The sequence below is a fragment of the Streptomyces sp. NPDC059649 genome (assembly GCF_042734445.1).
Lineage (GTDB): Bacteria > Actinomycetota > Actinomycetes > Streptomycetales > Streptomycetaceae > Streptomyces.
The window spans coordinates 1-56,492 of the sequence record NZ_JBHWDV010000034.1 but is presented as its reverse complement, the minus strand read 5'-3'; the positions used below and the strand labels follow the sequence as shown (position 1 = coordinate 56,492).

The following is a 56,492-nucleotide window of genomic DNA, read 5'->3' as shown; positions in this document are numbered from 1 at the left end:
AACCACCAGGCCCTCAAGCCCTCAAGCCACGTTCACCCTCTGCCCAGGCGGGGCCGCCTCCAGCCACGCCAGGAAACCCGTGAGCGCGTCCTCGCTCATCGCCAGTTCCAGGCGGGTGCCGCGGTGCCGGCAGGCCAGCACGATGGAGTCGGAGAGCAGGGCGAGTTCCTCCTCACCCTGGGGGGTACGGCGCTCCAGCACCTCGATGGCGGAGCGCTCCAGCAGGCGGCGGGGCCGGGGCGCGTACGAGAAGACCCGGAACCACTCGATCCGGTCGCCGTTGTAGCGCGCCACGCCGTAGATCCAGCCCTTGCCGCTGGGCTCGTTCTCCGGCACGTTCCAGCGCAGACTGCAGTCGAAGGTGCCGCCGGACCGCTGGATGAGCCGCCGCCTCAGTCCGAAGACGAACAGCCCCAGCAGCACCAGTACCACGACCGCGCCGCTCACAAGCAGAGCGAGGACCATCTCCACCGACCTCCTCGCCTCGTTGGGTGCCCCCGGACGAAACCCGGGGGTGGGAAACGCACCTGCATTGCCTCAGCCGCGGGCCGCTCCGGAGAATTCCGGGCAGCCCGCGGCTGAGGATCGATCTCGTCGGTGACGGGGCTCAGTGAACGCCCGTCACCGCACGCAGCCGGACATCGGCGCGACGCTCGGCGGCCGCATCAGCGTCCGACTTCGCTCGCTCCAGGGCCCGCTCCGCGCGCTGGACATCGATCTCGTCCGACAGCTCGGCCACCTCTGCGAGCAGGGACAGCTTGTTGTCGGCGAACGAGATGAAGCCGCCGTGCACGGCGGCGACGACGGTGCCGTCCCCGCTCTCGCCGGTCGTACGAATCGTCACCGGGCCCGACTGCAGCACGCCGAGCAGCGGCTGGTGTCCGGGCATGACGCCGATGTCGCCCGACGAGGTGCGCGCGACGACCAGGCTGGCCTTGCCGGACCAGACCTGACGGTCGGCGGCGACCAACTCGACGTGCAGCTCAGCCACGATGGCTCCTCGGGTCTCCACCTGCCTGGTGTGGCAGATGTTGGGTCAAATACTAGTGGTCGTACGGACCGGGGGCGGCCAGGGCCGCCCCCGGGACCGGTACGGGGGTCAGGAGACGCCCAGCTCCTTGGCGTTGTTCTTCAGGTCCTCAAGACCACCGCACATGAAGAAGGCCTGCTCGGGGAAGTGGTCGTAGTCGCCGTCCGCGATCGCGTTGAACGCGGAGATCGACTCGTCCAGCGGCACGTCCGAACCGTCCACACCGGTGAACTGCTTCGCCACGTGGGTGTTCTGCGACAGGAACCGCTCGATACGACGGGCGCGGTGGACGGTGAGCTTGTCCTCCTCGCCGAGCTCGTCGATACCCAGAATCGCGATGATGTCCTGGAGGTCCTTGTACTTCTGCAGGATCGTCTTGACGCGCGAGGCGCACTCGTAGTGGTCCTGCGAGATGTAACGCGGGTCCAGGATCCGGGACGTCGAGTCCAGCGGGTCGACCGCCGGGTAGATGCCCTTCTCCGAGATCGGGCGGGAGAGGACCGTCGTCGCGTCGAGGTGCGCGAAGGTCGTCGCCGGCGCCGGGTCGGTCAGGTCGTCCGCGGGGACGTAGATCGCCTGCATCGAGGTGATCGAGTGACCGCGGGTCGAGGTGATGCGCTCCTGGAGGAGACCCATCTCGTCGGCCAGGTTCGGCTGGTAACCCACCGCGGAGGGCATCCGGCCGAGCAGGGTCGACACCTCGGAACCGGCCTGGGTGAAGCGGAAGATGTTGTCGATGAAGAACAGCACGTCCTGCTTCTGCACATCGCGGAAGTACTCCGCCATGGTCAGACCGGCCAGCGCGACACGGAGACGGGTGCCCGGCGGCTCGTCCATCTGACCGAAGACCAGGGCGGTCTTGTCGATGACGCCGGAGTCGGTCATCTCCTCGATGAGGTCGTTGCCCTCACGGGTGCGCTCGCCGACACCGGCGAACACCGACACACCGTCGTGGTTGTTGGCCACGCGGTAGATCATTTCCTGGATCAGAACGGTCTTGCCGACACCGGCACCACCGAACAGACCGATCTTGCCGCCCTTGACGTACGGGGTCAGCAGGTCGATGACCTTGACGCCGGTCTCGAACATCTCGGTCTTCGACTCGAGCTGGTCGAAGGACGGGGCCTTGCGGTGGATCGGCCAGCGCTCGGTGACCTCGGACTCGGCCTCCGGCTTGTTCAGGATCTCACCAAGGGTGTTGAACACCTTGCCCTTGGTGACGTCGCCGACCGGCACGGTGATGCCGTTGCCCGTGTTGGTCACCGCGGCCTGGCGGACCAGACCGTCGGTGGGCTGCATGGAGATCGCACGGACCAGGCCCTCGCCCAGGTGCTGGGCGACCTCGAGGGTCAGGATCTTCTTGGCACCGGCCTCGGCCGGGTCCGCGACCTCGACGGTCAGTGCGTTGTAGATGTCCGGCATCGCGTCGACGGGGAACTCCACGTCGACGACCGGGCCGATGACACGGGCGACGCGGCCCGTCGCCGCGGCCGTCTCAACAGTGGTGGTCATAGTTGTCAGTCACTCCCCGCGGTCGCGTCGGCCAGTGCGGCACTGCCACCGACGATCTCGCTGATTTCCTGGGTGATTTCGGCCTGGCGGGCCGCGTTGGCAAGCCGCGAGAGCGACTTGATGAGGTCTTCTGCGTTGTCGGTCGCCGACTTCATCGCGCGCCGGGTGGCGGCGTGCTTGGAGGCGGCGGCCTGCAGGAGCGCGTTGTAGATCCGCGACTCGACGTACCGCGGCAGCAGGGCGTCCAGGACGTCCTCGGCCGACGGCTCGAAATCGAACAGCGGAAGGATCTCGCCCTTGGACGACTCCGCCGACTCGGCGGCCGCCTTGTCCAGGGACAGCGGCAGCAGCCGGTCGTCGAGCGCCGTCTGCGTCATCATCGAGACGAACTCCGTGAAGACGATGTGGAGTTCATCCACGCCGCCCTCGGCGGTGTCCTTCTGCACGGCCTCGATCAGCGGTGCGGCGATCGTCTTGGCGTCCGCGTACGTCGGACTGTCGGTGAAGCCGGTCCACGAATCCACGACCTTGCGCTCGCGGAAGCTGTAGTACGACACACCCTTGCGCCCGACGATGTAGACGTCGACCTCTTTGCCCTCGGCCTTGAGCCGCTCGGTGAGCTGCTCCGCGGCCTTGATGACGTTGGAGGAGTAACCGCCGGCCAGACCGCGGTCGCTCGTGATGAGCAGCAGTGCGGCCCGGACCGGGGACTCCGCCTCGGTCGTCAGCGGGTGCTGGGTGTTCGAGCCGGTGGCAACCGCTGTCACCGCGCGGGTCAGTTCACTCGCGTACGGCGTCGACGCCGCCACCTGGCGCTGCGCCTTGACGACGCGCGAGGCGGCGATCATCTCCATCGCCTTGGTGATCTTCTTGGTCGCGGTGACGGAGCGGATGCGACGCTTGTAGACCCGGAGCGTGGCTCCCATGGATCAGGTCCCTTCCGTCGTCACTTGCTCGTGCCGGCCGTGGTGTCCTCGCCGAGCAGCTTGCCGTCCGAGGTCTCGAACTGCCGCTTGAAGCCGTCGACGGCCTCGGAGATCGCCCCGATGGTGTCGTCGGACATCTTGGCGCCCTCGCGGATGCTGGTCAGGAGGTCCTTCTTCTCCCGGCGCAGGTGGTCGAGGAGCTCCCGCTCGAAGCGGCGGATGTCCTCGACCGGGACGTCGTCCATCTTGCCGTTGGTGCCGGCCCAGATGGAGACGACCTGGTCCTCGACCGGGTACGGGTTGTACTGGCTCTGCTTGAGGAGCTCGGTCATGCGCTTACCGCGCTCCAGCTGCGCCTTGGAGGCCGCGTCCAGGTCGGAACCGAAGGCGGCGAACGCCTCCAGCTCGCGGTACTGGGCGAGGTCCACGCGGAGCCGGCCGGAGACCTGGCGCATGGCCTTGTGCTGGGCGGAACCACCGACGCGGGAGACGGAGATACCGACGTTCAGCGCCGGACGCTGGTTGGCGTTGAACAGGTCCGACTCCAGGAAGCACTGGCCGTCGGTGATGGAGATGACGTTGGTCGGGATGAACGCCGACACGTCGTTCGCCTTGGTCTCGACGATCGGGAGACCGGTCATCGAGCCGGCGCCCATGTCGTCGGAGAGCTTGGCGCAGCGCTCCAGCAGACGCGAGTGCAGGTAGAAGACGTCGCCCGGGTAGGCCTCGCGGCCCGGCGGACGGCGCAGGAGCAGGGACACGGCGCGGTAGGCGTCGGCCTGCTTCGAAAGGTCGTCGAAGATGATCAGGACGTGCTTGCCCTGGTACATCCAGTGCTGGCCGATGGCCGAGCCGGTGTAGGGCGCGAGGTACTTGAAGCCCGCCGGGTCGGACGCCGGGGCGGCGACGATGGTGGTGTACTCCAGGGCGCCGGCCTCCTCCAGCGCGCCGCGCACGGACGCGATGGTGGAGCCCTTCTGGCCGATGGCGACGTAGATGCAGCGGACCTGCTTCTTCGGGTCGCCCGAGCGCCAGTTGTCGCGCTGGTTGATGATCGTGTCGACGGCCAGGGCGGTCTTGCCGGTCTGGCGGTCACCGATGATCAGCTGACGCTGGCCGCGGCCGATCGGGACCATCGAGTCGACGGCCTTGTAGCCGGTCTCCATCGGCTCGTGCACCGACTTACGGACCATGACGCCCGGGGCCTGCAGCTCAAGGGCGCGGCGGCCGTCGGTCTCGATCTCGCCGAGGCCGTCGATCGGGTTGCCCAGCGGGTCGACGACGCGGCCGAGGTAGCCCTCGCCCACGGCGACCGAGAGCACCTCGCCGGTGCGCTGCACCGACTGGCCCTGCTCGATGCCGCTGAACTCACCGAGGATGACCGCACCGATCTCGCGCTCTTCCAGGTTCAGCGCAAGACCGAGCGTGCCGTCCTCGAACTTCAGCAGCTCGTTCGCCATCGCCGAGGGCAGTCCCTCGACGTGTGCGATGCCGTCACCGGCATCGCTAACCGTGCCGACCTCCTCGCGCGAGGCCGCGTCCGGCTTGTACGCCTGGACGAAGTTCTCCAGCGCGTCCCGGATCTCCTCCGGCCGGATCGTGAGCTCCGCCATCTGGGTTCCCTGCTCTCCTTGTTGGGCCCGAAGTTACTTGCGGGGTCTGGGGTTGTCCCCCAGGGGCTTTCCGCTTACGGCCCAACTCGGGCCGCCGTCATGCTTGTGCTGGTCCCCGGGGCTTCTTCCGGACCGCAGCCGGACCTCTCGGTCCGGCCGGCTGGTCCGGCGCCTGGCCGCCGGTTGTGCAGCTCTTGAGTTGGTGGCTGGGTCAGCCGGCCATCCGCCGGGTCGCCTCGTCGAGACGCTCGGCGATGGTCCCGTTGATGACCTCGTCGCCGATCCGTACCTGGACACCACCGAGGACCTCGGGGTCCACGTCGAGGTTCAGGTGGATCTGCCGTCCGTACAGCGCGGTCAGGGAGGCGCTCAGCCGCTCCCGCTGTCCATCGCTGAGGGGCACCGCGGAGGTGACCACCGCGACCATCCGGTCCCGGCGGTGCGCCGCCAGCTTGGAGAGGGCGTCGAGCCCCGCTTCCAGGCTACGGCCCCGCGGCTGTACGACAAGACGGATCACGACACGCTCGGTGACCGGGTTGGCCCGGCCGCCCAGCAGCGAACGCAGCAGCTCCGTCTTGGCCGACGCCGCCGCGTTCCGGTCGGTCAGCGCACGGCGCAGCTCGGGGTTGGCGCCGACGATCCGGCCGAACCGGAACAGCTCGTCCTCGACGTCGTCGAGGGCGCCGGCCCGCTGGGCGGCGACGAGGTCGGCGCTGTAGGCCAGCTCCTCGAGCGCGTCCGCCAGGTCACGCGAGCGCGACCAGCGAGAGCGGACCATGCCGGACACCAGGTCGACGGCCGGGCCGCCGATCCGGTTGCCGAGCAGCCGGCCGGCCAGTTCGGCCCGGGCCTCGCCGGCCTGCGCCGGGTCGGTCAGGACCCGACGCAGCGACACCTCGCGGTCGAGCAGAGCGGTGACGGCAGCCAGCTCCTCGGCGAGCTGCGCGGCGTCGACGGACGTGTTGTCCGTCAGCGCGTCGAGCTGCTCGCGTGCGGAGGCGAGTGCCTCGCGGCTCGCTCCGTTCATCGGCCGGCCTCAGCCTTCGTCGCGTCCGACGCCGCCTTGGCCTCGAGCTCGTCGAGGAAGCGGTCGATGGTCCGGCTCTGCCGGGCGTGGTCCTCGAGGGACTCGCCGACGAGCTTGCCGGCCAGGTCGGTGGCGAGCCTGCCCACGTCCTGGCGCAGCGTCTGCGCGGCCTGCTTGCGGTCCGCGTCGATCTGGGCGTGACCGGCAGCGATGATCTCCTCACGCTGCCGCTGGCCCTCGGCGCGCATCTCCGCGATGAGGGTCGCGCCCTGCTCCTGCGCCTCCTGGCGCAGGCGCGCGGCCTCGTGGCGGGCGTCGGCCAGCTGTGCCCGGTAGTCCGCGAGCACCTGCTGGGCCTCGGCCTGAAGCGCCTCGGCTTCTTCCATCCGGCCTTCGATCTGCTTCCGTCGCTCGTCCAGAACGTTGTTGATGTTCGGGAGGAGCTTCTTGGCGAGGATGCCGAAGACGATGAAGAAAGCGATCAGGCCGATGACCAGCTCTGGAATCGGCGGGATCAGGGGGTTCTCGGGAACCTCCGCCGCCATGGTGACCAGGGCGTTCACATCAGTGCCTTCCGTCTAATGGGTGTCGGGGGTTTCGTTTACTTGAAAACGAAGCCCATGACGATGCCGATGAGGGCGAGCGCCTCACAGAAGGCGAAACCCATGATCTGGTTGGTGCGGATCAGGCCGGCGGCCTCGGGCTGGCGGGCCAGGGCCTGGGTGCCGTTACCGAAGATGATGCCGACGCCGACGCCGGGGCCGATGGCCGCAAGGCCGTAGCCGATCGCGCTGGCGCTGCCGGTGAAGGCGGTCGCGGAGGCGAGGTTGACGGTCTCGAGAGCAGCGGACATGCCGTTACTTCCTTCTCATTTCACGGACCGGTGGGGGTTGGCCACCGGACAGCTGTTGGGCTGGGAGGCGGGGTGCTCAGTGGTGCTCGGCGAGCGCGCCCTGGACGTAGTTGCAGGCCAGGAGCACGAAGACGTACGCCTGGACGGCCTGGATGAAGAGCTCGAAGGCCGTCATCGCGAGGGTCATGAGGAACGACGCGCCGGCGTAGACGACGCCGATGCCGTTCAGCAGGTACCAGCTGGCGATGGTGAACATCAGGATCAGCAGGTGGCCCGCGAACATGTTCGCGAAGAGCCGGACCGCGTGCGTGAACGGCCGGATGATCATGTTCGAGAGGAACTCGATGACGACGATCAGCGGCAGGACCCAGCCGAGCGACTTGTCATAGCCGGTGATGTTCTTCAGGGCGCCGACGAAACCGTGCTTCTTGAAGGTCAGGAAGACCCACAGGATGTAGACGATCGCGGCGAGGCCCACCGGGAAGGCGATGACCGACGTGACCGGGAAGGCGGCGACCGGGATGATCGACCACAGGTTCATGATCCACACGAAGAAGAACAGCGAGACCATGAAGGGGACGTATTTGTCGCCCTCCTTCTTCCCGAGCGCGTCATAGACGAGTCCGCGGCGCACGAAGTCGTAGCCCGCCTCGCCGATCATCTGCAGCTTTCCGGGGACCACCTTCGCCTTGCCGAATGCGGCCCAGAAGAAACCGACAACGACGACCGTGCTGAGCAGCGCCAGCAGCATCGGCTTGTTGAACTCGTAGCCGCCGATCGTGAAGAGCGGCCGGAAGACGAAGTTATGAAGCCCGGGAGCATCAAAGCCGCACCCGGAAAAGATGTGGCAGTCGGTCTCGAAGGCGAGCATCGTTTCAGCACTCACCGCGAGCTCCTTCAGCGTGGCGCATGGGTACGGCAACCTCGTTGTGTCGGCGCGGCGTTGAGCCACGGAGCGGCACTGGACTGGTCTTACGGATTAGGGGGCGGCTGGCCGGCTCTGAGCCGGGCCGTATCGCAGGCATCGGCCGCGAGAACTTCCCGTTCCGTCCCGTAGGACTCGGGAGCTCAGCCGCCTGCGCCAACTGTGCCGCAGTTGGCACCGGACGATAGCAGGCCCGCATGAGGCCATTTATCTCGGCCCTACGTGTCACGTCGGCGACCCCGCCGTCTCCGCCTTCTTGCGCTCGGCGGAGTCGGGATCCACGTACAGAATCTTTGCCTTCATATGACCGCGGGTCTGCGCCGCGATCCATACGAGGGTGGCGCCGAGCAAGGTGAACGCAAATGCCTTGGTGTCGAACAGCGTTGTGTCCTTGAACGCGAGCAGGAACAGCAGCACGAACAGGATCTGCGTCGTGTAAAGCAGCAGCCCCATCATCTGGAACAGCTGCGGCAGGTTCTTCGCGGTTTTCTGCAGGACCACCAGGCCCGCGCCCATGACGAGCAGCACCAGCAGGGTGCCGACGACGGCGCCGATCGCTCCCTTCGCGCCGGCGACCACCGCGCTCACGGCAACGGCGATGACGCCGAGGGCGAGCGTGGGCACAGCGGCGTGAAGGAGTAGTCGGGCGTCATTCGACTGCATGGCGGCGCTCCGGCATGGGGTGGGGGTGTGTCGTCAGGGACGAGCGTAGACCCGGCCTGAGGCGGAACCTGCGGCCGGAGGGCCGTCGCACTACGGTCCTTCGGCTCTGTCGCCGGGTTTCGTGAACGGTATCACAAACTATTTGATGAGGTCTTTACCTGGTTCGTGTGGACCCTGTCACACCTGAGCGTGAACCTGCGCGTTGGTGCACTGACAGCCGGTTTTTTGTCTGGTATGGAGTCAACCGTCCCGGTTTCCGGTGCCCGTTCGAGCGATCCCGACCCGGGATCAGCGGTGACTGCCCGCCCGCCGCCGGTCCACGAAGCGTGACCGGTCGCCGATCGCGGTCGCTCCGTTGATCCCCGCCGGGACCGGCTCGGGCTCCTCCGCCGCCAGCCCGTCGACCGCTCCGTCGCCCGCCGGCGCCATCACCGTACGGACCACCCTGCGGTAGCGCGGCGGCACCATCCGCTCCGCCCAGCGCGGCGCCCGCGGCGTGAAGCGCGGCAGCAGGAGCAGCACCAGGCCCACCGCGCTGAGCAGCACGATGCCCAGCACGATCCACATGCTGGCGTTGTTCGCCGAGTAGGCCACCGCGCCGAACGCGATCAGCGCCGACCAGAAGTACATGATCAGCACCGCGCGGCTGTGCGAGTGGCCGATCTCCAGCAGCCGGTGGTGCAGGTGCCCGCGGTCGGCGGCGAACGGCGACTGGCCCTTCCAGGTGCGTCGCACGATGGCCAGGATCAGGTCGGCGACCGGCACCGCGATGACGGTCAGCGGCAGCAGCAGCGGGATGTAGACCGGCACCATCGCGTGGGTGGCCTCGCGCAGACCGCCCGCCTTCTGGTTGAGCAGGTCCGGGTCGACCTGTCCGGTCACCGACACCGCACCGGCCGCCATCACCAGGCCGATCAGCATCGACCCGGAGTCGCCCATGAAGATCCGCGCCGGGTGCATGTTGTGCGGCAGGAAGCCCAGGCACATGCCCATCAGGACGACCGAGAACAGCGTTGCGGGCGCGGCCGCCTCGATGCCGTAGCCGAACCACATCCGGTACGCGTACATGAAGAACGCCGCGGCGGCGATGCACACCATGCCGGAGGCCAGTCCGTCCAGGCCGTCGACGAAGTTCACCGCGTTGATGGTGATCACGACCAGCGCGACGGTCAGCAGTGTGCCCTGCATCGGCGTGAGCGAGACCGTGCCGACGCCCGGGATCGGGATCCACAGGATCGTCAGGCCCTGCAGCACCATGACGCCCGCGGCGATCATCTGGCCGCCCAGCTTGACCAGCGCGTCCACGCCCCACTTGTCGTCGAGCACGCCGAGGATCCAGATCAGCGCGGCGCCCGACAGCAGCGCCCGCGGCTCGTCGGAGTTCTCGAAGACGCTCTTGAGGTTGGTCAGGTGCGAGGCGACCAGCAGACCGGCGCACAGCCCGCCGAACATGGCGATGCCGCCGAGCCGCGGTGTCGGCTCGCGGTGCACATCACGCGCGCGGATCTCCGGCATCGCGCCGGCCGCGATCGCGAACTTCCGCACCGGCCCGGTCAGCAGATAGGTGATCGCGGCCGTGACGCACAGCGTCAGCAGGTATTCACGCACGGGCTGCCCCAGAGATATAGCTGGCCATCACAGCCCCACACCCTATGCGGGTCCGCCCCCTGGCCGTGAATACAGGAGAAGACGCCTGGTGTCAGCGCGCGGTTCCGGCCGTCATCCGTGTTCGGGATAAGGCGGAAAGCGGTGGACCAAAGCGACAGTCTCCCGGCGGGCCGTGCCATCCTCCCGCAACGCCGCCGCGATCAGCGCCGCGACCTGCGTCATCTCCGCCTCGGTCATCCCCTGCGTGGTGGTCGCGGCGGTGCCCAGCCGCAGCCCCGTACGGCGGGCCGAGGCGCCCGGTGCGCAGGGCAGGGCGCAGGTGTCCAGCACGATCCCGGCGGCCGCCAGCCGGCCCCGGGCGGTCCGTGCGTCCAGGCCCAGCGGCGTGGGGTCGGCGGTGATCAGATGGGTGTCGGTGCCCCCGGTGGTGATCGTCAGTCCCTGGTCCGCGAGCGCCGCGGCGAGCGCCCGGGCATTGGCGACGACCTGCCGGACGTAGGCGCCGAAGGCGGGGGCGGCGGCCTCCGCGAAGGCGACGGCCTTGGCGGCGACCGCGTTCATCTGGGCACCCCCCTGGGTGAAGGGGAACACCGCACGGTCGATCCGCTCGGCCAGTTTTGCGCCGCACAGCAGCATCCCGCCGCGCGGCCCGCGCAGCACCTTGTGGGTGGTGCCGCACACCACATGCGCGTACGGCACGGGGCTCGGCGCCACTCCCCCGGCGATCAGGCCCATCGGGTGCGCGACGTCCGCGATGAGGTACGCGCCGGTCTCGTCGGCGATGTCACGGAAGGCGGCGTAGTCGAGGTGCCGGGGGTAGGAGATCGAACCGCAGACGATCGCCTTGGGGCGGCGGGCCCGGGCCAGCTCGCGGATCGCGTCGTAGTCCAGCAGTCCGGTCTCCTCGTCGACGCCGTAGCCCACGAAGTCGAACCAGCGGCCGGAGAAGTTGGCGGGCGATCCGTGGGTGAGGTGTCCGCCGTGCGGCAGGGACATGGCCAGGACGGTGTCCCCGGGGCGCAGCAGGGCGGCGTAGGCGGCCAGAACGGCCGAAGACCCGGAGTGGGCCTGGACGTTGGCGTGTTCGGCGCCGAAAAGGGCCTTGGCGCGCTCCACGGCGATCCGCTCGGCGAGGTCGACGATTTCGCAGCCGCCGTGGTGCCGCGCGCCCGGATATCCCTCGGCGTACTTGTTGCCCAGAGGGGAGCCGAGGGCCGCCAGGACGGCCGGCGAGGTGAAGTTCTCCGCGGCGATGAGCTGCAGCCCGTCGCTCTGCCGGGCGCTCTCGCCGAGGAGGACGCCGGCGATCTCCGGGTCCTGCCGCAGCAGCGCCCCGAAGTCCGGGGTCCCGGCGGGGTGTGTGACCCCCTCGCGGGCGGCGGCCCGGGCCCGGTCCTCGAGCGTCTCGTCGGCGGTGTCGGCAGCGGCCTCGCCGCCGGTCTCGGCGGCCGGGGCGTGCTCGGCCGGGGTCTCGCTGCGGGGTGACGCGGTGGTGGCGGGCATGGCGTGCTCCGGGCCTCGTCGGGACGTAGTCCCAATGTAGGCGCGGCGGCCCGATCGGGCGCGGCGTGCGGGCCGCCCGGGGGCGCGGCCGGCCCGGTGGCCCGCCACGGCCCGTCGGCGCGGCGCCGGGTCAGGCCCGCGCGGGCAGTCCGGTGAGGGCGGTGACGACCGGGTCGAGGGCCTGGTTGATCTCGTCGCCGATGGAGCGGAAGAAGGTGATGGGGGCGCCGTAGGGGTCGTAGACCTCGTCGGACTCCGGGTTGGGTGCGAGCAGCCAGCCGCGCAGCGCGGCGGCCGCACCGACCAGGGCCCGGGCCCGCTCGACGAGCCCGCCGTCCGGCAGGGCCGGGTCCGGTTCGGGCAGCGTGGCGGGGTCTATGGCCCGCACCAGCCGGTTGAACTCCTTGAGGGTGAAGGTGCGCAGCCCCGCGGAGTGGCCCATCGAGATGACCTGCGCGCGGTGGTCGCGGGTCGCGGTCAGGACCAGGTCGGCGCGGATGACGTGCTCGTCGAGGAGTTCCCGGCCGATGAAGCCGGCCGGGTCCGCGCCGTAGTCCGTCAGCACCGTGGCCGCGTGCGCCTCCATCGGGGCGCCCTCGTGGCCCCAGGTGCCGGCGCTCTCCACGATCAGCCCGCCGCAGTGGGCGCCGCCGAGCCGCCGTTCCAGGGCATGGCGGTGCAGCCGCTCGGTGATGGGCGAGCGGCAGACGTTGCCGGTGCTGACGTGGAGGATCCGGAAAAGGGGCGGAGAAGGTACCGGGGGGTCGGTGTCGTCGCCTGGTCCCGCTATGCCACGCCCCAGGGGCGCCATCAATTGGCCACCTTGAGCTCGGGTACCACCTTGCGCAGCTCGTCGGCGCTGAGCGCGCCCTCACGCAGCAGCACCGGGACCTTGCCGGTGACGTCGACGATCGAGGACGGCACGGCGGCGGGCGTCGGGCCGCCGTCGAGGTAGACGGAGACCGCGTCGCCCAGCATCTGCTGTGCGGCGTCGCAGTCCTGCGGGGAGGGGTGGCCGGTCAGGTTGGCGCTGGAGACGGCCATCGGGCCGACGTCGGTCAGCAGCTCGATCGCGACCGGGTGCAGCGGCATACGGACCGCGACCGTGCCGCGGGTCTCGCCGAGGTCCCAGGTCAGCGACGGCTGGTGCCGGGCGACGAGGGTGAGCGCGCCGGGCCAGAAGGCGTCGACGAGCTCCCAGGCCAGCTCGGAGAAGTCGGTGACCAGGCCGTGCAGGGTGTTGGGCGAGCCGACGAGAACCGGGGAGGGCATGCCGCGGCCGCGGCCCTTGGCCTCCAGCAGGTCGCCGACGGCCTCGGCGCTGAAGGCGTCCGCGCCGATGCCGTAGACGGTGTCGGTCGGCAGCACGACCAGCTCACCGCGGCGGACGGCCGAGGCGGCCTCACGCAGACCGGTCGCGCGGTCGGTCGCGTCGCTGCAGTCGTATCGCCGTGCCATCAGCGGTCCTCCTGGTGCCGAACGGTTGGGGGGTTCATCGGGGCGGTGGGCGTCATGGCATCGCCCGGCGCGCGGTGGCGAAACGGGGCCTGTTGTTGAGGTCGGGGTGGTCGGCCGCGTCCGCCCACCCCTTCTCCTCGGTGAAGATCCACGGGACCTGGCCGCCCTGGGTGTCCGCGTGCTCGATGACGACCACGCCGCCGGGCCGCAGCAGGCGGTGTGCGGTCCGCTCGATGCCGCGGATGGTGTCCAGGCCGTCCTCGCCCGAGAACAGCGCGAGTTCGGGGTCGTGGTCGCGGGCCTCGGGTGCGACGTACTCCCACTCGGTCAGCGGGATGTACGGCGGGTTGGAGACGACCAGGTCGACCTGGCCGTCCAGTTCGGGAAGCGCGGTCAGCGCGTCGCCGTGATGGAGAACGACGCGGGACCCCTCGACGTTCTTGCTGGCGTACGCCAGGGCCTCCTCGGACAGCTCCACGGCGTGCACCCGGGAGCGCGGCACCTCCTGCGCCAGGGCGAGTGCGATCGCCCCGGAGCCGGTGCACAGGTCGACGATGAGGGGCTCGACGACGTCCATGGCTCGCACCGCGTCTATCGCCCAGCCGACCACCGACTCGGTCTCCGGGCGGGGCACGAACACCCCTGGCCCGACGTGGAGTTCGAGGTAGCGGAAGAAGGCCCGGCCGGTGATGTGCTGGAGCGGCTCACGGGCCTCGCGGCGGGCGACGGCCTCCCAGTAGCGGGCGTCGAAGTCCGCGTCGGGGACCGTGTGCAGCTGGCTCCGCTTGACGCCGTGCACATGCGCGGCGAGCTCCTCGGCGTCGAAGCGGGGTGAGGGCACGCCGGCATCGGCCAGCCGCTGGGTGGCCTGGGCCACCTCGGCGAGCAGCAGGTTCACGGGGGTCCTCCAGCCGTGCGGACGGGTCGTGCGGGCTTACTGGGCGGCGGCGAGCTTGGCGGCCGAATCGGCGTCCACGCACGCCTGGATGACCGGGTCGAGCTCGCCGTCGAGCACCTGGTCCAAGTTGTACGCCTTGAAGCCGACGCGGTGGTCCGAAATGCGGTTTTCGGGGAAGTTGTACGTGCGGATGCGCTCGGAGCGGTCGACCGTGCGGACCTGGCTGCGCCGGGCGTCCGAGGCCTCCCGCTCGGCCTCCTCCTGGGCGGCGGCCAGCAGCCGGGAGCGCAGGATGCGCATCGCCTGCTCCTTGTTCTGGAGCTGGCTCTTCTCGTTCTGGCAGGAGACGACGATGCCGGTGGGCAGGTGGGTGATGCGCACCGCGGAGTCGGTGGTGTTGACGGACTGGCCGCCGGGCCCGGACGAGCGGTAGACGTCGATCCGCAGGTCGTTGGCGAGGATCTCGACCTCGACCTCCTCGGCCTCGGGCGTGACCAGCACACCGGCGGCGGAGGTGTGGATCCGGCCCTGCGACTCGGTCGCGGGCACGCGCTGGACGCGGTGCACCCCGCCCTCGTACTTCAGCCGCGCCCAGACGCCCTGGCCGGGCTCGACCGCGCCGTTGCCGCCCTTGGTCTTCACGGCGACCTGGACGTCCTTGTAGCCGCCGAGGTCGGACTCGTTGGCGTCGAGGATCTCGGTCTTCCAGCCGACCCGCTCGGCGTAGCGCAGGTACATCCGCAGCAGGTCGCCGGCGAACAGCGCGGACTCCTCGCCGCCCTCGCCGGCCTTGACCTCGAGGATGACGTCCTTGTCGTCGCTGGGGTCGCGCGGGACGAGCAGCAGCCGCAGCTTCTCGGTCAGCTCCTCGCGGCGGGCGTCGAGCTCCTTGACCTCGTCGGCGAAGTCCGGGTCGTCCGCGGCCAGTTCGCGCGCGGTCTCGATGTCCTCGCCGGTCCGCTTCCACTCGCGGTACGTCGCGATGATCGGGGTCAGCTCGGCGTAGCGCTTGTTGAGCCGCATGGCTTCGCGCTGGTCGGCGTGGACCGCGGGGTCGGCCAGCCGCTTTTCGAGATCGGCGTGCTCACCGATCAGTTCTTCGACCGCCTCGAACATCGTGGGGTTCCTCTGCTGGCTGGCTGACTGTCTCTACCCGGGGGCCGTCCCCCGCCAAAAAAGGCGCCGGTCCGGCCACCCCTGGACAGGGGCGACCGGAGACCGGCGCCTTGTGGGTCGCTACTTCTTGGCGGCCGCGGCGTTCTTGCCGAAGCGGGCCTCGAAGCGGGCCACACGACCGCCCGTGTCCAGGATCTTCTGCTTACCGGTGTAGAACGGGTGGCACTCGGAGCAGATGTCGGCACGGATGCTGCCGCCGGCGACGGTGCTACGGGTGGTGAAGGACGCGCCACAGGTGCAGCTGACCTGGGTCTCGACGTACTCCGGGTGGATGTCGCGCTTCAAGGGATTCTCCTAGGTTCGGGAGTGCACCGGGTCGTGTCGCGGATTGCGTCACGTGAACCGGGGCCGACGGTCCAGTCTGCCAGGACTAGCCGTATCTCCCAAAACCGGGGTACGTGCGCAACTATTCCCCGCCCGGTTCCGGGGCGCGCGGGGCCCCGGAACCGCCTACCGCGCTACTTGACGTAGTTGCTCGTGCCGCCCTGGTCACCGGCCGAGCCCTTGAGCGCGGACTTCGGGATGTCCCGGTCGTCGCGCAGCGCGTCCCAGACCTGCTTGCCCTTCCGGGTCAGCGGTACGACGCGGTCGGGGTTGGCGGTGTCGTACGTCACCGGCAGCGTCACCATGTCGATGTTCTCCGACCCGATGGAGCCCAGGCTCTTGGCCAGGCCGGTCAGTTCGCTGACCGAGTTCAGGTCGGTGTCGGTGGTGATGGCCTTGGTGGCCGTGTCGGCGATGTCGTAGAGCTTGGTGGGGTTGGTCAGCACGCCGACGTTCTTGACCTGGTTCATCAGGGCCTTGAGGAACGTCTGCTGGAGCTGGATGCGGCCCAGGTCGCTGCCGTCGCCGCCGGGCACGCCGTGCCGGGTGCGGACCAGGCCGAGGGACTGCTCGCCGTCGAGGGTGTGGTGGCCCGCCTGCAGGTGCAGGTGGCTGTTGCGGTCGTCGATCGCCTTGGTGGTGGTGATGTCCACCCCGCCCAGCGCGTCGATGAGCTTCTTGAAGCCGCTGAAGTCGACCTCGATGAAGTGGTCCATCCGGATCCCGCTGATCGACTCGACGGTTTTGACGGCGCACGCCGGGCCGCCGACCTCGAAGGCGGTGTTGAACATCGCCCGCCGCTCACCGGGGACGTTCTTGCCGTCCTTGGTGGTGCAGTCGGGCCGGCTGATCAGGGTGTCCCGGGGGATGCTGACGACGCTGGCCTTCTTGTGACCCTTGAAGACGTGGACGACCATCGCGGTGTCCGACCGCGCGCCGCCCTCGTCCTTGCCGTACTCGCCGTTCTTGCCGGCCCGCGAGTCGGAGCCCATCACGAGGATGTCCATCGAGCCGTCGTCGACGTTCTGGGGCCGGTCGTGGCCGAGGGCGGCGTTGATGTCGACGCCCTTCAGATTGCCGTTGAGCTTGAAGTAGACGTAGCCGAGCCCGGCACCACCGAGCAGTACGACGCTGACCAGCGCGCACAGCGTGATGGTCAGGGCCCGGCGGCGCCCGGTCGGGCCCTTGCGCCGGCGGCCCGTGGCACGTATGCCGCGGGCACGGCTTTCGGCCGTCTTCACGGTCCCGCTGCTGTCCGCCATCTGCTCCTCAGTCCTTGTCGCGTCGCTACCCCTCGCCGTCCCCGTGCTGCTCGCTGTCACGGCGCGTTGCGCCTTGTCAGACGGGAGGCTGACGGGAAGGGTTGCACAGCGGGTGATGAGGGGATTCTTAGAAATCTCCGCGGGCCGCGCCCGGCGGTGCGCCGGCTCCGCCGTCCTCACCTGCTCTTTCGTCCCGGTTTCCGTCCTGGCCGGAACGTTGCCTCCGGCGGCGATCTGTGCGGAACGTCTCAGATCGGGCGCTTCGCCGGCTCCCCGCGCGCGACCCGGGTCACAGATCACCGGCCGCGCCGCCGGCCCGGGCGCGGCCCGTACGGGACGCCGTACGGGCCACCCAGCACGACGCCCCCCTCACCCGTAAGGGCGAGGGGGGCGTCGGGCGGACGGCGCCGGAGCGCTCCGGGGGCGTCAGTCGTTGCCGTTGCCCGCGGTCGGCGTCGTCTTCTGGATCTGCAGCAGGAACTCCGCGTTGGACTTGGTCTGCTTCATCTTGTCCAGCAGCAGCTCGATGGCCTGCTGCTGGTCCAGGGCGTGCAGCACCCGGCGGAGCTTCCAGACGATGGCCAGCTCGTCGCTGCCCATCAGGATCTCTTCCTTACGGGTGCCGGACGCGTCCACGTCCACCGCCGGGAAGATGCGCTTGTCGGCGAGCTTCCGGTCGAGCTTGAGCTCCATGTTGCCGGTGCCCTTGAACTCCTCGAAGATCACCTCGTCCATCCGCGAGCCGGTCTCGACCAGCGCGGTGGCCAGGATGGTCAGCGAGCCGCCGTCCTCGATGTTGCGCGCCGCACCGAAGAACTTCTTCGGCGGGTAGAGGGCGGTGGAGTCGACACCACCGGACAGGATGCGGCCCGACGCGGGAGCCGAGAGGTTGTACGCCCGGCCCAGACGGGTGATCGAGTCCAGCAGGACGACGACGTCGTGGCCCAGCTCCACCAGACGCTTGGCCCGCTCGATGGCGAGCTCGGCGACGGTGGTGTGGTCCTCGGCCGGACGGTCGAAGGTCGAGGAGATGACCTCGCCCTTGACCGACCGCTGCATGTCGGTGACCTCTTCGGGACGCTCGTCGACGAGGACGACCATCAGGTGGCACTCGGGGTTGTTGCGGGTGATCGCGTTGGCGATGGCCTGCATGATCATGGTCTTGCCGGCCTTCGGCGGCGACACGATCAGACCGCGCTGGCCCTTGCCGATCGGCGCGACCAGGTCGATGATCCGGGTCGTCAGCGCACCGGACTCGCCCTCCAGGCGCAGCCGTTCCTGCGGGTAAAGGGGCGTCAGCTTGCCGAAGTCCGGCCGCCCGCGGCCCTGTTCGGGCGCCATGCTGTTGACGGTGTCGAGCCGCACCAGCGCGTTGAACTTCTCGCGCCGCTCGCCGTCCTTGGGCTGCCGGACCGCGCCGGTGACGTGGTCACCCTTGCGCAGGCCGTTCTTGCGGACCTGGGCGAGCGAGACGTAGACGTCGTTCGGACCGGGGAGGTAGCCGGAGGTCCGGATGAACGCGTAGTTGTCGAGGATGTCGAGGATGCCCGCGACCGGGATCAGGACGTCGTCCTCGGCGATCTGCGGCTCGTTGCCGAACTCCTCGCGGCCACCGCGGCGGCCCCGGCGGTCGCGGTAGCGGCCGCGACGGCCGCGCCGGCCGCCCTCGAAGTCGTCGTCGTCGTCCCGGCGGTCCCGGTCGCGCTCCCGGCCCTGGCCCTGGCCCTGGCGCTGGCCGCCGTCACCGGCGTCGCCCTTGCGGCGGTCACCGCGGTCACCGCGGTCACCGCGGTCGCGCTGGCGGCGGTCGCCCCGGTCGCCCTTCTGGCCCCGGTCCTGGCGGTCACCGCGCTCCTGGCGCTCGCCGCCCTTGGCGGGCCGGCCCTCGCCGGTCTCCTGCGGGGCGGTGGCGGTGTCGGTGCGCGCCTCGGTCTTGGTGTCGGTCTTCGCCTCGACCTTGGTGTCGGTCTTGAGGTCGCCCGCCGGCTCGGGGGCGCCCGCGGCGGCGGTGGCCCGGCGGCGGCGCCGCTCACCGGCCGGCTGCTCGTCGCTGACCGGCTGGCCGGGGATGTCGATCTGCTGCTGGGCGCCGGCCTTGTCCGCCTTGTCCTTGGCGGTGCGCTCGGTCTTGTCGGCCTTGGCGGCCGGCTCGGCTGCCTCCTCGCCGGTGCGGGCCTTGGAGGTCGTACGGCGCTTGGGCTTGGCCTCGGTGTCGGTGGACGTGTCGGCCTTGGCCGCCGTCCCCGAGCCTCCGGCCTGGCGCTCCTTGATGACCTCGATCAGCTGGCTCTTGCGCATCCGCGCGGTGCCCTTGATACCGAGGCCGGAGGCCACCTGCTGCAGCTCGGCCAGGACCATGCCCTCAAGGCCGGTGCCGGTACGGCGGCGCCGGGTGGTGGCAGGCGCGGCGGGAGCGTCCGTGGCGGGCGTGGTGGCACTGCCATCGGTGCGCGCGCCCATCAGATCGGTGGTGTCGCTCACGAAGGGTCCTTCCCTGGAGCGGGCGTCGGCCTGTCTGGCTCGGCGACCGGTTGTGCTGTCCGGCTGGGTCCTCAGGTCTCGCGGACCGGGCCGGGGCGGTGGTCCCGCCGGAAGTGGCGGAGAGATCAGTTCATGATTCCGGCGCGAAGAGATGCACAGTGACTCATGTCGTCACGCCGATTCCGGAGCATGCTCGCTACTGCTTCAGGCAACTGCTCCAAGCAGTTTGGGAGGCTCCCGGAAGAAAGGTGGTCCCGATGGGGGACACGAAGCACAGCGCCACTGCGGCGGCTCGTACTCACTTGAGGTTAACACTACCGGATCCAACAAACATTCCCCCTCTCAATGACCGGCAATCGTTGATCACCCGCGTGATCACCCGGCGAGCGGCAGTACACAGGCCCCTGCCGCGTCGAGGGTCAGCCGGTTCGCCGCCCACCCCTCTCCCGCCAGTGCCGCGACCTTCTCGGCCGCCGCGTCATCGACCAGTGCGAGCACCGTCGGGCCCGCACCGGACACGACTGCGGGGACGCCGTCCGCGCGCAGTCGGTTCACCAGGGCCACGCTCTCCGGCATCGCCGGGGCGCGGTACTCCTGGTGAAGTCGGTCCTCGGTCGCGGCGAGCAGCAGCTCGGGGCGCCTGGTCAGGGCCTCGACGAGCAGTGCGGCGCGACCGGCGTTGGCCGCGGCGTCCACGTGCGGGACGGTGCGCGGCAGCAGTCCGCGGGCGGTTTCGGTGAGCACCGGCTTCCCGGGCACGAAGACCACCGGAACGATGGAATCGGCCGGATCCATCCGGATCGCCCGTGCGGTGCCGGTGTCCATCCAGGCGAGAGTGAAGCCGCCGAGCAGACAGGCGGCGACGTTGTCGGGGTGGCCCTCGATCTCGGTGGCCAGCTCCAGCAGCGCGATGTCGTCGAGCTTCTGCTCGCCGCCTATCGTCACGGCGCGGGCGGCGACGATGCCGGCGCAGATGGCGGCCGACGAGGAGCCCAGGCCGCGGCCGTGCGGGATGCGGTTGGCGCAGACGATTTCCAGGCCGCGCGGCTGTCCGCCGAGCAGCTCGAAGGCGGTACGCATCGACCGGACGAGCAGGTGGCTCTCGTCACGCGGCAGGGTGTCGGCGCCCTCACCTGCGATGTCGATATGCAGCCCGGAGTCGGCGACGCGCACCACGACATCGTCGTACAGGCCCAGGGAAAGACCCAGGGCATCGAAGCCGGGACCGAGATTGGCGCTGGTAGCGGGGGTGCGCACCCGGACGGCGGCGGCGCGGAACGCGGGACCGGCCATCGCTCGATGACTCTCCTTGATTGATGCTGCGGTACTGACCCGGAGCGCCGCGGCACCGAGGTGCCCGGCCGGCTCGCGGGGTCTGTTCTGACCTGCCCTGAACACCACTGCGTTATGCCGTGGGGAGGGGAGTTGGCTGCCAGCCTATCGAAGGAAGGTTCTGTCGCGACATAGGGCGCACAGGAGGCGCACGATGCGTGTCGCGCGCCTTCCCGTGCCCCGATGGCTGCGCCCTCGGGCTTTGCAGTCTTTGCACAGTTTGCTGTGCGGGTCGGTGACCGGACGCCGGTGTCCGGTCACCGGGCGCCGTACGGGCCGTCGGGCCCGTACGGCCGCGTCCTAGGCGAGACCGAGTCGCTCGGCCGCCGCGGCCGCGTCGATCGGGACCGTGACCGGCTGCGGCGCACCGGCGACCGCCCAGTCCGGGTCCTTCAGGCCGTTGCCGGTGACCGTGCAGACGATGCGCTGACCCGGGTCGACCTTGCCCTGCTCGGCGGCCTTGAGCAGACCGGCCACCGAAGCGGCCGAGGCGGGCTCCACGAACACGCCCTCCTGCGCGGCCAACAGCCGGTACGCGGCCAGGATTTGACGGTCGGTCACCTCGTCGATGAAGCCGCCCGACTCGTCCCGCGCGCGCTCCGCGTTCGCCCACGAGGCGGGGTTGCCGATGCGGATCGCGGTGGCGATGGTCTGCGGCTCCTTGACGGGCTCGCCGCGCACGATCGGTGCGGAGCCGGAGGCCTGGAAGCCCCACATCCGCGGGGTGCGGGAGGCGATGCCGTCGGCCGCGTACTCCTGGTAGCCCTTCCAGTACGCGGTGATGTTGCCGGCGTTGCCGACCGGCAGCACGTGGATGTCCGGGGCGTCGTCGAGCATGTCGACGATTTCGAAGGCCGCGGTCTTCTGACCCTCGATGCGCACCGGGTTGACGGAGTTCACAAGTGCGACCGGGTAGTTGTCGGACAGGCTGCGGGCCAGCGTCAGGCAGTCGTCGAAATTGCCGTCGATCTGCAGGATCTTCGCGCCGTGCACCAGCGCCTGACCCATCTTGCCGAGCGCGATCTTGCCCTGCGGGACGAGCACCGCGCAGACCATGCCGGCGCGCACGGCGTACGCGGCGGCCGAGGCGGAGGTGTTGCCGGTCGAGGCGCAGATGACCGCCTTGGCGCCCTCCTCCTTGGCGCGGGTGATCGCCATCGTCATGCCGCGGTCCTTGAAGGAACCGGTGGGGTTGGCACCCTCGACCTTGAGGTGCACCTCACAGCCGGTGCGCTCGGAGAGCACCTGGGCGGGCACCAGCGGCGTCCCGCCCTCGCGGAGGGTGACGACCTCGGTCGTGTCGCTGACCGGCAGCCGGTCGCGGTATTCCTCGATGATTCCGCGCCACTGACGGCTGGTGGTGGCGGTGGGATTGGCAGACATGGGTTCCTTTACTCCCCTTCGACCCGCATGATGCTGGCGACGCCGCGTACGGTGTCCAGCTCGCGCAGCGCCCCGACGGTCGACGACAGGGCCGCGTCGGCGGCCCGGTGGGTGACGACGACGAGAGAGGCCTCGCCGTCCTTGCCCTGCTGGCGGACCGTATCGATCGATACGCCGTGTTCGGCGAAGACCGTCGCGACCTGCGCCAGAACGCCGGGCTTGTCGGCCACGTCGAGACTGATGTGGTACCGCGTGACGACCTCGCCCATCGGGCTGACCGGCAGCGCGGTGTACGCCGACTCCCCGGGGCCGGTGGCGCCGGCGAGCTTGTTGCGGCAGACCGCGACCAGGTCGCCGAGCACCGCGGAGGCGGTCGGCGCACCGCCCGCGCCGGGCCCGTAGAACATCAGCTGGCCGGCCGCGTCGGCCTCCACGAAGACCGCGTTGTACGCCTCCCGGACGGAGGCCAGCGGATGGGTCAGCGGGATCATCGCCGGGTGCACCCGGGCGGTCACCGACTCCCCGTCCGCCGCCCGCTCGCAGATCGCCAGCAGCTTGACCGTGCATCCCATGCGCCGGGCGGAGGCGATGTCGGCGGCGGTGACCTCGGTCAGGCCCTCGCGGTGCACATCGTCGATGGTGACGCGGGTGTGGAAGGCGATCCCGGCGAGGATCGCGGCCTTGGCGGCGGCGTCGAAGCCCTCCACGTCGGCGGTCGGGTCGGCCTCCGCGTAACCGAGGGCGGTCGCCTCGTCCAGCGCCTCGCTGTAGCCGGCGCCGGTCGACGCCATCCGGTCGAGGATGAAGTTGGTGGTGCCGTTGACGATGCCGAGGACGCGGTTCACCTTGTCGCCGGCCAGCGACTCGCGCAGCGGCCGGACCAGCGGGATCGCGCCGGCGACGGCGGCCTCGTAGTACAGGTCCGCGCCGTTGGCCTCGGCCGCCGCGTGCAGCGCAGCGCCGTCCGCGGCCACCAGCGCCTTGTTGGCGGACACCACGCTCGCGCCGTGCTCGAAGGCGGTGGTGATCAGTGTCCGGGCGGGCTCGATGCCGCCGATGACCTCGATGACGACGTCGATGTCGCCCCGTTTGACGAGCGCGGTGGCGTCGGTGGTGACCAGCTCGGCCGGCACGCCCTCGCGCACCCGGTCGGGGCGGCGGACCGCGATCCCGGCCAGCTCCACGGGCGCGCCGATACGGGCCGCGAGGTCGTCCGCGTGCGTCGTCATGATGCGCGCCACCTCTGAGCCGACAACACCACAGCCCAGCAGCGCCACCTTCAGCGGACGCGTACGCATCATTCGACCTCTGCTTCTCATCGATCAGCGATTTCCGTCTTGCTCATGCACAAGACTCATGCACCAGTCTCACGCACCGGACGTCAGTTTCCGTCCGTCGTCCGGATACCGAGACATTTATTTCATCCGGGGCCGGCCCCCGGCGATCCGGCCCTACCCGACATCCAGGCGCAGGAGATCTTCCTCCGTCTCGCGCCGGACGATCACCCGGGCCGCACCGTCCTTCACGGCCACCACCGGCGGCCGCAGCGCGTGGTTGTAATTGCTCGCCATGGACCGGCAGTACGCCCCGGTCGCCGGCACCGCGAGCAGGTCCCCCGGCGCGACATCGGCCGGCAGGAACGCATCACGGACGACGATGTCGCCACTCTCACAGTGCTTGCCGACCACCCGCGACAGCATCGGCTCGGCGTCCGAGGTCCGGGAGACGAGGGCCACGCTGTACTCGGCGTCGTAGAGCGCGGTGCGGATGTTGTCCGACATCCCGCCGTCCACGGACACGTACGTCCGCAGCCCCTCCAGCTCCTTGACCGTGCCGACCTCGTAGAGCGTGAAGGCCGTCGGCCCGACGATCGCCCGGCCCGGCTCGACCGACAGCCGCGGCACGCCCAGCCCCGCGGCCCGGCACTCCTTGGTCACGATCTCGTTCAGCGCCTTGGCGATCTCGTGCGGCTCGCGCGGATCGTCCTCGGAGACGTACGCGATCCCGAGCCCGCCGCCGAGGTCGATCTCCGGCAGCTCGATCCCGTGCTCGTCGCGCACCTCGGTCAGCAGCTGCACGACCCGGCGCGCGGAGACCTCGAAGCCCGCCATGTCGAAGATCTGCGACCCGATGTGGCTGTGGATCCCGATCAGTTCGAGCCCGTCCAGCTTCAGCGCCCGCCGCACGGCCTCCGCGGCCTGCCCGCCGGCCAGCGCGATGCCGAACTTCTGGTCCTCGTGCGCGGTCGCGATGAACTCGTGGGTATGCGCCTCGACACCGACCGTGACCCGGATCTGCACCCGCTGGCGCTTGCCGAGCTTCTCGGCGATGTGCGCGACCCGCACGATCTCCTGGAACGAGTCGAGCACGATCCGCCCCACCCCGGCCTCCACGGCCCGGGTGATCTCCTCGGTGCTCTTGTTGTTCCCGTGCAGCGCGATCCGCTCGGCGGGCATCCCGGCCGAGAGGGCGGTGGCGAGCTCACCGCCCGAACACACGTCGAGGTTGAGCCCCTCCTCGTGCAGCCACCGCACGACGGCCCGGGACAGGAACGCCTTCCCGGCGTAGAACACGTCGGCGTCCGGGCCGAAGGCGTCGCGCCAGGCCCGGCAGCGCGCACGGAAGTCCTCCTCGTCCAGGAAGTACGCCGGCGTGCCGAATTCCTCGGCCAGCGCACGGACGTCCAGCCCGCCGACGGTCACCGCACCGTCGGCATTGCGCCGGACCGTACGCGACCAGACGTGCCGGTCAAGGGTGTTGAGGTCGGCGGGCGGCCCGGCGTAGTGCCCCTCGGGAAGGACGTCGGCGTGCCGGGGCCCGGCGGGGTGCGCGGAACGGCTCATAACAGGAAGATCCCCTCAAGAATTCACAAGCTCAGAGGTGTTCGGGTGCGGAGATGCCGAGCAGTCGCAGGCCGTTGGCGAGCACCGTCCCGGCGGCCTCGGCAAGGGCCAGCCGGGCACGGTGCACGGCCAAGGGTTTCTGCTCCCCGACGGGCAGCGGCGGACACCCGCCGTGCCACCGGAAGAACGCCTCCGCCGTCGCCTCCAGATGCCGCACCACCCGATCCGGCGCCCGCAGCCGCGCGGCGACCTCGACGGCGGAGGGGTAGGTGGCGAGCAGGGTGTGCAGATCCCGAAGCACGTCACGAAGGGCAGCGAGCTGGACGGGTGGGTGGGCGGGCGCGGGGGTGGGGGTTGTGGCGGGCCCGGGGGCCGGGGCGAGGGCCGGGGCGGGGGCAGGGACGACGGCGGGGGCGCTACCCGGACCGTCCACGGCCGTGCCCGGCCCGTTCCCGAGGATCTCCCCCGGCCGGGAGGCGAACCCCAGGTCATCGGCGTTCCGGACCAACGCCCGCACCCTCGCGTACGCGTACTGCACCAGGAACCGCGGATTACCCTCCCGCTGCACCGGCCGCTCCGGCACCCGCACCGGATCATGAGCGGCGGGCCGCAACAACACCCACCGCGCTTCATCACTCCCGAGCCGAGCGACCAACACGGCCAGCTCATCGGGCTCGTCGGCCGTATCCAGCGCGTGGGGCTCGTCGGCCCTGTCCGGCTCGTTGGATTCGACGGGCTCGTCGGCCCTCTCCCGCCCGTTGGGCTCATCGGGCCGCTGCTGGAGGGGTGACCGGACGCCATGCCCCACCGCCGCATCGATCCGCGCCAGCGCCTCGGCAACGACGATGTCGCGGGCACGACGGGAGCCAGTGACCGGCCGAGCGCCCACGGGACGGGGAACGGAAGGACTCACCGCACCCGAGCGAGACGCGACGGGCGAAGAGGAAGACGTAACGGACGAGGGGGGAGACGTGACGGACGCGGGGGGAGACGTGACGGACGAGCGGGTGCCGTAAGCGGCCCCCTGCGTCAGGATCTGGCGCACGAGGTCGACCAGCGCCCCGTCCCCCAACGTGAAGTTCAGAAAACCCGGCCCGGCGATCTCGACCCGGTCGATCCCCGGGCTCCCCGCCAGCCGCTTCCGCAGAATCTCGGCGACCTCCCGGGCGGGCCGTCCCGCGGGTCCGGCGAGCTGCAGCGCGACGTTCGATGCGTAGTCCCCACACCCGGGCCGCTTGGGCGGCCGCACCACGATCCGCGCCGGCACCGGCACGGAGAGCTCCCGATCCTCAACGGCACCGCGCACGGAGCGCAGGACGGTACGGGAGAGCTCAGCGGGGGTCACGGGACAAGCGTATGGGAGACCGGGGTCATCGACGCGACCGGTTTCGCCCTGTGGACAGCATCCGCACGCCTCAGCTACCCCGCCCCGTGCTCCCCACCCGTCCCGACATGCCCACGGGACGAGGACGACTGGGCCCCCTCCCCCGCACCGACATGCCCACGGGAGGAATGCCCATGAGAGGAATGCTCAGGGGAGGAATGCCGATGGGACGAGGGCCGGGCACCATCCCCCTCAGCCCCGGTAGCGCTGGTAACCCCGGTAGCCCCCGTATCCCCGTCTCCCCCGTCCTCCCGCCGGCCGCCGCCGTACTCCGACTCTTCGCCCCCGCCCTCGGGCCCACCCCCGGATCCGGCCGGACCTGCCCCGGCCGCGGGGTGTCCCCCCGCCCCCCACTGCAGTTCCCGGTCCCGCTGCCGCCCCTCACGCACCAGCATTCCCACCGTCCGCACCAGCTCCGTGGGCTCGAACGGCTTCGCAAGGAACGCATCCACGCCCACCGACTCGCCGTTGTCCACCTCGCCCTCCGTGCAGGCGCTGACGATGGCGATCGGGATGTCCCAGGTCCGCGGATCGGACCGCAGGCGCGCCGCGGTATGCAGACCGTTGAGCCGCGGCATCACGACATCCAGGGTCACGACATCAGGTCTCACGTGGTGCACGACATCCAGACATTCGGCACCATCAGCCGCGGTCACGACCTCGAAGCCCTCCAGCTCAAGGTTGACCCTGATCAACTGCCGGATCACCTTGTTGTCATCCACAACAAGGATCCGACCGGACAAGCCAGGCACACCATGAGACTAGGGGCCGACCTGCGGCGCCGTCCCGGTTTTGCCCACTTCCGCCCCCATGCGAGGGACCTTTCCCCGACCACCACCGCCACCCCACCCCGATGCGCTAAGGCCCTGCCCACAGGTGCCGCCGGGCCCGAACAGCCCTCCCTTCCACCCCCTCCCCAAACCTGTTCATGAACACCCCATCGGAACTGGTAGGGTTCTACCCGTCGCCGCAAAACACAGCGGCAACGCCCCCGTAGCTCAGGGGATAGAGCAACGGCCTCCGGAGCCGTGTGCGCAGGTTCGAATCCTGCCGGGGGCACCTTGGATTAGGTGCCTAAAGACCCCGTCACCAGCGGAAACGCTGCGGTCGGGGTCTTCGCGTATGTGCAGGCGTATGCGGCCCGGACTGAAGTCGGTGTTAGGCTGACGACCGTTTCCTTCGCTTCGCCCCATACGACCGGCGGCTGGTGGATCTCGACTGGCGACCTCGTCGTGGACTTCGTTCTAGTGGATCTCGTCGGCGTCTTGACGGACGTGTGGACTGTCGAGGTCGCCGCTGGAGTCTAAGAGTTCGGGTGGAGGGGTCCGATGTCTGCGGGTGTCGACCCGGTCGTCAGTGCGCGTATGTCCCGAATCCGAGGGCGCGACACCGCGCCCGAAAGAAAAGTGCGTCGGGAGTTGCATCGGCGCGGTCTCCGGTACCGGGTGAACTTCAAGCCCGTGTCCACGTTGCAGCGGACAGTCGACATCGCCTTCACAAGGCAGCGAGTCGCCGTCCTGATCGACGGGTGCTTCTGGCATGGCTGTCCGGAGCACTTTCGGCCGGCAAAGGGGGATCGGAAGGAGTTTTGGGCGGCCAAGGTCGCTGAGAATCAACGCCGTGATCAGGACTCCACCAAGGCCTTCACGTCGGCGGGATGGACCGTTCTTCGCTTTTGGGAGCACGCTGACCCGATCGAGGTGGCCGACAAGATCGAGGACGAAGTGATCAGACGGTCCGTAAGTCGACGGTCGCCTTCCGAGAGACCGTGTAGGTGACCTGCTCGCATCGTGCTCTCAAGATGGTGGCTAGCGAGAGCGCAAGGTGCCAATCGTCGTCGGGCAGCGGTGCGGTGTTGGGCTTGGTGACGGCGATGGTGATCGATTGCGACTCGGACTCCGCCCGTCGCAGGCAGGCGTGCCAGACCATGCCCTGCAGGCCGCTCATTGGGCCCCAGGTGATGAAGGCCGACTCACTATCCGGTCCATCAGCGAGGCAACGCATCGGTTTCACGTCCAGTGTCTGCGCGCGAAGGGTCCATCCCGAGCCCATGGCGAGCCGAACGACCGACTGCGGACCGGGGTACTCGCGTGTCGTCATCTGAGCCATCGGCCCGACACCTTCGAGCGCCCGACGGTACTGCTTCGCCGGTCCGTCCTTGATCCACGGGCGTATCTTCTCCGTGGGCATGAATCTAGCGAGTCGCCCGCCGATATTGGGATCCTTGACGAACCGGTCGTACATCTCCGTCGCTGCGGGCGAAGAGACCTCCTCCCATCGCATGGCGTCGAAGTGACGGGCTAGCTCCGCAAAGATCTCCAAGCGGATCGGTTCCGGAAGGGTCGCCATCAGCCCCCCTCGACAGGCGGGAACTCCAAACGGACGCTGTCGTCGGCTCCCCCGAGGTCACCCACGTCGGCCATCCATTGGTCCAGAAGTCCCTTCACCCTCAGGTCCTCGAACTCGAACTGGTTCCGTCCGACTGATACCTGCTCGATCTCGCCCTCGGACACTTGCTCTCGCATGTCGTATACCTCGGCCAACCGTCGGATGTCGCTGACGAAGTCCAATACCTCCACGTGGGTCTTTCCCTTGCGAAGACGGAGTCCGCGGCCAAGCTGCTGCACGAAGATACGTCGACTGTGGGTCACTCGGGCGAAGCAGAGAATGTTGACGTCGGGTACGTCGACGCCCTCGTTGAGGATGTCCACGGCGACGAGGATGGGCACTTCTCCTGTACGGAAGTTGAGCAATCGTGCCCGTCGCTCCCGTGTCTTCAGCCTGGCGTGCAGCGTCTCGGCACACTCCCAGCCGGGCCGTCGGGCGAGCATGTCGCGCATCCGCTCGGCGTGCTCGATCGTCTGACAGAAGACGATGGCCCGCGGGTTCGTGGTCTGGTCCCAGACCTTCTCGAGGTGTCCCCGAACCGACTCGTCCCGCTCGGGGATGAAGAGGCGTTTGTTCAGGTCCTTGATGGAGTAGCCGTGCTCGGAGGCGTGGCGGATGAAGTCCCAATCAATGTTGTCGGCGAACACGCGGTACTTCACGTCCGCGAGGTAGCCCAGTCTCATGCCCTCCGAGATTGACACCCGCTCGACTGGTTCTCCGAAGGTCCGCTCAATGTCGTACCGATCGCCTCGCCAGGGCGTGGCCGTCACACCCATCCGTTTGGCCTTGGGCAGCAGCCGCATCATGGTGGCGTAGTTCCCGGTCTCCCCCACATGGTGTGCCTCGTCCACGATCACCAGCTCGGGGGCGTAGCCCGACTGGATGTAGTCGCGTGCTGTGTTCGATACGCCGAAGGTGACGCCTGGCAGGGAATCGGGTTTCGAATCGCCGTGCAGCAGACGTGTCGGTACGTCTTTAGGGACGTCCCGCCACATCGCCCGTTCGAGTTGCTCCACGAGGTCAATCATGTGCGCGGTGACCAGCACCTTGGCTCCCGGATTGGCGAGAAGGAATCGTCGCAGCAACCTGCCAGCGACGACCGTCTTGCCGAGGCCCGTAGCGAGGTAGATAAGCGCCTCGCCGGCGTCGTCTAGGGCGGCCCAGGCCGCTTCCACCGCACGGTCCTGATAGGGGTGGAGGTCGAACGGCGTAACTCGCTCCGGAGCGCGATCGTAGATCGTCGCCAGCCGTCGGCCATCCCAGAGGGTCACGTTGACTCCGACGTCCCTCAGCGCGTCCGCCCGCTCCTTGGCCTTCTGGGTGAACAGTTGATTGGTGATCACTACCGCTCGGTGGATCGCGTAATGCCGCATCGCCGCGTGGGTTTCGTCCACGGCCTCGCGATCCACATTGCCCGACTTCTTCCATTTTAACTGGAAGATCCAATCCTCACCGTTGAGTCGGCCAAGGAGGTCGGCACCTTTGTCCCCAGGACCATCGATGTTGACCACATCCGTGAACGAGATCAGGCCGAGCAACCGCTCCAGCTGACGCGTGAAGCCCTTCGGGCCTTCCTCGACAAGGAAGGCCGGCTCTAGGAACGATCTGTTCATACTTGGACGATCTCCGCGTCCAGTAGGTCCGCGGTAAGGAGCAAGCGAGACAGTTCCAAGGTGTTCTGCAGGGGTGGACCCACAACCATCCGCTTGAGGTCGGTGAGGAAGGCACTAACACGGGCCACTTGGTCCGTCTGCGTCTCCTCGCCGAGCGCAGCGTAAGTAGTGCGGAACAACCCGCCGTCCAGTACCAGTTCGGGACCGCTCGTAACAAGGTCGAGGACGCCCTCGACTCCCAGGTAGCGCGCGAACTCGCCGTTCTCCACCGCTGCCTTCCAGTCGACGTCCGGTGCCACCGCGATGGCGTACGACTCGGCGGCCCGCTTCGACTGACCGGACAGGGCGGACCAAAACGTGGCCGCGTCCTTCGAGGTGAGGTCGGCGAGCCGATCTCGCAAGCCCTCCAGCAGCATCTCCGCGCGACTACGCACCGAGCTGGAGTCCACCCGGCGGTCCGGGAACTGCTCGAGAATCGATGTCACCAACCCGTCGATGGAGCCTGATATGGAGTACACGTTCTTCAACTGCGGTGCCGCGCAGACGAGCGCGACGTTCAGCGGGGACCACCCGTACCGCGCGATCAGCGTGGTATCGGAGTCCACGTAGATCTCTACCTCGCCAGCTACGATCCGAACCACGGTCGGCTGCCGCTGGCCGTCCTTGAGCAGTTCGACTCCGGAGGTGACGTAGACGCGAAGGATCGCCTGAGCGGTACCAAGGCGAACTCCGCGGTCGGTGTCGGGAAGCAGCGTCGCATGCTCTCTGTACCTCGCGAAGCGTTGCTCTTCGGTCTCCGGCCGTGTCTCTGCGGCCGGCTCCGGCTGCTTCTGATCTTGGGACGGTGAGTGGCCGTCAGCCGCCCCCGTCCCCAGATGTCCAAGCCCCTCCCCCTTGAGCCAGTCATCCTCGTCGGACGGCGGTGCTGGCTCCGGCGGTGGTCCGTGCTTGACCCGATCATGATCGGCCGCGGCCTCATACCATTTGTCGTCGGTCTGATACTCCGGATCCCCGCTGCGGAACTTCTGTGCCCATCTCTTCGCCTCATTGTGGATGGCGGTGCTGCCGTTGCCGGGCATGAGGTACCGGAGACCCGGCTTATTTTCCCGGAAGGCGTTGAAGAACCGGCTCATCGGAGAGTCGTTCTCACGATTGAACAGGCGCTTCGCGAGTTGTGGACGCAAAGGAAGGTCGCCTCGCACCTTCTCGACCATGTACCGCCACTCCGGCGACGACGTGTCGAAGTTGGTCTTGCGGACGTTGACCGGCGCGTGGTCGAGATGGATCTCACCGACGATGCGGCCCATACCGAGTTCGATCGGATACTCCAGCTCAGTGTCTCCGTCTGGCCCCTCCCAGTCGAACAGAGACCTGTCCCTGGTTGTAATCGCACGCCCGCTCCGGAGGAACGTCAGACCGAAGTCGGACTTATCGGCGAACCTCTGCACGCCCAGCCACCCCACGATCCGGCGCTCTCGCTCCTGGATGTCGGTGCTCTCACAATCGACGCACTCGTCGTACCTTGAGGTGTACCAGCGCCCACAGTTCATACAGGCGAAGGCGTTGGTGAGTGGCACGTGGATTACTTCGGCAGCAGGCGCTTCCGCAGCCTTGTACATAACCGACCGGGTCGGGTCCCAGATGCACGGCACGAGAGGGGTCACCTGGCGAGCGTTGACGTACAGGCGCTGGTTCAAACCGCCCATCATCTGCGCGCCCGAATGAGGGCCGTTGGGATCACGCAGCATGTAAGTGTAGATCCGCCCTAGGTTCTTGCTGACCTCCCGGATCGAACTCGCCGACTTCAACTTGGCGACCACGTCTTCGCGGAGGTTCGTCACCGAGACGAGAGTGCCGTGCTCGTCGGGAGCCTTTCGCTCGTAGCGAAGGGGCACCTCGTACGACGACAGCCGCTGCATCTCCCTAAGGTCGATAGTGGCGGTGATCCATCGGTCGTCGCCACGTCGTCCCGTACGGACCACCGTTATCGTGCCAAGGCGGGCCGTGGCGATGTTGAAGCCCATGCCGAATAGGCCGAGGCTGCCGAACCGTTGCTTACCCGACCTGCCGGCGCTCAGGGCGTACTGCAACTCCTCCTGAGACATTCCCCGACCGTTGTCGCTCACGACGACCTTGGCAGCCCGGTTCACCTTGCCCGCCGTGGGCAGGGTGACGTCTATTCGAGGTTCCAGCGTTTCATCGACACGGGTGGCCTCGACGAGTTCGTCGAGACAGTTGTCGATCAACTCGCACAGGCACTGATGAAGTTGGAGGTCGACCTCCGCGATCATCTCCAAGATCCGGGGGGGAGGCGTCAGGTTGAGGGTGTCGGGTCGCGTCTCCGTCTCCGTCATGCTTCGGATCCCTCCGCGCGCAGGGCGGCGTGGACGCTGTCGGCTACGACCCGCGCCAACTCTACTGGCACTGCGTTGCCGAGCTGGCGCATCGCCTTGCCCCAAGGGCCATGCAGCTCGTAGTCGTCCGGGAAGGTCTGCAAGCGGGCACTTTCCCTGACCGTGAAGTAGCGAATGGAACCGTCCGTCTCACGCAGCATGTTCTCGCCGCCGGGGACCCCGTGGCGCCCTGCTTTCAGCGTCTTCGCAGGCCAGTCCACCGGACTACCGGTGTGACCAGGGTAGGAACGAGCTCCCGGTTGAAGGACGTGGTTGAGGACGCCCGCAGTACCTGTCAGCGTTGGCTTGGGAAGACCGGCCAGCGCGTCGCGTATGGTGCGCCAACGCGCTTGGACCTCGTCCGGCCGCAGTTCCGCAGGTATGGGGACCTTAGGCCGTTCCGGGCGTTTCGCCTTGGGCACTTCATGTTCCTGCCAGTACTCACCAGTTGTCCACTGCGCATGCAGAAGCGCCCGCCTCGAGTGTGTGACATGCGGGAATTCCCAGGTCACGTCCAGGTCGTTTCGGAAACCGACCAGGAAGACGCGTTGGCGCTGCTGCGGCACGCCGTAGTCCGCCGCGTTAGCGAAGGCGGGGGTGACCCGATAGGCCAACTCTTGGTTGCTGACGTCCTCGCCTGCCGCCCGGAGCCGCCGCAGGTGATCTCCCCACAGTTCGTCGGGGTTCGCGGCGAGGAGGGGCAGCGAAAGCCTGGCCTGGATGTACTGGAAATAGTCGGCGAACCTCGGGCGCGCCAGACCCCTCACGTTCTCGATGATGAACGCGCGGGGCCTCAGATGGGCGATTGCTTCCGCCGTGGCCGGGAACATGTCACGCTCGTCGTCGTCCGCCTTGCCGCGGCCGCCAATGGAGAACGGCTGGCATGGCGGGCCGGCGGCGACGAGATCCACCTCGTCGGTGATGCGGGACCAGTTGAAGTCCCGCACGTCGCCCTCCTCGACATGCCAGTTCGCGACGAGCTCGTTCCCCCGGGCCTGGTTCTGTCGCACCGTGTCACATGCCCACTTGTCCAACTCCAGCGTTACCAGCGGGTCGAAGCCAGCCTCCTGACAACCCAGCGCGAGCCCACCAGCGCCAGCGAACAACTCCACGCTCGCGAGCCGGGCAGGAGTGTTCCTCATCAATAAGAGGGAGGGGTGGCGAACGGTAACGTTCGCAGGAACGACCGCAGTCTCAGACATGCACTTCTTTCCGACGATAGCCCTAGTCTGAACATCATGATGCCGCACGGTCCGACGACCTCGCCAGGACTTGTTGGTCTCCTGATCGCCTTCCGGGGCTGTGACCGCTTGGCGCCACGGTTCAGGCGACGTCGCCGAGGTAGTCGGCGACCGGATGCTCGCGGTCGTCTCCGCGCCGCCCTTGGACTTTCACCGACTTGGCCAACGTCTGCCGCGCCTAGTACGAGCAAGTGGCGAACCGCGCCAGCATGTTGCAAACGACGTAGTTCAGCGTGCCCGCGATACACGCACCCCTGCCAGTTCGACATCCCGGCCGTGTGATGGACTGTTGTCGGCTGGGGCGCCCGTGTCGTGACCAACGCCGGTACCTGAGGGCAGACCTGAGTAGAGCCACGATCATCCAAACGTCCAGCGCTGTATAGCAGCGAAGTACAGTAACCGTCACGCCTCCATCCAGCCGGCAAAGACCTCAGGCCGAAGAAGCAGTTGCACCCAGAGTCGGCAGCTCAGCAACTAGGCGCGGTCGGCCCCGGACAGCGCCGTGCGAGCCCGAGTACAGGCCAATCTCTGGACCAACCGTGGACCGGTTCTCGTGCCCTCCGCACGGCAAACCTCCTGACCAGGGCTTCCGCCGCCAACCGAAGAGCCCTCCGGAGCCGTGTGCGCAGGTTCGAATCCTGCCGGGGGCACTTCGAGAGAGTGCCAGAACCCCTCGATAGGCAATGTGCCGGTCGAGGGGTCTTTTGTTGTGGTCGGACGAAGCGGCCCTCGCGAGCGCGTGCCGGTAGGCGGTCTTCGTTGGCCGGCGGCAGGGTGCATTTCCGCTGATGCCCCTCTTGATCCCTGAGTGTCGCTCGCCTACTGTCGGCGACAGGACGAACACATAGCTGCGACCGACCTTCTGTTCGGCGTGGCACCTCCTATGGCCGTCCCCGGGGTTCTGGGGGTGGCCATAGCTGTCTCTGCCACCAGGGGGCCCGCACCTTGCATCTCTGCTACCTCGATGAATCCGGCACGGGCCAGCCCTTGAACCCTGAGGTCCCCGACTCGATGCCCGTCCTGGTCATCGGAGGGTTCGCAGTGCCGGAGGCACAGCTCAAGGCGTTGGCATGGGACTTCATCGCGCTGAAGAAGCGGTTCCGTCCCGAGTTGCGCAACCTCCCTCGGCTGACCCAGGTCGTCCACCACGAGGTGAAGGGCGAGACGCTCCGCAAGCCCTTTCGTCGGGCCGGGCGCAATCAGCGCCGGCGGGCTCATGGGTTCCTTGACCACCTCCTGAACATCCTCGAAGAGCGTGACTGCGCTGTCATGGCGCGGATCTGGGTGAAGGAGGACGGCAAGGTGAATGACGATGCCGCCATGTACGCGACCTCGGTGAGTGCCCTCTGTGCGAACTTCGAGCACTACCTCTCCGAGCGTTCGAGCACCGGTATCGCCGTGCTCGACAGCCGTAACCCGACCGACAACCTGGGCAATGTCCACTGCGTAACGACCCGGAAGTTCGGCAAGGGTGGGGACCGTCTGCCGCGTCTTGCGGAATCTCCGCTCTTCGGGCACAGCAACACCCACCTGGGCCTGCAGATCGCCGATTTGATCGTCTCGGCGATCCTGGCTCCGGCAGCGAGTGTGACCTACGCCGGGGATCTTGTCGGCAATGTGCACTGCGACCCGGGCTTCGCCGAAATCCGTGACCGTCATTGCCCACGGCTGCGGAAGCTCCAGCACCGTTATCAGGACGCCAGTGGCAGGTGGACCGGAGGGATCGTGGTCTCGGATGCCCGTGGCCGGCGGTCCGCCCAGGAACTCCTCACTCCTTCCGCCACCGAGACGGTGCCCGGTGTGCCGGCGCAGGGTCATGCCCGGGATGTAGCCGCGGCTCAGGCGTTGGGCGAAGTGATCGCGCCGGCCGCACAGCCGGTTCCGGGACTGCGTTGACCTAAAAGCACCGCACCCCGGTCATTTCTTGCCAACTCGTTCTCGGGTCGCTTCCTCGTTCACGACATGAGCTCCGTGGCTCGAGTTTCACAGGCGCCAGGCAGGCGGCCTGCCGCTGGGGCTTCCTCCTCCTGCCGGCGCTCCGGAGTGTGACGCGAAGCAGGCCTCGGTACCGGACCCGACCTCCTCGTGCGGTGATGCGGACGCCAGCGCCATGCCGACCGGGCTCGCATCGCCCAAGTCCCTTGCAGGGTCCGGTCGATCACCATGAGGTGATCGGTTGTCAGAGGCGCATGTAGGTGCGTACGCTTTCGAACTCAATCTGGCATCAACAGACTTCCGGGTTCTCCCGGACAGGTCTTCCGCCTACACATGGAGTGCACGCGTGCCTTCTTCTCCGCTCGACGACAGGTTCTCAAGAGGGATACGGCCCTCTGCCCCGTCAGCTTCCGGACAGCCCTCAGGTGAGGAGATCGCCGAAAGTCCGCCGACCGGCGATCGTCCACTACCCGCCTGATCCTCTTCCCTCTACCGACGCCCGCGTTCGGCCATGAGGAAACGATCTGCCTTGTGCCGGCGCCGGCGTTCGAAAGGACGACCGTGCTGTCCGACCCTGTCGCCATCGCGGCCTGCGGAGCCACCGCGCTCGTCGCGTGCTGCGCCTTATTCATTGCCGGAAAGATCGCGGCGCACGCACTACGGGACAGTAACTCGGCTGACCGTTCACAGATACTGCGGTCGCTGGCCGACGTATTGCGCTGCCTCCTGACGCCTTGGCGTCGGCGCATGTAGTCCCACCTCCGGCCCGTTTCGCCGAGCCGAAGGGAGTGGCGTGGAGGCCGCTTTTCCTTCGGCTCGGACGGCGGCAGTGGCCGTGAATCACCGAGTTAGAGTTGACACCGATCGTTCAAGCGGCCCGCCGGGCTTCCGTGCCTGATGGACACAGCCATACAGGGTCTTACCGGACACGCCCCCACCCGCTTCAGCCGTACCGTGCTGCCTGGGGGCCCTCTTTGCTTTTTCGCGAATCCGCTGCGACGGTCGCCGCCCGCAACCTCGAAGGGATGCTGGCGTCTCACCTTGCCAACCAGTTCGTGCGCACCCATGGTTACCGGCCCGGGCCTTCCGAGGTCCGCTCCTGGGAACGCAGCATTCCTGCGCTCACCGGCGCCTTGCTCGATGCCGGGCTCGATCAAGTGGAGATGCTGATCGAATACGGTCTGCCGTTGACCAGCAAGCGGGCCGACGTGGTACTGGCCGGCGTACATCCACGGACTCAGGAGCCCTCGTACGTCGTCGTCGAGCTCAAGCAGTGGAGTGAAGCGCATCCGGACGAGGATGACGAGCCGCTCCTCTGCCGTATCGACACCTATGCCCACCCTGTGCTGAACCCCATCGAGCAGGTGCGGGGCTATTGCGACTACTTGGTCTCCTTCAACGGGGCCCTGGCGGCGCATCCGGAGCAAGTGTCCGGGGTGGCGTATCTGCACAATGCGACCGAGTTCGGTGTCGGGGGCCTGTACGAGGCGCCTCAGGACGAGCGCGGAGGGATGTTCACCGCCGAGCGACGTGGTGAATTCCTGGCTTATCTGCAGTCAAAGCTGGCTCCGGCGTCCGGGGCAGCGGCAGCCGACGCACTGCTCGCCGCGGCGACACGGCCGTCCAAGCAGCTGATGAGCGTGGCTGCGCAGGAGGTCCGCGAGCGGGAGCAGTTCGTGCTGCTGGACGAGCAGCGCGTGGCGTACGAGATGGTGCTACGGGCCGTACAGAAGGCGCATGAGTCCGACCACAAGGAAGTGGTGATCGTGACGGGCGGTCCGGGGACCGGGAAGAGCGTGATCGCCCTCTCGCTACTGGGCGAGATGTACCGCCGTGGAATTCCCGCACTGCACGCGACCGGCTCTCAGTCGTTCACCAAGACCATGCGGAAAGTCGCCGGTGCCCGCAAGCGCGAGGTGCAGGATCTCTTCCGGTACTTCAACAGCTTCATCACGGCCAAACGCAACAGTCTCGACGTGCTGATTTGCGATGAAGCGCACCGCATCCGAGAGACGTCGGCCAATCGTTATACCCGCGCCGAGTTCCGCACCGGCAGGCCGCAGGTCGACGAGTTGATCGACGTAGCGCGGGTGCCGGTGTTCCTGCTGGACCAGCACCAGGTCGTCCGCCCGGGTGAGAAGGGCAGGGTGGAAGACATCAGGGCCGCTGCGGAGAGCAGGGGGCTGAGGTGCCGGGAGGTGTCGCTCGACAGTCAGTTCAGATGCGGAGGCAGCGATGCCTATCTCCACTGGGTCGTACGGCTGCTGGGCCTCGAGGACGGCGGTCCGGAGGAATGGCGGCCGGACGGTCGGATGGAACTGACGATTGCCGAATCGCCGGAGGAGATGGAGGCGTTTCTTCAGGAGCGCCAGTCAAAGGGGCATATCGCCCGGATTTCCGCCGGCTACTGTTGGAAATGGTCGGACGCCAAGCCCGGCGAACCGCTTCCCGCAGACGTGGTGATCGGCGACTGGGCGCGCCCTTGGAACCTGAAGGGCGAGCGTTCCGTGATGGGTGCTCCGCCGTCTGCTCTCTGGGCGACCGACCCCGCCGGATTCGGTCAGGTCGGCTGTGTCTATACCGCGCAAGGATTCGAGTACGACTGGAGCGGTGTCATCCTGGGCCCTGATCTCGTCTGGCGGAAAAACCGTTGGATCGTCGAGCCCTCCGCTTCCAAGGACCCGGTGTTCAAACGGTCGACCCCCGCCGAGCAGGTGGACCGACTCATCCGCAACACGTACAAGGTGCTACTGACCCGGGGAATGCTCGGAACGGTCATCTACTCGACCGATCCGGAAACCCGCGCCAAGCTTCGGGAACTGACCGCCTCGAGACACGCTGCGGAACAAGCTGCCACAGTCTGAGCCCGGCCATCGTCCGCCCCGCCGCCGCGGTACTTCTGGGCCATGGGCGGTGCGGTCACCCACTCGGTTCCTGTCACCGACGCGCTACGCCGGCACGCGCCGACGAACGAGCTCGAACAGCTTGGCGCGCGTCTGGTCGTCCGGCGAGTACAGAATCGTGCCTGCCATGCCACGTGTCAGCAGCACCTTGTAGGTATTGCGGATCAACCGCGCCAGATCAGCCCGGGAGGCAGTGGCTGAGGACCGGCGACCGCGATGGTGATTCTTGATGGCCGGATCTTCGGAGGCCGTAGGGTCGACGATCCAGCCGCCGCTCCGCCACAGGAGATCGGGACCGAGGATGACCCCGCTCCAGTCGTACTCAAATCCCTGTGCCGTGTAGATACAACCGATCTGGCCGAACCCCGCCGGGTCGGTGGCCCACAGATCGGAAGGGGGATTACCCCCCGCTCCGGACGGGTCATTGACGTTCCAGGGCCGCTGCCACGGTCCGATGGTCACGTCGTTCACCAAGGTCCCGTCCTTGCGCGGGGGGCTCCACGGCCAGCAGAATCCCGCTGCCATCCGTGCAGTCATCCCTTGATCTCGTTTCGTCTGCAGAAACCTCTCCAGCTGTTCCGGGGACTCCGCGACGCACACATCAAAGCTCTCGTCCCCCAGCCACCGTTCCGGGCCGCCCGGTTCAAGGCCCAGGAGTTTGAGTACCCAGGTTTCATAGGAACGGCTTCCCCCGCACCGGAATTGTCCGTTCAAATCGACGTGCCGCACCGTAAGACCGCGATCGGCGGCAGCCTTTTCGATGGCCTCGACGGTTCCCGTCTCGCCGGGCCGCACCACCTGGTGCTGATCCAGCAGAAACACCGGCACTTGGGCCGCATCGAGGACTTCCTCGATCTGCCGACGCACTGCCCACTTGCTGCCGGCAGGAGCCCCGTTGGAGGTCTCCCGCAGTCGATGGGCCTCGTCAAGAATCAGAACCTCAAGATCATTCGGTCGGGCCCGGTCGAAGCTGTTGAAATATGTGAAGAGCTTCGCGACCCCGTGACGCTCCCCGGATACCATCTTGTGCAACGTCTTGGTGAAGGATTTCGAACCGGTGGCGTGTGCGACCCGCCGCTGGTGACGCAGCAGATGCCCCATGAGGGAGAGCGCGATCACGCTCTTCCCGCTTCCTGGGCCGCCCGTGATGAGTACGACCTCCTTTCCGCCCAATCCCTCGTTCCGCACCTTCTCCAAGGTCCTCAGCGTGAGCGAGAACGCCTTCTGCTGGTCCCCCAACAGTCGGAAATGCTCACGTCTCATCACCTGGTCAGCGGCAACCTCCATCAACTTCAGAGCAGGTGAGTGCCGGCTCTGCAGAAGGGCGTCACCTGCCCTACGCTCCGGATCGGCCTGAATTCTTTCACGAAGAAAGCCGGCGAACTCATCTCGTGTCGTGGCGGTGAACAGGCGTCCGCCCGCGACGGAGGTGGCCAGCAGATCGGACACGTCCGCAGATTTCGCATTGTGCAGAAATGCCGCTGCGTCCACCCGTTCCGGGCCGCCGTCGAATATCTGGGTGAGATCAACGAGGTACTCGCGGTAACGACCGACTTGGGATACCGGATGCAGCAAGGCGCGTCGCGGTCGAATTCCCGGGACGTCGCAAAGATCATTTGAGCCCGGAATCATCCGTGCGGCACTCCACTGTTTCAGCTCCACCACCACGTAGGAGGGTTCGCCGCTGACCGGGTGAACACCGGCGAGAACCGCGTCGGCGCGCAGGCTGCACATGGGTAACCGGTATTCGATCAACATCTCCACATCACCGAGCCGTGCACTGACCAGCAGCTGCGCCAGGGCGGCAAGGCTCTCGCGCCATGACCGGACTTCGGCCTCGGAGGGCGGCTTGCGATAGGTGAAGAAGTACTCGTTCTCCAGCGACTCGACATAAGGCCGGTGCACAGATTTCGCTTCTTCTGCCAATGATCCGGCAGAAACGCGCAGCAGCGTCACGGTGGTCCCCCAGAGCACACGAGCTACCTCGTGCGGGTGGGGGCATTTCCTGCAGCGGAAGCCCGTCGGGCCGCATCCCAACGGAGCCAACTCTAGTCTTACCGACTCCAGGACGAACAGGCAGGGCGAACATCGGCGTGCACCATCAGCGAAACTCCTTGTCCAGCTCGATGTGCTGAACCGGTATCCGCATCGCCTCCGCCGTCTTGTGTGTCAGGGACTCTCCGCGGCGGATGTCGAATAGTGAAGTGTCGTCCGAATCGACGACGAATACCGGCACCCGCGACGATCGGATCGCTGCCGCCACCATGGCACTGCTGCCGTCCACTCCTTCGAAGACGTGGTCCCGGCCGGCCGGGCTCCGCCACCGGGCTGCTTCGCAGAACATCACGTCGCACGCCACCGGCTCGGTCAGGGCCTCTCCGGTCCGGACCTGCGTGGCATATCCGGCGTCCGCAAGCTGCCGGGCCACACCGGAGACCAATCGCTTCCGATCGGCTTCAGTCATTCCGCTCACCAGTAACACGCGCTTCTTATCTGCTGCGCAGGCCGCTCTCACGGCGTTGAGGAGGAACTGCTCAGCCGCCCTGACATCGGAGAGGACCCGGAACTCATGCCAGCCCGGCACCCCGCCGTCCTGCAGCCCGTCGAGCTGAACCGACAGCTCTCCCGCCACGAACCTGTCGGCTGCCACACGCCCTGGCTCAGGTCCAAGCTGTGCGCGCAGCAAGGCAATCAGCGCACCGCGCGAATCGCGGGTGAATATATGAGACAACCGCGTCCGCCGGTACGTCAGCAGGTCGGCCACGTCATGTTCGGCGGCGTTGTGCAGGTAGGCGAGGCCCGTCAGCCGATCGGGACCCGTCACGACATGACGCGTCCGGAGAAGTTCGCGGCAGAATACGGCAGTCTGTTCAGCAGGGTGCTTCTTGGGCTTTCCGGAGAGGTTCTCGACATGGAAGCGCCCCTCCTTGTCGGCAGCCGACGTGACCCTCCTCCACTGCTTGAGCTCGGTAACGACATAGGACGGCTCACGCTTGCGTGGATGCACTCCGGCCAGTACCACGTCCGCTGCCGTTTCCACTCCCGGAAGTTCGTATTCGACCATCATCTCGACACCGCCGAGTCCGGCTTCGATCAGGTCGCGGGCCAACGCGGGGAGGCTCAGTGCCCAAGCTCGGGCCTCGCCGTCGCTCGCCGGTTTCCTCGCCTGCCGCTGCTCGGCGGCCCGCAACTCCGCGACGAGTGCGCCTCGCCTGTGCAGCGCCTGCAGTTCCTCGGCCGACCGCCTGACAAGGAACACGGCGCCTCCTGAAGCTCAACAGCGAACGCAACGCAGCGCGACGGCTCGGAGCGCGCCGGTGAGCGGCGCACGAGCCAGGACGGTGATCTGCGTCCACCTGTCTACCTCGCATCAGGGCAGATACGGACGCAGTCGGAGTCGTGCACACGGGGCTCTCGGCCCGAGTGCCGAGTGCCCGGCCCTGATCCCCTGGTAAGGGACATGGGCCGGAAGCGTCAGCCGTTCAAGTGGACCGGGAGGGATTCCAGGCCGTAGACGATGGAGAGTTTGCGGAAGTCGAGGGTTTCGGGGGTGGTGGCCAGGCGCATGTGGGGGAAGCGGCGGGCCAGGGCCGGGTAGGCGGTGCGGAGTTCCATGCGGGCCAGTTCGGCGCCTACGCAGCGGTGGATGCCGTAGCCGAAGGCCAGGTGGGAGGGGACGTTGCGGGACGGGTCGAAGATTTCCATCTCCGGGCCGAGCTTGCCGTCGCGGTCGGCGCCGCTGAGGGAGCAGAGGACGACGTCGCCGGCGGCGATCTGGACACCGCCGATTTCCAGGTCCTCGCGGGCGAAACGCGGGAAGGCGACCTGGACGACGGTGAGATAGCGCAGGAGTTCCTCGACGTAGCGGTCGACCGCGTCGTCGCCGTCGTTGAGGGCGGCGAAGTGCTTCGGGTCCTGGAGGAGGACCAGGGCGCCGAGCGCCAGCATGCTGGCGGTGGTTTCGAAGCCGCCGGTGAGGACGCCGTCGGCCAGGCCCGCGAGTTCTTCGTCGCTGACCGTGTCGCCGTGTTCCTTGACGATCATGCCGAGGAGACCGTCGCCCGGGTTTTCCCGCTGCTTCTTGACGATGTCCCGGAAATACGAGAGAGATTCGGATATGGCGCCGAAGGACGCGTTCGCTCCGCTGAAAAGGTCGAAGCGGGCGGCGCTGAGCCGCTCGAAGTCCTCGCGGTCCTCGTAAGGAACACCGAGGAGTTCGCAGATGACGAGGGACGGAATGGGCAGCGCGAAGGCGTGGACGATGTCGACCGGGTCGCCGTTTTTGCCCGCGGCTTCCATCGCGTCGAGGCGCTCTTCGACGATCTCGTGGATGCGCGGGGTGAGCCGGCCGAGGCGGCGCATGGTGAATTCCGGTGTGAGCAGGCGGCGGAGACGGGTGTGGACCGGCGGGTCCGCGAATCCCAGGCCGCCCGGGTTCTGTTCGGCACCGGCTCCCGCCTTGCCGACGAGGTTGGTGAAGTCCGAGCTGAAGGCGTTGGCCTTTCCGAGCACGGCCTTGACCTCGTCGTAGCCCGTCACCAGCCACACGTTGGCGGCTATCGGCACCGGGAGCTTGCTGATGGGCTCGCGTTCACGGACGGCCGCCAAATCGCCCACAGGGTCGAGCCCCTCACGCCGCAGGGGCATCAGGACGGACTCGGGCAAGAAAGACATTCGAGACAGGTCGAATCCCTTCTTGCGCGTTCTCGACAGATACATACGGCCGGCCCAGGCGATGATCCGGGAACGGAGAGTCGTCATGACGCTAATACTGCCTTTCGTCGAGGGGGACGGTCACCCGCGCGCCCGGCCGCACAGGGCGGCCGTAGCAGCGCGGACCCTCCACTCGGCGTGCTCGGAGGTGACGTACGCCATAGCCCCTCGCTCGCGGCGGTCATGGCGCGGGTCCATGCCGTCGACCGGTGTCTTCGGTCGTCCGCTTCAGCGTGACGAGCTCGGCCTTCTGCTTTTCGGTCTGTTCGTTCGAGAGGAGTTTACAAACTGTCATTGGGTGCGTTCGCGGAACAACCCGGGAAACCCCTGGGAGGACCCTGATGAGCCCCTGAGAGACCCCTGAGAGATCCCTGAGAGATGCCCGAGAGAACCTTGGGGGCGGTGATTCTTGCCTCGGGGCGGGCCGGGTGGGGTGGGGTGTGCGACCCGCGAGGGCCGGCCCCGGCCTGAGGCTCAGGTGCCGCCTCCGTCCCGGTGTTGGGCCTCGCTCCCGCCCTCCTTCGAGTCCCCCTCCGCGCCCTCCTCCGTGTCCTGGCGGACTTCCATGTGGGCCACCTTGCCGTCGCGGAAGGCGTAGACGTGATGGAGGGTGGTGTCGGACCAGTGGTCGCCGGTGGCGTCCCGCAGGCCGGGGCGTACGCGGACGGCGATGCGGCCGTCAGGCTCCGCGGTCAGGCCCTCCATCCGTACGAGGGGGTGGGCGACGGCGAACTGACGCCTCCAGTAGGCGAGGACGGCGTCGATGCCGTGCAGGCGCGTTCCTTCGGCGACGTTCGGCCAGTCGACGTCCGGGTGGAATGCGATGCGGGTCAAGTCGTCGACCTGCTGGGTGTTGAAGAGCTCGTACATGCGGCGGAGCAGTTTCGCCTCGGCGGCGGGGACCGTTGTTCTCGGGTCTTCGGTTGACATGGGGGAAGCCAAGCGGATGGGGGGTCATTGGCCAATGAATTTCGCCGCCGGCGGTTCGCCGGTGTTCGTCAAGCGTTTGTCGGTCGGCGTCGGTGTTCGTCGGTCTGCGTCGATGTTCGCCGGTCGGCGTCGGCCTTCTTCGGCCTTCATCGGTGTTGGTAGAGGTGGGGCGGTTTTCCTGCGCGGCTGGCGTGCGGGGCTTTTGTTGGGGGCGGAGGAGCGATGGGGAGGCATTTACGCTACGTAGCGTGAGCGGTTGCGGACGCTATGGGGTCTCCTTAGCGTGAAGGGGAGGTTCTCGGGTTCTTGCTCGGGGAGGTTCGCGGGACCTTCGGGGCTCGGCCCGGGGGCTTGGGGAGGGCTTGCTCGGATCCGCTCGGGGTCTTTTCTCCGTGGGAGGAAGCGCATGTTTCCGCAGCGTTCGCAGGCAGGGCAGTCGCATTCACGGCACTCGCATTCACCGCATTCGCCTTCATCGCATTCGCCCTCATGGCACTCGCCCTCACGGCACCCAGCCGCACGGCACCCGCATTCGCGGCGCTCGCATTCAGGGCGCTCGCATTCATGGCATTCGCCTTCAGGGCATTCGCCGTCGTGGCGGAGGAAGGCCTGCCGGATGGGGCTCTGGGTCGTTTCCGGTGCGCTGTGCGGAGCCGTCGTGGCAGGACCGGCGGCGCTGGCGGAACCGGCCGCGGCCGCCCCGGGTGACTCCCCCGGTAGCCCGGCCCGGCCCACGGGACGGGTGGTGGCCAAGGAGGGGCTGGTGGTCCGTACCGGGCCCAGCAACGACTACCGGCCGGTCGGATCGAAGCGGTACGGGACCGTGGTGGGGATCGTCTGCCAGCTCAACGGGCAGCCCGTCAAGGGGAACCCGGTCTGGTACAGGCTCAGCGACGCCTCGTACGCCTGGTCTTCGGAGCGCGGGATCGTGAGCGAGGGGGCGGAGCCCCGCTGGTGCTGATCGACGGCACCGCTCCGGACGACGGAGCCTCCGCCCGGACTTAGGGCGCCACTCCACACCCCCCGCCCCCGGACGTGCGGACCCCCCGGCCGCCGCATCCGACATAACGGAAATATCGGCCACTGCTTGCTACGTTTCCAGGCATGACGGCGAGGGCAAGGGCGGCCGCCACCGGACGGCATCCGGCGGGTCCTTCCCCCGCCCTGCCGCCGTGTGCCAAGCAGCGCGGCGTCGAACTGGCCCTCCTCGTGGGCGCCGTGCTGATCAGCGTCTGCGGGTACGTCGTCGTCGGGCTGGCCCGTTGGCATGCGGTGCCGGGCGGTGCGGTCCGGTACGGCGCGGGGCTCGGCGGGCTGGCGCTGCTCGCGCATCTCGTCGTGCGCTTCCGCGCGCCGTACGCCGATCCCCTGCTGCTGCCCACGGCCGTGCTGCTGAACGGGCTCGGGCTGGTGCTGATCTTCCGGCTCGATCTGGAGACGCCCGGGGACCGGGCCGCGCCCGCCCAGCTGATGTGGTCGACGGTCGGGGTGGCGCTGTGCATCGCGGTGGTGCTGCTGCTGCGCGACCACCGCGTGCTGCAGCGGTACGCGTATGTGTGCGCGGCGCTCGCGCTGCTGCTGATGGTCGCGCCGATCCTGTTCCCCGCCGTCAACGGGGCGAAGATCTGGATCCGGCTGGCCGGGTTCTCGCTGCAGCCCGGTGAGTTCGCCAAGGTGCTGATCACCGTGTTCTTCGCGGCGTACCTGGCCGCCAACGGCGGGGCGCTGGCGCACACCGGCCGGACGGTGGGGCGGCTGCGGCTCCCGGCCGGGCGGGTGCTGGGGCCGGTCGTGGCGGTCTGGCTGATCAGCGTGGCGGTGCTGGTCCTCGAACGTGATCTGGGCACCTCGCTGCTGTTCTTCGGGATCTTCGTGGTGCTGCTGTACGTGGCGACCGGGCGGACCGGCTGGATCGCGGTCGGGCTGCTGCTGGCGGCCGTCGGGGCGGCCGCGGTGGGGACGTTGGAACCGCATGTGCACAGCCGGGTCGAGGACTGGCAGCATCCGTTCGCCGGGATCGCGGCCGGGAAGGGGGCCGGGCAGCTCGCCCAGTCGCTGTTCGCGTTCGCCGCGGGCGGGATGTTCGGCACCGGGCTCGGCCAGGGCCACTCGTATCTGATCGGCTTCGCCATGAAGTCCGACTTCATCCTGGCGACGTGCGGCGAGGAGCTCGGGCTGGCCGGACTGTCGGCGCTGTTCGTGCTGTACGCGCTGTTGGTGGGCCGCGGTTACCGGGCCGCGCTGGGGCAGCCCGATCCGTTCGGCAGCCTGCTGGCCGTGGGGCTGGCGGCGCTGCCGGCGATCCAGGTGTTCGTCATCGCGGGCGGGGTGATGGGGCTGATTCCGCTGACCGGGATGGCGATGCCGTTCCTCGCCCAGGGCGGCTCGTCGGTGGTCACGAACTGGATCATCGTCGCGCTGCTGCTGAAGGTCAGCGACCGGGCGCGGGCGCCGCGGCCGGCGGGGCGGCAGCCGGCCGGGGGCGGAAGCTGGGTGGCGGGGTACCTGACGCCGGTGCGGGCCCGGGACGCGGCCGGTGGCGCGCCCGCCCCGGAGGCCGGGCGTTGATCCGCGGTATCCGGCACACCGCCGCGTTCTCCTTCCTGCTCCTCGTCGCGCTGCTGGTCAACGCCGCCCGGGTGCAGGTCTACGAAGCCGAGAGCTACGGCGCCAGCCCGGCCAACCGGCGGACGGCGATCGCCCGGTACGCACAGCCGCGGGGCGCCGTCCTCGTCGCGGACCGGCCGGTGACCGGTTCGCGGGACAGCGGCGGGCGGCTGCGCTACGAGCGCACGTACGTGGACGGGCCGCTGTACGCACCGGTCACCGGCTACTCCTCGCAGACCTACGGGACCTCGCTGCTGGAGCGCGCCGAGGACGCCGTGCTCGCCGGCACCGACCCGCGGCTCGCCGCCTTCCCCTGGTGGGACCGGCTGACCCGGACCCACCAGCCCGGCGGCCGGGTCCGCACCACCCTCGATCCGCGGATGCAGCGCGCCGCGTTCGCCGGGCTCGGCGGCCGGAAGGGCGCGGTGGTGGCGGTCGAGCCGCGCACCGGGCGGATCCTGGCGCTGGTCAGTTCGCCGTCGTACGAGCCGGGGGTGCTGTCCGGCAACGGGCCGTCGGTCGACGAGGCCTGGCGCCGGCTGAACGCCGCCGAGGACCGGCCGATGCTCAACCGGGCACTGGCGCAGACCTATCCGCCCGGTTCGACCTTCAAGGTCGTCACCGCGGCCGCCGCGCTGGAGAGCGGCCGGGTCACCGATATCGACGCGCCGACCGACTCGCCCGATCCGTACACCCTGCCCGGCACCGCCACCCGGCTCGGCAATGCCGCGAAGGACTGTGCCGACGCCTCGCTGAAGGAGGCGTTCCGGTACTCCTGCAACACCGTGTTCGCGCGGCTGGGGAACGCGGTCGGGCTGCGCGGGATGGCCGCGATGGCGCGGCGGTTCGGCTTCAACGACCGTCGGCTGTACGTCCCTTCGCCGGTCGCGCCCAGCCGCTTCGACACCCGCATGGATCCGGCGCAGCTCGCGCTGTCGGCCATCGGGCAGTACGACACCGCGGCCACCCCGCTCCAGATGGCGATGGTCGCGGCGACGGTCGCCAACGGGGGGCAGCTGTCGCCGCCGTACCTCGTCGACGAGGTGACCGACGCGGACGGGGTGATGGTCGCGGCCGGTCCGCACCGGCCCACCCGCCAGGTCCTCGACCCGGCCACCGCCGAGCAGCTCCAGGAGATGATGGTCGACGTGGTCGCGCACGGCAGCGGGCGGCCCGCCGCCGTCAAGGGCCTCACCGTCGGCGGCAAGACGGGCACCGCCCAGCACGGGGTGCACAACGAGGGCACGCCGTACGCCTGGTTCATCTCCTGGGCGCGGACCAAGGACACCTACGAACCGACGGTCGCGGTGGCGGTGGTCGTCGAGGACGCGGCGGCCGAGCGTGCGGACATCAGCGGCGGGGGCCAGGCGGCGCCGATCGCCCGGGCGGTGATGGCGGCGGCGGCACGGTGAACCACGGACCGCAGACCGCAGACCGCAGACCGCAGACCGCAGTGACTGCCGGGGTCACAATGGCCGTATGGCTGACGCGACTCCCTCCCCCTCTCCCTCCTCCCCGTCCCGGCCCCCGCTGTCGCTCGCCGAAGTGGAGGCGCTGGCCCGCCGTGCGCACGAGGGGCAGACCGACAAGGCGGGGCGCCCGTATGCCGAGCATCTGGCCGCGGTGGCCGCGGGCGTACGCGAACGGGGTGGCAGCGACGAGCAGATCGCGGCGGCCTGGCTGCACGACGCGGTCGAGGACGCGGCGCTGAGCGAGGAGTGGCTGGCCGGTGCGGCGCTGACCGGGGCGACCAAGGCGATGGTGCGGGCGGTCACCAAGCGGCCGGGCGAGCCGGTCGAGGAGTACACCGCGCGCATCCTGGCCACGCCCGGTGCGCTGCTGGTCAAGGAGGCGGACCTGGCGCACAACGCCGATCCGGCCCGGCTGGCCGTCCTGGACGCTCCGACCCGGGAGCGGCTGACCGCGAAGTACGCCCGGGTGCGGGGGCTGTTGGGCCTGGTCTGAACGCGTGGGCTCGACCTCGCCGGCTCGCGCTGCCCGGTCCACACCCCGGACGCCCGCACAAAAAGGTGGTGTGCACAGCTAGTCTGCGGCGATGACTCCCACCCAGCCTTCGGACCCCGCGGCCCCGCGGGCGGCGCGCGTGATCGCCGCCCTGGAGGGCGTCGGCGTCCGCCGCTACACCACCGGACAGATCATCCTCGACGGCATCGACTGGACCGTGCGGTCCGGTGAGCACTGGGCGCTGCTCGGCGCGAACGGTGCCGGCAAGACCACCGTGCTGCGGCTCATCGGTGCGCTGATGTTCCCGACGGTCGGCACCGTCGAGGTGCTCGGGCACCGGCTCGGCTCGGTGGACGTCCGGGAACTGCGGGCCGCGATCGGGCTGGTCTCCGGCGCCCAGAAGGTGCCGCAGGACGCCACCGGGCACACGGTGGTGCTGACCGGCGCGACCGGGACCGTGCAGCCGCTGTGGCGCAAGTACGACGAGGCCACCCGCGAGCGGGCCCACGCGCTCCTCGCCGAGCTGGACTGCAAGGAACTGGCGGACCGGCCGTACGGGGTGTGTTCGGGCGGGCAGCGGGCCCGGCTGCTGATCGCCCGGGCGCTGATGGCCGACCCGTCGCTGCTGCTGCTCGACGAGCCGTTCAACGCGCTGGACCTGCCGTCCCGCGAGGATCTGATCGATGCCCTGTACCGACTCGCCGCCGGGCGGCCGGAGTTGGCGACGGTGACGGTCACCCACCACCTGGAGGAGCTGTCCCCGGCCATCGGCCATGCGGTGCTGCTGCGGGACGGCCGGGTGCAGGCGCGCGGGCCGGTGGACGAGGTGCTGACCGGGGAGCGGATGACGGCCTGCTTCGGGCGCCCGATCGAGGTGTCCCGTCACGAGGGCCGCTGGCTGGCCCGCTCGGGCCGCCGCTAGACCGCACCCGGCGAGCCCGGCGGACCGCGAGCCCAGCAGCCCGTGGGCCCGGCGGACCGCGAGCCCGGCTTCCCGGCCGGCGAACCCCTGACGGGCCGGGCCTCCCCCGCTAGCGGGCCGGCTCCTCCCCCGCCGCCGCCTCGCGCACGCCGTCCAGGAACCGCCGGATCGCGTCGCGTTCGCCGCTGTCGAAGGTGGCGAGCAGGGCGAGCGTGCGGTCGATCAGCGGGCCGAAGAACGACTGGCCCAGGGCGACCGCGCGCTCGTCCACCTCCAGCAGGACCCGGCGCCGGTCGTCGGTGTCCCGGACCCGGCGGATCAGGCCGAGCCGCTCCAGGCGGTCGATGAGCGCGGTGGTGCCGGCCGAGTTCAGGCCGAGGTGCGCGCCGAGCCGGCCGGGGGTCGAGGGGACACCGGCCCGGGCCGCGTCCAGCAGGCCGATCAGTGCCCGGAGGTCGGTGGGGTGCAGACCGTTGCGGCCGGCGAACTGTGCGCCCGCGAGGTCGAGTTGGAGGGTCACCTCGCGCAGCAGATGGATCAGCTCCATCCCCGCGGGTTCCTGTTGCGCCGTCATGCCGAACCGCCTTCCGTTTCCCGCACCGTATTCTAATATCTCGCTCATCGAGATACTTGGTGAACGAGACGATGCCCGAGAGGACGGCCGTATGGCAGCCACCGACCCCACCCGCCCCACCGCCTTTGCCGCCGCCTACGCGCAGGCCATGGCGCGCTGGCCGATCCCCGTGGAACGCCGCGAACTGCGCTCGGAGTTCGGCACCACCCGCGTCCACACCTGCGGGCTCGCCGACGGCCCGCCGGTGGTACTGCTGCACGGCGGCGGGGACACCTCGGCCGTCTGGTACGCGCTCGCCCCGGCGCTCGCCGGCACCCACCGCGTCTATGCGGTGGACCAGATGGGCACCCCGGGACTGAGCGTGCCCGGTGACCGCCCGGTGCGGCGGCCGGCGGACCTGATGGCCTGGCTCGACGGGGTGTGGGACGGCCTCGGGCTGGACTCGGCCACGCTGCTCGGGCACTCGTACGGCGGCTGGGTCGCGGCGACTTACGCGGCCCACGCGCCGCGGCGGGTGGGCCGGCTGGTGCTGCTCGATCCGACCGGGTGTTTCGCCCCCTACCGGCCGTCCTACCTGGCGCGGGCGGTGCCGCTGTTCGTACGGCCCGGGGAGCGGAGCACCCGCCGGTTCCTGGAGTGGGAGACCGGGGGCGCGCCGCCGGCGCCGGAGTTGGTGCGGCTGAAGGGCGTGGGCGCGGTCGCCTTCCGGGGCGCGAAGGTGGTGACGGGGCGGCGGCCCGACCTGGCCGGGCCGGCGGCGGCCGGGCTGCCGGCGCTGGTGGTACTGGCCGGGCGCAGCCGGGCGCACGACCTCCGGCGGGTCGCGGCCGGCGCCGCACGGGCGTTGCCGGGCGCGCGGATCGAGACGGTGGCGGGCGCCGCCCACCATTCCCTGCCGGAGAACGCCGACGGGGAACTCGCCCGGCGGGTGCTCAGTTTCCTGGCAGCGGCTCCCGGCGCGCCCGCCACTCCTCCGGCAGCCCCGCCACACCCGTACGGGCCGCCACCACACCGCCCGTGATGGCGCAGGTGGTGTCCACGTCACCGAAGCCGGCCGCGGTGGCCCAGAGAGCGGATTCCAGGTCGCCGCGGCCGGGGGCACCTCCCTGCTCCTTCAGGGCGTGGGAGTGGGCCGCGCACCACAGGGCGAAGGGGACGGTGTCGTCGGCGCGGATGCGCTGACCGCTGCCGAGGGCGGCGGCGGCCTGTTCGGGAGTGGTGCCGGGCGGCAGGGCGGCGGCGCGGAGCAGGCCCTGGCGGACCGGGCCGTCGGGGGTGCGGTCGGCGACGGTGGCGAGGGACGGCACCTCGCCGCGGGCGGAGAGCGCGGCCGCGACGGCCACCGCGATCGCGCCCGCGATGCCCTCGGGGTGGGCGTGGGTGACCCGGGCGGAGCGTGCGGCCTGTTCGGCGGCGCGGTCGAGGTCGTCGTGGAACCAGGCGCCGAGCGGAGCCACCCTCATGGCCGCGCCGTTGCCGAGGCTGCCCTCGCCGCCGAAGAGGAGCCCCGCCAGTTCCTCCCACTGGTCCGGGGTGGCGGCGACCCGGGGCAGCAGGGCGTGCATGCCGGAGCCGTAGCCGCGCCCGGGATCGGCCCGGTAGGTGGCGGCGAACCGCTCCGCGAGCGGCCGTTCCACCACCTCGCCGTACTCCTCCAGTACGGCGAGCAGGGCGAGCGCCATGGCGGTGTCGTCGGTCCAGTGCCAGTGCGGCTCGGGGGGCGGGGTGCGGTCCGCGATCAGCTGCCGGGCCTCGTCCGGGCGGCGGAAGATGCGGAAGAAGCGCTCCCCGAAGGCGTCGCCGTACGCCAGCCCTTCGAGGGCGGAGCGGGCGGACCGCCGGCGGTCGTCCGTGTCCATGCCGGGATCCTGCCACTCCGGTCCGGAGCCGTGGGCGCCGCCCCGGTCAGCCGTCCGCCTCGCCCTCCGCGATGGCCGCCGTGACCTCGGCCGTACGGGCCGCCTCCTCGGCGGCGAACCGCTCGGCGTCGAGTTTCTCGGCGAGTTCCTCGTCCTGGGCCATCAGCAGATCGAGGTTGGCGTCGCCCAGCTCGAAGACGCCGAGGTCCACATAGGCGCGCTGGAGCCGTTCGCCCCACAGCCCGATGTCCTTGACGCACGGGACGATCCGGCTGAACAGCAGTTTCCGGAAGAGGGCCAGGAATTCGGAGCGTTCGGTGAATTCGGCGGCCTCCTTGTGCGGAATGCCGAAGTTCTCCAGGACTTCGAGGCCGCGCAGCCGGTCGCGCATCAAATAGCAGCCCTCGATGACGAATTCCTCGCGTTCGCGCAGTTCGGCATCGGTGAGTTGCTTGTAGTAGTCGCGCAGCGCCATCCGGCCGAAGGCCACGTGGCGGGCCTCGTCCTGCATGACGTAGGCCAGGATCTGCTTGGGCAGCGGTTTGTCGGTGGTGTCGCGGATCATGCCGAAGGCGGCCAGCGCCAGGCCCTCGATCAGCACCTGCATGCCGAGGTAGGGCATGTCCCAGCGGGAATCCCCGAGGGTGTCGGCGAGCAGCGCCTGGAGATTGTCGTTGATCGGGTAGAGCATCCCGATCTTCTCCTGGAGGAACCGGCTGTATATCTCCGCGTGCCGGGCCTCGTCCATGGTCTGGGTCGCCGAATAGAACTTCGCGTCCAGGTCCGGGACGGATTCCACGATCCGGGCCGCGCAGACCATGGCGCCCTGTTCGCCGTGCAGGAACTGGCTGAACTGCCAGGCGGTGTAGTGCTGCCGCAGATCGCCGCGGTCCTTCTCGGTCATCTTGTCCCAGTACTTCGTGCCGTACAGGGACATCGACTCGTCAGGGGTGCCGAGCGGGTCCTTGGGGTCGACCTCCAGGTCCCAGTCGATCCGCAAGGTGGCGTCCCACTGCTTGTCCTTGCCCTTCTGGTAGAGCGCGAGCAGCCGGTCGCGCCCGTCGTCGTACTCCCAGTTGAACCGGGCCGCGCCGGTGGCCGGCACCGCCCACAGGTCGTCGCCAGGGTCGCGTACGTACAGGTCTCGGGTGGACACGGACGCCTCCTCCGCTCGCCAACCGCCATGCCATGGGCGGTCGTTGGCAGGCTCACACGTTTCTTACCGGCGGGTCAATAAGTCGTGCACGAGGGATTGACGAGCTTACTGACAAGCAGTCTCATAAGACCCGACCGCGGGTAACACGCCACTAGCGAGGTAGCCACAGCCATGACGAGCGCGCCCACCGCACTGACCGTGACGGACACCGAAGCCCTCCGGGACGCCCTCGGTCTGCTCAAGGACCGGGAACAGGTCGCCGAGCGACTGCTCGACTCCTCCGCCAAGCACTCCTTCGACCCCGACACCGAACTCGACTGGGACGCGCCCCTCGAAGAGGGCAAGTGGTTCTGGCCGCCGGAGCTGGTCTCGCTCTACGACACCCCCCTGTGGCGGAAGATGTCGCTGGAGCAGCAGCAGGACCTCGCCCGCCACGAAGCCGCCTCGCTCGCCTCACTGGGCATCTGGTTCGAGATCATCCTGATGCAGCTGCTGGTCCGGCACATCTACGACAAGCCGGTGACCAGCGCACACGTCCGCTATGCGCTCACCGAGATCGCCGACGAGTGCCGGCACTCCAAGATGTTCGCGCGGATGATCCAGCGCGGCGGGGCGCCCTCGTATCCGGTCTCGCGCCTCAACCACAACCTCGCCCGGATCCTCAAGACGGTCTCCACCACCCCCGGTTCGTTCGCCTGCACCCTGCTCGGCGAGGAGATCCTGGACTGGATGCAGCGGCTGACCTTCCCCGACGAGCGGGTGCAGACCCTGGTGCGCGGGGTGACCCGGATCCACGTCGTCGAGGAGGCCCGGCACGTCCGCTACGCCCGCGAGGAGCTGCGTCGCCAGATGGTCACCGCACCGCGCTGGGAGCGGGAGTTGACCCGCCTCAGCTGCGGCGAGGCGGCCCGGGTGTTCTCCGTCGCCTTCGTCAATCCGGACGTGTACCGCAATGTCGGGCTGGACAAGCGGGAGGCGGTCGCCCAGGTGAAGGCCAGCGGACACCGCCGCGAGGTGATGCAGTCCGGCGCCCAGCGGCTGACCGACTTCCTCGACGAGATCGGCGTACTGCGCGGTGTGGGCCGCCGACTGTGGCGCAGCTCGGGCCTGTTGGCCTGAAGCGGCCGCCCGCGGCGTCCGTTGGGGGCGAGCACCTGTACGAGCGGAAATCCGGGGCGGTTACGCTGCTGCCCATGAACGGCAGCGGCACCGCCCCAGTAGTACCCCGACCCGCCTACCGCAGGCTGAGCGTCGAGCAGCGCCGCAGCCAACTGCTCGCGGCGGCCCTCGGGCTGTTCGCCCAGCACGCGCCGGAGGACGTCTCGCTGGACGACGTGGCCACCGCCGCCCAGGTCTCGCGGCCGCTGGTCTACCGCTACTTCCCCGGCGGCAAGCAGCAGTTGTACGAGGCCGCGCTGCGCAGTGCCGCGGACATCCTGGAGCGTTGCTTCGCCGAGCCGGAGACCGGGCCGCTCACCCAGCGGCTGTCCCGTGCGCTGGACCGCTATCTGGCGTTCGTCGACGAGCACGACGCCGGTTTCAGCGCACTGCTCCAGGGCGGCAGCGTCGTGGAGACCTCCCGTACGACGGCGATCGTGGACGAGGTGCGGCGCGCCGCGGCCGACCAGATCCTGCGCCACCTGGGCGAGCCGGAACCGGGCCTGCGGCTGCGGATGACGGTCCGGATGTGGATCACCGCCGTCGAGGGCGCCTCGCTGATCTGGCTCGACGAGGGCAAGCGACCGCCGCTCGACGAGCTGCGCGACTGGCTGGTCGACCACTTCGTCGCCCTGCTCACCGCGACCGCGGCACGCGACCCGCAGACCGCACGGGTGACCCGGGGCGCGCTGCGGATGGAGGCCTCCGAAGGCCCGGCCGGCGATCTGGCCCGCCGCATCCTGCCGGTCGTGAGTGACGCCGCACACCTGCTGTGACCTGCACGGTGACCCGTGCGATGGGAGACTGGGGGCGTGCGAAGCGAGAACACGCCCTTCGTCGGCGGGCCTCTGGACGGCCGGGTGCTGCCCGTGCTGGTCGGGATGACCGGCCACCCGCCGAAGACCTACGAGATCCCGGTACCGAACGACGACGGGCGGCCCCCGACGGTGCATGTCTATCGACGGGTACCGGGGCGGGTGGGGCGCCTGGGACTGCCGCGGGGGTGGCAGTACGAGTACGCGGGTACGCGGTAGCTGCTTCCCCCCACATACTTGGCCGTCCCGCCGCGGGGCTCGCTCGCCGTTGCGCGCTTTGCGGCGCCCCGTACGTACCTGGCCGTCCCGCCGCGGGGCGTCTCGCCGTTGCTCCCCCACTGCCTAAAGGGCGTGGGAGGTACCCCCAGCGGCGGGCGTGGTGTTTTTGGGTGCGGTGACAGCCCTACAGACTTCGTCCTCCGGTCTGTCCCCTCCCGTTGGGGGTGGGAGAAGGCCGGTGGGGGTGGACGCCGTCCCTCACGTGTCCGCGGTGGGGCGCCGGGCCGGGCTCCACAGCCATGGGTGGTAGCGGCTCAGGCCCGCGATGTCGCCGCTGTGGGCCGCGGTGACCGCGGCGATGACGGGGACCATCAGCAGGACCAGCGCGATGGGCGCGTAACCGCCGTCGGTGGCCTCCGTGATGACGACCACCTCCCCCAGGTAGACCGTGCCGCCGGCCACCGCGGTCAGCAGCCCGCGCAGCACCGCGGACGTGCGGAGCCACCGCGGGACGACGAGCAGCAGTCCGCCGGTGACGACCCCGAGCAGCGCGCCCACGGCCAGGCTGCCGCCCACGGCGACGACGGCGCGCCACAGACCGGCGGCGAACTCGGCCGCCTCGGGCGGTGAGAACAGGGCACCGACCCCCACCATGCCGCTCAGAACGGCGAACGGGACGGCGTGGAAGACACCCACCCGCAGCCCGTAGCGCAGCCCCCTCCGCAGCGTCCCGTGTCGTTCCATGATCCGCCCCCGTCACTCGCCCTCCGAGCCGGGGCGCAGGCTGAACCTAGCCCACCCACCAACGCCCGCCCCCACCCACCGTCTTCCCTCCCCCCAACGGGAGGGGACGGGCCGGAGGGGCCGGTTGTGTGGACGTAAAGCGAAGCAGTCCACACA

Annotated in this window: 50 protein-coding genes and 1 tRNA gene; 14 read left to right on the top strand and 37 right to left on the bottom strand. The window is 69.1% G+C overall.

Annotation, left to right across the window (positions count from 1 at the left end):
* Window positions 1-21 precede the first annotated feature (21 nt).
* From ACFV1J_RS28460 to ACFV1J_RS28340, 25 genes are all read right to left on the bottom strand, one after another.
* Window positions 22-465, bottom strand: a complete 444-nt coding sequence (locus ACFV1J_RS28460; RefSeq protein ID WP_030414133.1) for a DUF2550 domain-containing protein — start codon at window positions 463-465, stop codon at window positions 22-24.
* 142 nt (window positions 466-607) lie between these two features.
* Entirely contained in the window at window positions 608-991 is a 384-nt protein-coding gene (locus tag ACFV1J_RS28455; protein WP_261955682.1) for a F0F1 ATP synthase subunit epsilon, read from the bottom strand.
* Between the two features lie 108 nt (window positions 992-1,099).
* The gene (atpD, locus tag ACFV1J_RS28450) at window positions 1,100-2,542 is read right to left on the bottom strand and encodes a F0F1 ATP synthase subunit beta (RefSeq protein WP_385862737.1); all 1,443 of its coding nucleotides are present in this window, start codon (window positions 2,540-2,542) and stop codon (window positions 1,100-1,102) included.
* A gap of 5 nt (window positions 2,543-2,547) precedes the next feature.
* Entirely contained in the window at window positions 2,548-3,468 is a 921-nt protein-coding gene (locus ACFV1J_RS28445; RefSeq protein ID WP_385862735.1) for a F0F1 ATP synthase subunit gamma, read from the bottom strand.
* Between the two features lie 20 nt (window positions 3,469-3,488).
* On the bottom strand, window positions 3,489-5,081 hold the full coding sequence (gene atpA / locus ACFV1J_RS28440) for a F0F1 ATP synthase subunit alpha (RefSeq protein WP_385862733.1): 1,593 nt from the start codon (window positions 5,079-5,081) through the stop codon (window positions 3,489-3,491).
* Between the two features lie 211 nt (window positions 5,082-5,292).
* On the bottom strand, window positions 5,293-6,108 hold the full coding sequence (locus tag ACFV1J_RS28435; RefSeq protein WP_385862731.1) for a F0F1 ATP synthase subunit delta: 816 nt from the start codon (window positions 6,106-6,108) through the stop codon (window positions 5,293-5,295).
* Window positions 6,105-6,671 carry a F0F1 ATP synthase subunit B gene (locus ACFV1J_RS28430; RefSeq protein WP_385862729.1) on the bottom strand — a complete coding sequence of 189 codons (567 nt, stop codon included), beginning with the start codon at window positions 6,669-6,671 and terminating at the stop codon, window positions 6,105-6,107. The genes ACFV1J_RS28435 and ACFV1J_RS28430 overlap by 4 nt, the downstream gene beginning before the upstream one ends.
* 38 nt (window positions 6,672-6,709) lie before the next feature.
* A complete protein-coding gene (gene atpE, locus ACFV1J_RS28425) occupies window positions 6,710-6,961 on the bottom strand; it encodes an ATP synthase F0 subunit C (protein ID WP_030414140.1) in 252 nt (83 codons plus the stop codon).
* 76 nt (window positions 6,962-7,037) lie between these two features.
* On the bottom strand, window positions 7,038-7,832 hold the full coding sequence (atpB, locus tag ACFV1J_RS28420) for a F0F1 ATP synthase subunit A (RefSeq protein ID WP_385862800.1): 795 nt from the start codon (window positions 7,830-7,832) through the stop codon (window positions 7,038-7,040).
* A gap of 279 nt (window positions 7,833-8,111) precedes the next feature.
* A complete protein-coding gene (locus tag ACFV1J_RS28415) occupies window positions 8,112-8,549 on the bottom strand; it encodes a hypothetical protein (protein WP_385862727.1) in 438 nt (145 codons plus the stop codon).
* Window positions 8,550-8,837: 288 nt separating this feature from the next.
* On the bottom strand, window positions 8,838-10,157 hold the full coding sequence (locus ACFV1J_RS28410; protein ID WP_385862726.1) for an MraY family glycosyltransferase: 1,320 nt from the start codon (window positions 10,155-10,157) through the stop codon (window positions 8,838-8,840).
* A gap of 111 nt (window positions 10,158-10,268) precedes the next feature.
* On the bottom strand, window positions 10,269-11,660 hold the full coding sequence (gene glyA / locus ACFV1J_RS28405) for a serine hydroxymethyltransferase (protein WP_385862724.1): 1,392 nt from the start codon (window positions 11,658-11,660) through the stop codon (window positions 10,269-10,271).
* Window positions 11,661-11,790: 130 nt separating this feature from the next.
* Window positions 11,791-12,474: a protein-tyrosine-phosphatase gene (locus ACFV1J_RS28400; RefSeq protein ID WP_385862723.1), complete on the bottom strand. Its 684-nt coding sequence runs from the start codon at window positions 12,472-12,474 to the stop codon at window positions 11,791-11,793.
* A complete protein-coding gene (locus ACFV1J_RS28395; RefSeq protein WP_360957925.1) occupies window positions 12,471-13,118 on the bottom strand; it encodes an L-threonylcarbamoyladenylate synthase in 648 nt (215 codons plus the stop codon). Before ACFV1J_RS28395 ends, ACFV1J_RS28400 begins: the two co-directional genes overlap by 4 nt.
* 52 nt (window positions 13,119-13,170) lie before the next feature.
* Window positions 13,171-14,016, bottom strand: coding sequence for a peptide chain release factor N(5)-glutamine methyltransferase (gene prmC, locus ACFV1J_RS28390; RefSeq protein WP_385862720.1), 846 nt, complete (start codon window positions 14,014-14,016; stop codon window positions 13,171-13,173).
* Between the two features lie 36 nt (window positions 14,017-14,052).
* Window positions 14,053-15,132, bottom strand: a complete 1,080-nt coding sequence (gene prfA / locus ACFV1J_RS28385) for a peptide chain release factor 1 (RefSeq protein WP_385862718.1) — start codon at window positions 15,130-15,132, stop codon at window positions 14,053-14,055.
* A gap of 120 nt (window positions 15,133-15,252) precedes the next feature.
* Window positions 15,253-15,477: a 50S ribosomal protein L31 gene (gene rpmE, locus ACFV1J_RS28380; protein WP_385862715.1), complete on the bottom strand. Its 225-nt coding sequence runs from the start codon at window positions 15,475-15,477 to the stop codon at window positions 15,253-15,255.
* A 173-nt stretch (window positions 15,478-15,650) separates the two neighbouring features.
* Window positions 15,651-16,778 carry an LCP family protein gene (locus ACFV1J_RS28375; protein ID WP_385862712.1) on the bottom strand — a complete coding sequence of 376 codons (1,128 nt, stop codon included), beginning with the start codon at window positions 16,776-16,778 and terminating at the stop codon, window positions 15,651-15,653.
* Window positions 16,779-17,204: 426 nt separating this feature from the next.
* Window positions 17,205-19,259, bottom strand: a complete 2,055-nt coding sequence (gene rho, locus ACFV1J_RS28370; RefSeq protein WP_385862710.1) for a transcription termination factor Rho — start codon at window positions 19,257-19,259, stop codon at window positions 17,205-17,207.
* 375 nt (window positions 19,260-19,634) lie between these two features.
* Complete coding sequence (gene thrB / locus ACFV1J_RS28365; protein ID WP_385862708.1) at window positions 19,635-20,552, bottom strand: homoserine kinase; 918 nt, start codon at window positions 20,550-20,552, stop codon at window positions 19,635-19,637.
* Window positions 20,553-20,891: 339 nt separating this feature from the next.
* Window positions 20,892-21,974 carry a threonine synthase gene (gene thrC / locus ACFV1J_RS28360; protein WP_385862706.1) on the bottom strand — a complete coding sequence of 361 codons (1,083 nt, stop codon included), beginning with the start codon at window positions 21,972-21,974 and terminating at the stop codon, window positions 20,892-20,894.
* Window positions 21,975-21,982: 8 nt separating this feature from the next.
* Window positions 21,983-23,275 (bottom strand): homoserine dehydrogenase, encoded by a 1,293-nt coding sequence (locus ACFV1J_RS28355; protein WP_385862703.1) that lies wholly within the window; start codon window positions 23,273-23,275, stop codon window positions 21,983-21,985.
* Between the two features lie 150 nt (window positions 23,276-23,425).
* Window positions 23,426-24,817: a diaminopimelate decarboxylase gene (gene lysA, locus ACFV1J_RS28350; RefSeq protein WP_385862701.1), complete on the bottom strand. Its 1,392-nt coding sequence runs from the start codon at window positions 24,815-24,817 to the stop codon at window positions 23,426-23,428.
* 31 nt (window positions 24,818-24,848) lie between these two features.
* Window positions 24,849-26,162, bottom strand: a complete 1,314-nt coding sequence (gene nrtL, locus ACFV1J_RS28345; RefSeq protein WP_385862699.1) for an ArgS-related anticodon-binding protein NrtL — start codon at window positions 26,160-26,162, stop codon at window positions 24,849-24,851.
* Window positions 26,163-26,236: 74 nt separating this feature from the next.
* A complete protein-coding gene (locus tag ACFV1J_RS28340) occupies window positions 26,237-26,908 on the bottom strand; it encodes a PleD family two-component system response regulator (RefSeq protein ID WP_385862798.1) in 672 nt (223 codons plus the stop codon).
* A gap of 280 nt (window positions 26,909-27,188) precedes the next feature.
* On the opposite strand from ACFV1J_RS28340, the gene ACFV1J_RS28335 reads away from it, so the two are divergent.
* The 3 genes from ACFV1J_RS28335 to ACFV1J_RS28325 all read left to right on the top strand — a co-directional run bounded on the left by ACFV1J_RS28335 (window position 27,189) and on the right by ACFV1J_RS28325 (window position 27,979).
* Window positions 27,189-27,260, top strand: a tRNA-Arg gene (locus ACFV1J_RS28335).
* Between the two features lie 11 nt (window positions 27,261-27,271).
* On the top strand, window positions 27,272-27,508 hold the full coding sequence (locus ACFV1J_RS28330; protein WP_385862697.1) for a hypothetical protein: 237 nt from the start codon (window positions 27,272-27,274) through the stop codon (window positions 27,506-27,508).
* Window positions 27,509-27,529: 21 nt separating this feature from the next.
* Window positions 27,530-27,979 (top strand): very short patch repair endonuclease, encoded by a 450-nt coding sequence (locus tag ACFV1J_RS28325; RefSeq protein WP_385862695.1) that lies wholly within the window; start codon window positions 27,530-27,532, stop codon window positions 27,977-27,979.
* On the opposite strand, the gene ACFV1J_RS28320 is transcribed toward ACFV1J_RS28325, so the two are convergent.
* The 4 genes from ACFV1J_RS28320 to ACFV1J_RS28305 are packed head-to-tail and all read right to left on the bottom strand — an operon-like array spanning window position 27,930 to window position 33,707.
* Complete coding sequence (locus ACFV1J_RS28320; protein ID WP_385862693.1) at window positions 27,930-28,550, bottom strand: hypothetical protein; 621 nt, start codon at window positions 28,548-28,550, stop codon at window positions 27,930-27,932. The two genes, ACFV1J_RS28325 and ACFV1J_RS28320, sit on opposite strands and share 50 nt — an antisense overlap.
* Complete coding sequence (locus tag ACFV1J_RS28315; RefSeq protein WP_385862691.1) at window positions 28,550-30,202, bottom strand: helicase-related protein; 1,653 nt, start codon at window positions 30,200-30,202, stop codon at window positions 28,550-28,552. The genes ACFV1J_RS28320 and ACFV1J_RS28315 overlap by 1 nt, the downstream gene beginning before the upstream one ends.
* On the bottom strand, window positions 30,199-32,556 hold the full coding sequence (locus ACFV1J_RS28310) for an ATP-binding protein (protein ID WP_385862688.1): 2,358 nt from the start codon (window positions 32,554-32,556) through the stop codon (window positions 30,199-30,201). Before ACFV1J_RS28310 ends, ACFV1J_RS28315 begins: the two co-directional genes overlap by 4 nt.
* Window positions 32,553-33,707 carry a DNA cytosine methyltransferase gene (locus ACFV1J_RS28305; protein WP_385862686.1) on the bottom strand — a complete coding sequence of 385 codons (1,155 nt, stop codon included), beginning with the start codon at window positions 33,705-33,707 and terminating at the stop codon, window positions 32,553-32,555. The genes ACFV1J_RS28310 and ACFV1J_RS28305 overlap by 4 nt, the downstream gene beginning before the upstream one ends.
* Window positions 33,708-34,781: 1,074 nt before the next feature.
* Between ACFV1J_RS28305 and ACFV1J_RS28300 the strand changes: the two genes are divergently transcribed.
* Together ACFV1J_RS28300 and ACFV1J_RS28295 are read left to right on the top strand one after the other, a co-directional pair.
* Window positions 34,782-35,732 carry a DUF3800 domain-containing protein gene (locus ACFV1J_RS28300; protein WP_385862684.1) on the top strand — a complete coding sequence of 317 codons (951 nt, stop codon included), beginning with the start codon at window positions 34,782-34,784 and terminating at the stop codon, window positions 35,730-35,732.
* 1,013 nt (window positions 35,733-36,745) lie between these two features.
* On the top strand, window positions 36,746-38,635 hold the full coding sequence (locus ACFV1J_RS28295; protein WP_385862682.1) for a DNA/RNA helicase domain-containing protein: 1,890 nt from the start codon (window positions 36,746-36,748) through the stop codon (window positions 38,633-38,635).
* A gap of 84 nt (window positions 38,636-38,719) precedes the next feature.
* On the opposite strand, the gene ACFV1J_RS28290 is transcribed toward ACFV1J_RS28295, so the two are convergent.
* The 4 genes from ACFV1J_RS28290 to ACFV1J_RS28275 form a co-directional block, all read right to left on the bottom strand.
* Window positions 38,720-40,630, bottom strand: coding sequence for a DNA/RNA helicase domain-containing protein (locus ACFV1J_RS28290; protein WP_385862680.1), 1,911 nt, complete (start codon window positions 40,628-40,630; stop codon window positions 38,720-38,722).
* 145 nt (window positions 40,631-40,775) lie between these two features.
* The gene (locus ACFV1J_RS28285) at window positions 40,776-41,933 is read right to left on the bottom strand and encodes a hypothetical protein (RefSeq protein ID WP_385862679.1); all 1,158 of its coding nucleotides are present in this window, start codon (window positions 41,931-41,933) and stop codon (window positions 40,776-40,778) included.
* Between the two features lie 215 nt (window positions 41,934-42,148).
* Window positions 42,149-43,435 (bottom strand): cytochrome P450, encoded by a 1,287-nt coding sequence (locus tag ACFV1J_RS28280; protein WP_385862677.1) that lies wholly within the window; start codon window positions 43,433-43,435, stop codon window positions 42,149-42,151.
* A 426-nt stretch (window positions 43,436-43,861) separates the two neighbouring features.
* Entirely contained in the window at window positions 43,862-44,317 is a 456-nt protein-coding gene (locus tag ACFV1J_RS28275; RefSeq protein ID WP_385862675.1) for a nuclear transport factor 2 family protein, read from the bottom strand.
* 616 nt (window positions 44,318-44,933) lie between these two features.
* On the opposite strand from ACFV1J_RS28275, the gene ACFV1J_RS28270 reads away from it, so the two are divergent.
* From ACFV1J_RS28270 to ACFV1J_RS28250, 5 genes are all read left to right on the top strand, one after another.
* Window positions 44,934-45,278, top strand: coding sequence for a hypothetical protein (locus tag ACFV1J_RS28270; RefSeq protein WP_385862674.1), 345 nt, complete (start codon window positions 44,934-44,936; stop codon window positions 45,276-45,278).
* Between the two features lie 143 nt (window positions 45,279-45,421).
* Complete coding sequence (locus ACFV1J_RS28265) at window positions 45,422-46,885, top strand: FtsW/RodA/SpoVE family cell cycle protein (RefSeq protein WP_385862672.1); 1,464 nt, start codon at window positions 45,422-45,424, stop codon at window positions 46,883-46,885.
* Complete coding sequence (locus tag ACFV1J_RS28260; protein ID WP_385862669.1) at window positions 46,882-48,336, top strand: penicillin-binding transpeptidase domain-containing protein; 1,455 nt, start codon at window positions 46,882-46,884, stop codon at window positions 48,334-48,336. The genes ACFV1J_RS28265 and ACFV1J_RS28260 overlap by 4 nt, the downstream gene beginning before the upstream one ends.
* 67 nt (window positions 48,337-48,403) lie before the next feature.
* Window positions 48,404-48,889 carry an HD domain-containing protein gene (locus ACFV1J_RS28255; protein ID WP_385862666.1) on the top strand — a complete coding sequence of 162 codons (486 nt, stop codon included), beginning with the start codon at window positions 48,404-48,406 and terminating at the stop codon, window positions 48,887-48,889.
* A gap of 91 nt (window positions 48,890-48,980) precedes the next feature.
* Window positions 48,981-49,811 (top strand): ABC transporter ATP-binding protein, encoded by an 831-nt coding sequence (locus ACFV1J_RS28250; protein WP_385862664.1) that lies wholly within the window; start codon window positions 48,981-48,983, stop codon window positions 49,809-49,811.
* A 109-nt stretch (window positions 49,812-49,920) separates the two neighbouring features.
* Here the strand turns inward: ACFV1J_RS28250 and ACFV1J_RS28245 are convergent, their stop codons facing one another.
* Complete coding sequence (locus tag ACFV1J_RS28245; RefSeq protein WP_385862663.1) at window positions 49,921-50,385, bottom strand: MarR family winged helix-turn-helix transcriptional regulator; 465 nt, start codon at window positions 50,383-50,385, stop codon at window positions 49,921-49,923.
* A 91-nt stretch (window positions 50,386-50,476) separates the two neighbouring features.
* On the opposite strand from ACFV1J_RS28245, the gene ACFV1J_RS28240 reads away from it, so the two are divergent.
* Window positions 50,477-51,406 (top strand): alpha/beta fold hydrolase, encoded by a 930-nt coding sequence (locus ACFV1J_RS28240; RefSeq protein WP_385862661.1) that lies wholly within the window; start codon window positions 50,477-50,479, stop codon window positions 51,404-51,406.
* Here the strand turns inward: ACFV1J_RS28240 and ACFV1J_RS28235 are convergent.
* Complete coding sequence (locus ACFV1J_RS28235) at window positions 51,318-52,244, bottom strand: ADP-ribosylglycohydrolase family protein (RefSeq protein ID WP_385862659.1); 927 nt, start codon at window positions 52,242-52,244, stop codon at window positions 51,318-51,320. The genes ACFV1J_RS28240 and ACFV1J_RS28235 overlap by 89 nt on opposite strands.
* A gap of 46 nt (window positions 52,245-52,290) precedes the next feature.
* Complete coding sequence (locus tag ACFV1J_RS28230) at window positions 52,291-53,400, bottom strand: ferritin-like domain-containing protein (RefSeq protein WP_385862657.1); 1,110 nt, start codon at window positions 53,398-53,400, stop codon at window positions 52,291-52,293.
* A gap of 171 nt (window positions 53,401-53,571) precedes the next feature.
* Here ACFV1J_RS28230 and ACFV1J_RS28225 point away from each other — a divergent pair, with 171 nt between their 5' ends.
* The 3 genes from ACFV1J_RS28225 (at window position 53,572) to ACFV1J_RS28215 (ending at window position 55,592) form a co-directional block, all read left to right on the top strand.
* On the top strand, window positions 53,572-54,519 hold the full coding sequence (locus ACFV1J_RS28225) for a diiron oxygenase (RefSeq protein WP_385862656.1): 948 nt from the start codon (window positions 53,572-53,574) through the stop codon (window positions 54,517-54,519).
* Window positions 54,520-54,593: 74 nt separating this feature from the next.
* Window positions 54,594-55,334, top strand: coding sequence for a TetR/AcrR family transcriptional regulator (locus ACFV1J_RS28220; protein WP_385862654.1), 741 nt, complete (start codon window positions 54,594-54,596; stop codon window positions 55,332-55,334).
* A gap of 36 nt (window positions 55,335-55,370) precedes the next feature.
* Window positions 55,371-55,592 carry a hypothetical protein gene (locus ACFV1J_RS28215; RefSeq protein WP_385862653.1) on the top strand — a complete coding sequence of 74 codons (222 nt, stop codon included), beginning with the start codon at window positions 55,371-55,373 and terminating at the stop codon, window positions 55,590-55,592.
* Between the two features lie 258 nt (window positions 55,593-55,850).
* On the opposite strand, the gene ACFV1J_RS28210 is transcribed toward ACFV1J_RS28215, so the two are convergent.
* Complete coding sequence (locus ACFV1J_RS28210; protein WP_385862652.1) at window positions 55,851-56,336, bottom strand: hypothetical protein; 486 nt, start codon at window positions 56,334-56,336, stop codon at window positions 55,851-55,853.
* Window positions 56,337-56,492 lie beyond the last annotated feature (156 nt).

What these genes read in the sequence shown, in the direction of transcription:
- ACFV1J_RS28250 (WP_385862664.1), top strand. Translation starts at nt 48,981, where the DNA reads ATGACTCCCACCCAGCCTTCGGACCCCGCGGCCCCGCGGGCGGCGCGC.
- ACFV1J_RS28240 (WP_385862661.1), top strand. Translation starts at nt 50,477, where the DNA reads ATGGCAGCCACCGACCCCACCCGCCCCACCGCCTTTGCCGCCGCCTAC.
- ACFV1J_RS28355 (WP_385862703.1), bottom strand. Translation starts at nt 23,275, where the DNA reads ATGATGCGTACGCGTCCGCTGAAGGTGGCGCTGCTGGGCTGTGGTGTT.
- ACFV1J_RS28445 (WP_385862735.1), bottom strand. Translation starts at nt 3,468, where the DNA reads ATGGGAGCCACGCTCCGGGTCTACAAGCGTCGCATCCGCTCCGTCACC.
- ACFV1J_RS28220 (WP_385862654.1), top strand. Translation starts at nt 54,594, where the DNA reads ATGAACGGCAGCGGCACCGCCCCAGTAGTACCCCGACCCGCCTACCGC.
- atpD (WP_385862737.1), bottom strand. Translation starts at nt 2,542, where the DNA reads ATGACCACCACTGTTGAGACGGCCGCGGCGACGGGCCGCGTCGCCCGT.
- ACFV1J_RS28460 (WP_030414133.1), bottom strand. Translation starts at nt 465, where the DNA reads ATGGTCCTCGCTCTGCTTGTGAGCGGCGCGGTCGTGGTACTGGTGCTG.
- thrB (WP_385862708.1), bottom strand. Translation starts at nt 20,552, where the DNA reads ATGGCCGGTCCCGCGTTCCGCGCCGCCGCCGTCCGGGTGCGCACCCCC.
- ACFV1J_RS28275 (WP_385862675.1), bottom strand. Translation starts at nt 44,317, where the DNA reads ATGTCAACCGAAGACCCGAGAACAACGGTCCCCGCCGCCGAGGCGAAA.
- ACFV1J_RS28415 (WP_385862727.1), bottom strand. Translation starts at nt 8,549, where the DNA reads ATGCAGTCGAATGACGCCCGACTACTCCTTCACGCCGCTGTGCCCACG.
- ACFV1J_RS28210 (WP_385862652.1), bottom strand. Translation starts at nt 56,336, where the DNA reads ATGGAACGACACGGGACGCTGCGGAGGGGGCTGCGCTACGGGCTGCGG.
- ACFV1J_RS28315 (WP_385862691.1), bottom strand. Translation starts at nt 30,202, where the DNA reads ATGAACAGATCGTTCCTAGAGCCGGCCTTCCTTGTCGAGGAAGGCCCG.
- ACFV1J_RS28320 (WP_385862693.1), bottom strand. Translation starts at nt 28,550, where the DNA reads ATGGCGACCCTTCCGGAACCGATCCGCTTGGAGATCTTTGCGGAGCTA.
- ACFV1J_RS28375 (WP_385862712.1), bottom strand. Translation starts at nt 16,778, where the DNA reads ATGGCGGACAGCAGCGGGACCGTGAAGACGGCCGAAAGCCGTGCCCGC.
- ACFV1J_RS28235 (WP_385862659.1), bottom strand. Translation starts at nt 52,244, where the DNA reads ATGGACACGGACGACCGCCGGCGGTCCGCCCGCTCCGCCCTCGAAGGG.
- ACFV1J_RS28395 (WP_360957925.1), bottom strand. Translation starts at nt 13,118, where the DNA reads ATGGCACGGCGATACGACTGCAGCGACGCGACCGACCGCGCGACCGGT.
- prfA (WP_385862718.1), bottom strand. Translation starts at nt 15,132, where the DNA reads ATGTTCGAGGCGGTCGAAGAACTGATCGGTGAGCACGCCGATCTCGAA.
- ACFV1J_RS28245 (WP_385862663.1), bottom strand. Translation starts at nt 50,385, where the DNA reads ATGACGGCGCAACAGGAACCCGCGGGGATGGAGCTGATCCATCTGCTG.
- atpA (WP_385862733.1), bottom strand. Translation starts at nt 5,081, where the DNA reads ATGGCGGAGCTCACGATCCGGCCGGAGGAGATCCGGGACGCGCTGGAG.
- ACFV1J_RS28435 (WP_385862731.1), bottom strand. Translation starts at nt 6,108, where the DNA reads ATGAACGGAGCGAGCCGCGAGGCACTCGCCTCCGCACGCGAGCAGCTC.
- atpB (WP_385862800.1), bottom strand. Translation starts at nt 7,832, where the DNA reads ATGCTCGCCTTCGAGACCGACTGCCACATCTTTTCCGGGTGCGGCTTT.
- ACFV1J_RS28270 (WP_385862674.1), top strand. Translation starts at nt 44,934, where the DNA reads ATGGGGCTCTGGGTCGTTTCCGGTGCGCTGTGCGGAGCCGTCGTGGCA.
- ACFV1J_RS28265 (WP_385862672.1), top strand. Translation starts at nt 45,422, where the DNA reads ATGACGGCGAGGGCAAGGGCGGCCGCCACCGGACGGCATCCGGCGGGT.
- thrC (WP_385862706.1), bottom strand. Translation starts at nt 21,974, where the DNA reads ATGTCTGCCAATCCCACCGCCACCACCAGCCGTCAGTGGCGCGGAATC.
- ACFV1J_RS28280 (WP_385862677.1), bottom strand. Translation starts at nt 43,435, where the DNA reads ATGACGACTCTCCGTTCCCGGATCATCGCCTGGGCCGGCCGTATGTAT.
- ACFV1J_RS28325 (WP_385862695.1), top strand. Translation starts at nt 27,530, where the DNA reads ATGTCTGCGGGTGTCGACCCGGTCGTCAGTGCGCGTATGTCCCGAATC.
- ACFV1J_RS28310 (WP_385862688.1), bottom strand. Translation starts at nt 32,556, where the DNA reads ATGACGGAGACGGAGACGCGACCCGACACCCTCAACCTGACGCCTCCC.
- atpE (WP_030414140.1), bottom strand. Translation starts at nt 6,961, where the DNA reads ATGTCCGCTGCTCTCGAGACCGTCAACCTCGCCTCCGCGACCGCCTTC.
- lysA (WP_385862701.1), bottom strand. Translation starts at nt 24,817, where the DNA reads ATGAGCCGTTCCGCGCACCCCGCCGGGCCCCGGCACGCCGACGTCCTT.
- ACFV1J_RS28255 (WP_385862666.1), top strand. Translation starts at nt 48,404, where the DNA reads ATGGCTGACGCGACTCCCTCCCCCTCTCCCTCCTCCCCGTCCCGGCCC.
- glyA (WP_385862724.1), bottom strand. Translation starts at nt 11,660, where the DNA reads ATGCCCGCCACCACCGCGTCACCCCGCAGCGAGACCCCGGCCGAGCAC.
- ACFV1J_RS28225 (WP_385862656.1), top strand. Translation starts at nt 53,572, where the DNA reads ATGACGAGCGCGCCCACCGCACTGACCGTGACGGACACCGAAGCCCTC.